Genomic DNA, 56628 nt, shown 5'->3' on the forward strand with positions numbered 1-56628 from the left:
TGGCGATCAACCACGAGACCTCGTCCGTGACCCACACCTACCAGACGTCCCTTCCCGCGGGCACGTACTGCAACGTCCAGAACAACACACCGGTGACCGTGAACTCCAGTGGGCAGTTCACCGCCACCCTGGGCTCCAACACGGCGCTGGCGATCTACGCCGGCAAGTCGACCTGCTGAACGGCTCCTTGTGCAGCCGGACGAGCCGCCCGTCGCGTACGGGCGGTTCGCCCGCATGTGGAGAACCGCACGTCAAGAAGCTGGATGAAAGTCCTTGCCGTCTGTTTCAAGCCTCTTGCTGTAAACCTTTCGTTAGGGATACGGTCGCGCGGACGTCCGGCCCGTAGCCGCGCCGCGGCCTCGGGCCGGGCCCACCAGAGCCGTAATCGCTAGGAGTTCACGCCTGTGATACCGAGATGGCCGGCGCCCGGAACGCGCCGTTCCGTATTCCTCAGACGCGGCGCGGCAGGTACCGCGGTCGCCCTCGCCGCAGCACTCGTCCCCCCGCTCGCCGCACACGCGGACACCCCGCCCCCGCCTCCCTCGGACGCCACGCTCGCCGCTCAGCCCGCCCGGCACGACGACACGCGCGAGCAGTTCTACTTCGTCATGCCGGACCGGTTCGCCAACGGGGACACGGCCAACGACCGGGGCGGGCTCACCGGGTCACGCCTCAGCACCGGTTACGACCCCACCGACAAGGGCTTCTACCAGGGCGGCGACCTCAAGGGCCTGACCAAGAAGCTCGACTACATCAAGGGGCTCGGCACCACCGCCATCTGGATGGCGCCGATCTTCAAGAACCGGCCCGTGCAGGGGACGGGCAGCAACGTCTCCGCCGGCTACCACGGCTACTGGATCACCGACTTCACCCAGGTCGACCCGCACTTCGGGACGAACAAGGACCTCGAGACCCTCATCTCCAAGGCCCACGCCAAGGGCATGAAGGTCTTCTTCGACGTCATCACCAACCACACCGCCGACGTCGTGGACTACCAGGAGAAGTCCTACGAGTACCTCTCCAAGGGGGCGTTCCCGTACCTCACCAAGAACGGGCGGCCCTTCGACGACTCCGACTACGCCGACGGCACGCGGAAGTTCCCCGCCGTCGACGCGGACTCCTTCCCGCGCACCCCGGCTGTCACGAGCGACAGCAAGGTCCCGGCCTGGCTCAACGACCCGACGATGTACCACAACCGGGGCGACTCCACGTACGCCGGTGAGTCCACGACGTACGGCGACTTCTCCGGGCTCGACGACCTGTGGACCGAGCGTCCCGAGGTCGTCCAGGGCATGGAGAAGATCTACGAGCGGTGGGTCCGCGACTTCGGCGTCGACGGGTTCCGGATCGACACCGTCAAGCACGTGAACATGGACTTCTGGACCCAGTGGGCCACGGCACTGGACAAGTACGCCGCCGCCCAGGGCCGGAAGAACTTCTTCATGTTCGGCGAGGTCTACTCCGCCGACACCTCCGTCACCGCCCCGTACGTCACCCAGGGCCGCCTCGACGCCACCCTCGACTTCCCCTTCCAGGACGCGGCCCGCACCTACGCCTCCCAGGGCGGCAGCGCGCAGAAGCTCGCCTCCGTCTTCGGCGACGACTACAAGTACACGACCGACAAGGCCAACGCCTACGAGCAGGTGACCTTCCTCGGCAACCACGACATGGGCCGCATCGGGTACTTCCTGAAGCAGGACAACCCGAAGGCCACGGACGCCGAGATCCTGCGCAAGGACGAGCTCGCCAACGAGCTGATGTTCCTCAGCCGCGGCAACCCGGTCGTCTACTACGGCGACGAGCAGGGCTTCACCGGCTCCGGAGGCGACAAGGACGCCCGCCAGACCATGTTCGCCTCCAAGGTCGCCGACTACCTCGACGACGACGAGATCGGCACCGACCGTACCCACGCCGACGACTCGTACGACACGAGCGCACCGCTGTACAAGGAGATCGCCGCGCTCAGCGAACTCCGCAAGAACAATCCGGCCCTGGCGGACGGGGTCCAGACCGAGCGGTACGCCGCCGACGGCGCCGGGATCTACGCCTTCACCCGCACGGACGCCGCGACGGGCCAGGAGTACGTCGTCGCCTTCAACAACGCCGACGACGAGAAGTCCGCCACCTTCGCGACCGGGTCGGCGGACATGGCCTACCAGGGTGTCTACGGCACGAACGGCACGCTGACGTCCGACGCCGACCGCAAGGTCACCGTCTCCGTCCCGGCCGGTTCCGCCGTCGTCTACAAGGCCACCGGCACCCTCGCCGAGCCCGCCACCCAGCCCACCGTCACCCTGAAGGCCCCGGCCGCCGGCGCCACCGGCACCGTGGACGTCGGCGCCGACGTGGACGGCGGCCGGCTGAACCGGGTCGTCTTCGCCGCCCAGGTCGGAAACGGCGCCTGGCAGACGCTCGGCTCCGCCGACCACGCCCCCTACAAGGTCACCCAGGTCATCGGCAAGGACGTACCGGCCGGCACCGCGCTGCGTTACAAGGCGGTCGTGATCGACTCCGCCGGACACACCGCGAGCACCCTGGCGGACAGCACCACCGGCACCCCGGCCGCCCCCGAGATCCCCAGGGCCTCCTCCCGGGACTACGCGGTCGTCCACTACAAGCGCACCGACGGCGACTACGCCGACTGGGGCCTGTACGCCTGGGGCGACCTCGCCGACGGCGAGGCCACGAACTGGCCCGCCAGCCATCCGTTCGTCGGCCGGGACGCGTACGGCGCCTTCGCCTACGTCAAGCTCAAGCCGGGCGCGTCCACCGTCGGCTTCCTGGTCATCGACAAGGACGGCAACAAGGACGTCTCCGCCGACCGGAGCATCGACGTCACCAGGACGGGTGAGGTCTGGATCGAGCAGGGCAACCCGGACATCCGCACCCAGCGGCCCGACTACCCCGCGCAGGACACCACCAAGGCGGTCATCCACTACCACCGCGCCGACGGGGACTACGACGGCTGGGGCCTGCACGTCTGGACGGGTGCCGCGAACCCCACCGACTGGTCGGACCCGCTGAAGCCGGTGAAGACTGATGCCTATGGTGCGGTCTTCGAGGTACCGCTCACCGAGGGTGCCACCAGCCTCAGCTACATCATCCACAAGGGCGGCGAGAAGGACCTCGCCACCGACCAGTCCCTGGACCTCAAGGCGAACGGCCATGAGGTGTGGCTGTTGAACGGCCAGGAGAAGTACCTGCTGCCGCAGTCGGCGGGCAGCGCCGCGGCCCTCGACCTGACCACCTCCAAGGCGATCTGGATCGACCGGAACACTCTCGCCTGGAACGGCGCCGACGCAGCCGCCTCCACCCAGCTGCTGTCCAGCCACGACGGCTCGATCGCCGTCAAGGACGGGACGCTGACCAGCGACGACGAGCGCTGGATCCGGCTGACGAAGACCAGCCTCACGGACGCCCAGAAGGCGAAGTTCCCGCACCTGAAGGACTATGCCGCCTGGTCCGTGGACCCGCGCGACCGGGACCGGGTGCGCGCGGCCCTCAAGGGCCAGCTCGTCGCCTCGCAGCGGGCCGCGAACGGCGCCGTCCTGGCCGCGACCGGCGTGCAGATCGCGGGCGTGCTGGACGACCTGTACCCCGGTGCGACGAAGGCGAAGCTGGGGCCGGTCTTCCACGACGGCAGGCCCACCCTCGCCGTCTGGGCGCCCACGGCGCAGAGCGTCTCACTGGAGCTGGACGGCTCGGTCAAGGCCATGCACCGCGACGACACCACCGGCGTCTGGTCCGTCACCGGCCCGGCGTCCTGGAAGGGCAAGGCCTACCGGTACGTGGTGAAGGTCTGGGCGCCCAGCGTCGGCAAGATGGTCACCAACAAGGTCACCGACCCCTACTCGGTCGCCCTCACCGCGAACTCCGAGCGCAGCCTGGTCGTCGACCTGGGCGACAAGTCCCTCGCCCCGAGCGGCTGGGCGGGCCTGCACAAGCCCACGGCAGTGCCGCTGAAGGACGCGCAGATCCAGGAGCTGCACATCCGGGACTTCTCGGTCGCGGACAAGACCGTCCCGGCGAAGGACCAGGGCACCTATCTGGCCTTCACGGACAAGGACAGCGACGGCTCCCGGCACCTGAAGGAGCTCGCGAAGTCCGGGACGTCGTACGTCCACCTCCTGCCCGCCTTCGACTTCTCCACGGTCCCCGAGAAGAAGGCCGACCAGGCGACCACCGACTGCGATCTCGCCGCCTACCCGGCCGACTCCGACAAGCAGCAGGAGTGCGTGGCGAAGATCGCCGCGAAGGACGCCTACAACTGGGGCTACGACCCGTACCACTTCACCGTGCCGGAGGGCTCGTACGCCACCGACCCGGACGGCACCGCCCGCACGGTCCAGTTCCGCAAGATGGTCAAGGCGCTGAACGAGGACGGCCTGCGGGTCGTCATGGACGTCGTCTACAACCACACCGCGGCCAGCGGCCAGGCGGACACCTCCGTCCTCGACAAGATCGTGCCCGGCTACTACCAGCGGCTCCTCGCCGACGGCAGCGTGGCCAACAGCACCTGCTGCGCCAACACCGCGCCCGAGAACGCGATGATGGGCAAGCTGGTCGTGGACTCGATCGTCACCTGGGCCAAGGAGTACAAGGTCGACGGATTCCGCTTCGACCTCATGGGCCACCACCCGAAGGCCAACATCCTCGCGGTCAGGAAGGCCCTCGACGCGCTGACCCTGGACAAGGACGGCGTCGACGGCAAGAAGATCATCCTGTACGGGGAGGGCTGGAACTTCGGGGAGGTCGCGAACGACGCCCGGTTCGTGCAGGCCACACAGGCGAACATGGCCGGCACCGGCATCGCCACCTTCTCCGACCGTGCCCGTGACGCGGTGCGCGGCGGCAGCCCCTTCGACTCCGACCCCGGCGTCCAGGGCTTCGCGTCCGGCCTGTACACCGACCCCAACTCCTCCACCGCCAACGGCACCGAGGCGGAGCAGAAGGCCCGGCTGCTGCACTACCAGGACCTGATCAAGATCGGGCTGACCGGCAACCTCGCGAAGTACCACTTCACGGACGACGACGGCAAGGAGGTCACCGGCGCCGAGGTCGACTACAACGGCGCGCCCGCCGGCTACGCGGACGCGCCCGGCGACGCCGTGGCCTACATGGACGCGCACGACAACGAGACGCTGTTCGACGCGCTGGCCTACAAGCTCCCGAAGGACACGTCCGCGTCCGACCGGGCCCGCATGCAGGTCCTCGCGATGGCCACGGCAGCCCTCTCGCAGGGGCCGGCCATGTCCCAGGCGGGCAGCGACCTGCTGCGCTCCAAGTCCCTGGACCGCAACTCCTTCGACAGCGGCGACTGGTTCAACGCCATCCACTGGAACTGCGCCGACGGCAACGGCTTCGGGCAGGGGCTGCCGATGGCGGCCGACAACAAGTCCAAGTGGACCTACGCCGAGCCGCTGCTGGGCACGGTCAAGGTGGGCTGCCCGGAGATCGACGGGGCCTCGGCCGCCTACCAGGACCTGCTGAAGATCCGCACGACGGAGCAGGCGTTCTCGCTCGGTACGGCCGCGCAGGTGCAGGACCAGCTCTCCTTCCCGCTGTCGGGCAAGGACGAGACCCCGGGCGTGATCACCATGAAGCTCGGTGACCTGGTCGTCGTCTTCAACGCCACCCCGCAGCGCCAGGAGCAGCGGATCGGCGCCCTCGCCGGGACGCCGTACGCCCTGCACCCGGTTCAGGCCGACGGCGCGGACGCGGTGGTGAAGACCTCCTCCTACGCTGCCGACTCGGGCACCTTCACCGTCCCGGCGCGGACCGTGGCGGTGTTCACGCGGGCGGCGCAGTAGGGTCGGACCTTAGCCGTGGAACAGGAGTGCTCATGCCGCAGATCACCGTCGACTACTCGCACCCGGTGGAAGACTCCTTCGACGAGAAGGGCTTCGCGCGGGCGTTGCACGAGGCGACCGTCGAGATCGCCGCGGCGAAGCCGGAGGCGTGCAAGACGCTGTTCCGGTACAGCGACTCCTGTGCGTTCGGATACGAGGATCCCGAGGCGGGCGGGCACGCCATCGTGCACGTGAGCATCGGGCTCCTCGCCGGACGCAGCGACGAGACGAAGGCGCGGCTGACGGAGGCGGTGCTGGAGCTGATCCGGGGGCACGTGCCGCCGCAGGACGGCGTCACCCTGCACGCCTCCGCCGAGGTCCGTGACCTCGACCCGTCGTACCGGAAGTTCGATCGCTAGGAGCCCAGCGAGACGAGCCGGCCGATCAGCTCCGCGAAGGGGCCGTCGGCCGGCTCGTCCTTCACTATCTTCTTCAGCAGGGCGGCCATCTCCTCGTCGTACGCCGCGCTCACCGCGGCCAGGGCGGCGAAGTCGTGCACGAGCTGGCGCTCCAGCTCGGCACGCGGGATGCGCCGCCCGTCCAGCCAGAGCAGCGCCGTCGACTCGGCGAGCGAGACCCACGAGCGGACGACCAGTTCCAGCCGCGGGGAGGCCTCCGTCACCTCGAGGTGCGTGAGGATCTGGTCGAACGCGGCCTGCCGTACGGAGTCGATGAGCGCGTTGGCCGTCGACGCATGGTCTTTCGTGCCGACTCCGTCCGCGGGCACGGCCGGGCCGCCGCGCATCAGCGCGGAGAAACCGGGGCCGTGATCGTCCACGAAGTCGAAGAAGCGGCGCATCACGCGCAGCAGCCGGGCCCCGAGCGGCCCCTCGCGCGGCTCCGTGAACCGCGCCGCCAGATCGTCCGAGGCACGCTTCAACGCGGCCTCGTACAGGCTGAGCTTGCCGGGGAAGTAGTGGTACACGAGGGGGCGCGAGATGCCCGCCGCCGCCGCGATCTCGTCGATGGAGACCTCGTCGGGCGATCGTCGGCTGAACAGGTCGAGGGCGACACCGATCAGCTGCTGCCGCCGCTCCTCGACGCCCATCCTGCGGCGAACCCCGGTACTCATGCGAACACCTTACCGAGGGGAACCGGCCCCCCAAGGGGCCGGACGGCCTCGGTATGCGCCAGAGAAGCTTCACATGTCGAGCACGAGACGCTCACCTCTGGCTCTCGACACACAGATGAGCATCGAGTCGGCACGCTCCGCATCGGTGAGCAGCTCGTCCCGGTGCTCCACCTGGCCCTCCAGCACCCGCTGTCGGCAGGTGCCGCAGAAACCCTGCCGGCAGGAGTAGGCGGTGTCCGGCAGCTCCCGGCGCACGGCGGTCAGCACGGTGGTGTCGGCCTCGACCGTCAACGTGCGCCCGCTGCGCCGCAGTTCGACCTCGAAGGCCCGGTTGCCCTCGGTGGACAGGCGTGGCACGAACCGCTCCAGGTGCAGGGCGGCACCCTCGGGCAGCCGCGCCTCGACCGCCGCCATCAGTCCCTCCGGGCCGCAGCAGTACACGGCCGTCCCCGCGGGCATCCCGGCGAACAGCACGTCCAGGTCCGGCCGCCCGACCTCGTCCTCGGCGGCGACGGTCAGCCTCCCCGGAGCTCTCGGCTCCGCTCCAGCAGGGGGCACCCCCGTCCCGGCGAGCCCGCACACCTCCTCCAGGAAGGGCATCGAGGCCCGCGTCCGCCCGCAGTACAGCATCCGCCAGTCGGCGCCGTCCGGCAGGGAGCGCAGCATCGGCAGGATCGGGGTGATGCCGATACCGCCGGCGACGAAGACGTACGACTCCGCCTCGACCAGCGGGAAGCGGTTCCGGGGGCCGCGCACCTCCAGCTCCATGCCCTCGGCCAACTGCTCGTGCACCTCGCGGGAACCGCCGCGCCCGTCCTCGACGAGCCGCGTGGCGACCGTGTACGACGAGGGATCCTCCGGGTCGCCGCACAGCGAGTACTGCCGTACCAGCCCCGACGGCAGCACCACGTCGAGATGCGCACCGGGCTCCCAGCGCGGCAACTGTCCGCCCTCCAGGCGCAGTCGTACGACACCGTCGGCGATCGTCTCGTGCGCGGCGAGCCGCAGCCGCATGGCGCGTGAGCGCGGCCGGCCGGAGACCGGCGGGTCCAGGGCGGGCAGCGGCCACAGCGGCGAGGACCGGACGCGGCGGCGCAGGGCCCGCCGGGTCAGCACGGCGGCGCCCGCGACGAGCGCGACGGTATGCAGCTTCGGCATCACGACACCTCCCCCTCTGCCTCGACGGCGTGGGACCCCCGCTGCGCGGCGAGCGCGGCGGGGGAGGCGGCCAGATAGGCGACAGCCCGCGCGGTGGAGCCCTCCTGGGAGGGGTGGTAGGTGCGGCTGAGGTAGCGCGGGACGGACTTCAGCACAGCCCCGGTGCTGGGCAGGGTGCCGCGCCGGCCGCTCAGGTAGAAGTCCTTGAAGGAGGCCTTGCCGTCCACCAGGGTCGGGTCGTTCTCCATGAAGAAACGGGCCCCGCGCTGCCACAGGAACACCAGCGCGGTGAACGCCGTCGCCCAGGTGCGCACCCGGCGCCGGTAGCTGCCGTCGACGTGCATGAACAGGTCGAAGGCGACCGAGCGGTGCTCGACCTCCTCGGCGCCGTGCCAGCGCAGCAGGTCCAGCATGGTCGGATCGGCGCCGCGCCGGTCCAGCTCGGTCGCGCCCAGCACCCAGTCGCCGAGGAAGGCGGTGTAGTGCTCGATGGCCGCGATCAGCGCGACCCGCTCCAGCAGCCACCAGCGGCGCGCCCTGCCCGGCGGCAGCGTGCGGTCGCCGAGCAGCTTCTCGAAGAACCAGTCGACCTGCGCGGTGTACGGCGTCGGGTCGAGGCCCTGCTCCCGCAGGTGCGGCAGCACCTCGTCGTGGGCCTGGGAGTGCATGGCCTCCTGCCCGATGAACCCGACGACGTCCTCGCGCAGCCGCTCGTCCCGGATGAGCGGCAGCACCTGCTTGTACACGTGCACGAACCACCGTTCACCGGCGGGCAGCAGCAGGTGCAGCACGTTGATCGTGTGCGTGGTGAAGGGGTCGCCGGGCACCCAGTGCAGCGGGGTGTCCTGCCACGAGAAGGACACGTTGCGGGCCGTGAGTGCGATGTGTTCGGACTCCACCGGCCGGGCCAGCTTGTGAGACATGGCGTCAATGTACTGATGGGTAGTCGCTCTGAGAACCCTTCCGGCGGGGCTTGTTTACATAAGTGTCAACAGGCGTCCGTGCGGGCTCCTCAGCGCAGCCCGCTGATCGACCGCCCGTCCGCCAGTGTCCCCTTCAGGTCGGCCCGGGCCCCCTGCTCGGCCCGCACTGTCAGCAGCGGTCCCTGCCCGGCCGCGGTGACCCCGCCGCTCGTGCTGATCGTCGCTGTGTCCCTGCTGCCGGCGGCCAGCAGGAACCAGTGCCCCGCCTGGGACTTCCACAGCACCCCGGCCAGCACATGGGGATCACGCGGCCCGCATGCCGGAACGTCGGCGCCCTTGGCCGCCACCGCCCCGGCCGCGCTGCCCGGTGTCCGGAACTGGGCCAGCGCCGTCGTCCCGTCACCGCGCCAGGTCTCGGCCCGCGTGCACACCCATTGGCCCACCCCGCTCCCGTCGGGCAGCGGCTGCTCGGCGAAGCCCCACGCGTTGACGCTGCGCACCCCCGCGGAGCGCTCCGCGGCCAGCGAGCAGGCGAACGGCGCCCAGGACCGCAGCCCCGCGCTGCCGGCCGCCTCGCCGGCCGCGCCGGGGCGTCCGGTGGTGAGGTGGGCCGGGACCAGTTCGCCGAGGTCGGTCGCGAGGTGGTCGCCGGAGGCGTCCGTGAACTGCAGGACGTTCCACGAGGTGCAGCTGCCGGACCGCACGGCGGGACTGGCGACCGGCGCGGTGACGCCGTCGGTGAGGGTGACGCCCGTGGCCGCCGCGTCCGGCTTCGTCAGGTCCCGTACGGCCGCCTTGCGCACCCAGGGGCCCGTCAGATAGCGGACGTTGCCGTCGGAGCGGCCCAGCACGAGCGCGTCCGCCTCCGCGCCGGAGGCGCCGTCGGCGCGGGCGAAGTCCAGCGCGGCACCCGCGGTACCGTCCTTGGGCTCGGCGTAGCGGGCGATGCGCAACCCGTCGTAGAGGATCACCACGCGCGCGTTGTCCACCTCGCCCGCGTACAGCAGCTGGGGAGGGCCGGCCGGGCCGCCGGTCTGGGTGCCGGGGGTCGCCGAGACGCGGACCGTCGCTCCGGGGCGGGCCCAGACGGCGAGGGCCCGGCGCAGCAGGCCCACGTCGCCGGTGAGCGCGCCACGCGCGGGCCACACCGAGAAGTCGGTGCGGCTCGCGGACCGCCAGGCGGTGGGGGAGACCCGGGTCAGCCTGCCGGGATCGAGGGCGGCCTCGGCGGCCGGGTTCGCCACATAGGCGGGCGCGGCGGCGCCGTCGGGGCCCCAGCCGCCGCCCGGCGCGGCGATCAGTGCCCCGGCCACCGCGAGCGCCCCCGCCGCGGCGAGGGCGGCCTTGGTGTGCTGGCGGCGACGCATCAGGTCGGTGGGGCGGGCCTGGAGCGTGCAGGCGTCGAACTCGGGGGAGGCGAGCAGCCCGTAGTGCGCGGGCACGCCGTTCGCCTCCGCGAGCGCCCTCTCGGGGTGTGTGACCCCGGCGGCCTTCAGGGCTTTGCGGACCTCGGCGTCGGGCATGCTCTCCAGGCCGCGCAGTGCGTACGCGGCACGGGCGGCGCCCGGCAGCGCGGACAGCCGCTGGTCCAGGGCGAGTTCGTCGGCTCCGCCGGAGCGCGGGAACAGGCGCAGGCCCCACACCTGGGGCAGCAGCGGCGGAAGCTGGGACAGCCGGGGCAGGCCCCTGCGCGGGCGGGCGGCGTCCAGAGCCGTCCGCAGCACCCGCCCGCGCAGGTACGCGTACCCGGGGTCGCTGTTCCGGTCCGCGGACTGGGACGGGATCAGCGACGTCCGCTTACGGCCCCGGGGCAGGGCCCGCTGAGCCAGCGCGTGTGCGGTCAGCACCCGGCGGCCCCGGCCGAGACCCGGTGGCAGTACCAGGTAGGCGAGCCGGACCAGTCGCGGGTAGTACTCGACGAGCGTGGCCTCGGCCTGCTCGACGTCGACCGGGCCCGGGGCTCCGGAAGAGGCAGAGACGGGGGCGTTACGCTGGGCTACATCCTGTGACCACACGTCATGGAGAACGAACCAGGCGCGGGTTGGTCACCGCCGGACGGGTGATTCAGTCCTCGGGTTCGACCAGCAGGCGCGCGTAGTTGGCCATCGACCGCTGATAGCGCGGCAGATGAGGGGCGAGCGCGCCGAGCACGAGGGACAGCCCCTCGCGGTCGCGGTCGAGGCTGGACAGGCACAGGGCCAGGGCGGCTCGTACCGCGTCGTCCAACTCGTCCGAGGGCGCGTCCAGTTCGGGCGTGAGCAGCTTGACGCCCTCCTCCGCCTGCCCGATGTTCCGCAGCGAGCTGGACAGCTGGATCCTGGCCCGCCGCCCCTTGTAGCCCGTGAGCCCCAGCGCGAGCGCCTCGCGGTACAGCGGCACCGCCTTGTCCGAATGCCCGGTGGAGTCCCAGGCGCAGGCCCGCTCGAAGGGGCCGAGCGGGCTGTCGTCCGGCAGCTCGGCGACGAGCTTGTCGATCAGCGCGCGGAACTCGTCCGCCCGCTCTTCCGGATAGGTGTCGAAGGCGGCCCAGGCCGTGGTCACCCGGTCTTCCCAGTCTTGGTTCACCTGGGCACTTTGGCACGTCCGTGCCTCTCGCGGTACTGGATTTGAGCACGACGCCCGCGGCAGCCGTATCCGACGGGACTGGGCCATGACGACCGGCCCACCGGGACCGGAGGAACCGATGAGGTGGACACGACTGGTGATCGGCGGCGCGGCGGTGCTGACGCTCGCGGGCTGTGGTGCGAGCGCGGACACGAAGGCGGTGCCGCCCACCGCGACCGGCAGTCTGGAGAGCCTGGCCGCGGAGGCGAGGTGCACGCCCAAGATGCAGACCGACACCGACGAGATCCGCCAGGCCCTGTGCAGGAACGGCGACGGCAGGTTCGTCCTCGCCACCTTCGCCACCGACCGTGGGCAGCGTGAGTGGCTCGACGACGCCGAGGACTACGGCGGTTGCTACCTCGTCGGCCGCAAGTGGGTGGCCGTCGGCGACGACGGGACGGTCAGGGCGCTGCGCGGCAGGCTCGGCGGGGACGTGGAGAGGGGCGCCGATCACCACGCGCACGGCGGATGACGTGGCCGGGACAGGAGAACGGGCGGCGGGAGGGAGTCCGCCGCCCGTTGTCCGGCGGGGGTTCACTGACAACGCTGACCGGTGTTGATGCAGTTCGCGATCCTGTTCGCCAGGCCGTTCCTCGTGACGCTGATGAAGTCGTCGTGGTCGGTGGCCGGTTTGTGCAACTGCTCGGGGAAGCCGTCCACCGCGTAGGCGTTCTTCACCACGCCGTTCTCGATCACCGGCGGCGTGATCTTGTACACCAGCCGCATCGTGAGCTGCGGGATCGCCTTGAAGCCGCTCGGGCAGGTGCCGCTCTCGTCGGCGAACGCCACGTGCGTGCGGTGGTTGGCGCTGTCGATGTTCCGCCCGTCCCAGCAGTTCTGGAACGCGAACGTGCGGACCACGTTGCTGCCCTGCGGACAGATCGGGTACTGCGTGGTCAGCTGCACCTTGTTCTCGAAGCCGGTGCAGCTCCAGTGCGCGTTGGCGTTGGCCAGGCCGTTGGTGGTGGTCTTGGCGTCACCGGTGATGATCCGCAGGAACTGCGGCATCGCCACCACCTTGCCGGTGGGGCTGCCGACGTACTTGATCTGTGCCTGGACCGGGGTCAGGATCCGGCCGACGTTGCCCTCCTTGCCGCCGCCGTCGGCGTTCTGGTCGAAGTCCTGGGAGCCGTCCTGGACGCGGACCACCGGCCAGTAGTACGCCGACAGGTCGTTGCGGTTCTGGCAGCTGGTGCCGCCCCGCAGGAACGTCTGGTTGCCGGCGAAGGCGTCGACCTTCTGGTTGCCGACGTAGTCGTGCAGGTGGTGCGCGCCGTTGGCCACGCCGGGCGCGACGATCACGTTGTCGGTGTTGTGGTTCTTGTTGGCGTTCACCCCGCAGTGGGTGACGAACGTGCCGGTGGAGGCGTTGCCGGTGCGGCTCGGTTTCGCCCGCACGTCAGGCTGGACCTCGGTGATGTCGACGAAGTCGGCGGCGACCGGTCCGTTGCCGGCCTGCCCGCCGTCGCCCTGCTGCTGTCCGCCGCCCTGCTGCCCGCCCTGCTGCGCGTCGCCGGTGCCGGTACCCGGGCTCGCGGTGGCGCCGTTGCCCTGCTGCGGGCCGGAGGTGTTCCCCCACCCGCCGGCCGTCGTCCGGTCGGCGGGTGCGCCGGTGCAGGGGGCGAGGGCGTCCAGGCTGTCGGGTGCGCTGCCGCCGACGCGGTCGATCTCCAGCCGGATCCGGTCGATGATCGCCTTCCGCCGGTCCTGGAGCGGCTGCAGGATGGAGTTCTGCACGAAACTCGCGTCCTGCGCCTGCGCGTCCCGCGTGGTCGCCAGGCGCTGGTAGGCGTCGGTGATCTGGCCGTCGAGGGTGGCGAGTTCCCCGTCGACCTCCGTGCGGGCCCGGGCGGGAACGTCGGTGAGCTGCTGGCCGACGTCCGGGCAGGAGATCGTCACCACCTGCGCCGTGGCGGCCTTGGTCCGGTCGCCTCCCCACGACCGGTTGTCCGACTCGTGCGCCGAGGCGTGGAAGTTCGCCCACAGCAGCCCGCCCCCGCCGAGCGCCAGGGCCGCCGATGCGGCTATGGCCCTGATGGCCGGCGGCGTACGGCGTTTTCGTGTGTTGCGTCCCATGGAACTCCTCATGACGTCCTTGCCGGGGCAGCATCGAGGCGCCCGGCAGGAGTGAAGCGGCGTCCTTCCATACGGATGCCGCCCCATGGGTGTTCAGCCGTCTTCAGGAATCCATGTCCAGGTGGGCGAGCACCGCCAGCACCCTGCGGTTGTCGTCGTCCGACACCTCGAGTCCGAGCTTGGCGAAGATGTTGGAGGTGTGCTTGGCGACAGCCCGTTCGGTGACGACGAGTTGCGCGGCGATGCCCGTGTTCGACCGGCCCTGCGCCATCAGCTCCAGCACTTCCCGCTCGCGCGGGGTGAGCTTGGCGAGCGGCCGGTCCCCGGCGGACCGCCGGGACAGCAGCTGCTGGATCACCTGCGGGTCCATCGCCGTACCGCCCGCGGCGACCCGGCGTACCGCGTCCACGAACTGGTCCGCGTCGAACACCCGGTCCTTCAGCAGGTAGCCGACCCCGCCGTCGCCGTCGGCGAGCAGTTCGCGCGCGTACAGTTGCTCCACGTGCTGGGACAGGACCAGCACCGGCAGGCCGGGCCGCTCGCGGCGGGCCTTGAGCGCGCACTGCAGGCCCTCGTCGGTGTGCGTGGGCGGCAGCCGTACGTCGACTACGGCCACGTCCGGCCGCAACTCGGCCAGCGCCCGGGTGAGTTCGGGGCCGGACTCGACGGCGGCGGCGATCTCGAAGCCGTAGGCCTCCAGTAGCCGGACCAGCCCGTCGCGCAGCAGGAAGAGGTCCTCGGCTAGGACAACGCGCACGGAATCTCCATGGTGACCATGGTGGGGCCGCCCGCGGGACTGCTGACGGCCAGGACACCGTCGAATGTACCGAGCCGCCGCTCGACCCCGGCGAGCCCCGAGCCGGCTCCGGCCACGGCGCCGCCCCGGCCGTCGTCGGTGACACCGATCCGCAGCATGCCGTCGGCGTGGTGCAGGTCCACCCATACCCGGTCGGCGCCGGAGTGCTTGACGGCGTTGGTGAGCACCTCGCTGACCGCGAAGTACGCCGCCGACTCCACCGGCGCGTCCGCCCGGCCGGGCAGTTCCACGCTCACCTCCACGGGCAGCGGCAGCCGCAGTGCCAGCGCGCGTACGGCATCGCCCAGTCCGCGTTCGGCCAGCACCGGCGGGTGGATGCCGCGCACCAGGTCGCGCAGCTCCTCCAGGGCTTCGGCGGAGTTCTGCCGGGCCTGCGCGAGCAGCTTCTTCGCCTGTGCCGGGTCCTTGTCGAGCAGCATCTCCGCGGTGCCGAGGTCCATGCCCATGGCGACGAGCCGGGCCTGAGCGCCGTCGTGCAGATCACGTTCGATGCGGCGCAGTTCCGCGGCCGAGGTGTCGACGGCGTCCCGTCGGGTCTCCGTCAGCACCCGCACGCGTTCGGCGAGTTCTTCCTGCCCGGTGTCGAGGACGGCCCGGGTGAGCTGGAAGTGGGCCTTGAACAGGCGCGGGGCGTAAAGGAAGGCGAGTGCCAGGAGCAGGGCGGCGACCACGGCGGCGGCGAAGGCGGTCGCCGGGCCGGAGACCGGCACGAACAGGTACCAGTACGTCCGGCCGTCGTCCGCCAGCACCCGCCACAGCCCGGCTGCCGCGAGGAATCCCTCGAAGGGCTTCAGGAGCAGCACGGCCGGGAGCATCGCGGTGAGGAGGCCCGCCGTCATGTCCACCGGCAGCCACAGCACGTCCCGCCGGACCTGCGGGTCACGCAGCATCACGAAGGTGCGCGTCCATGGGTTGGCGCCCGCCGGGACCGGACGGTACGCCGACCGTATCCGCACCCCGCCCCACTCGTGTGCAAGGCGCCGTCGCACGTCCGCGACGTCCCGGACCCCGCCCAGGATCCACGGGGTCAGGACGAGACCGACACCGAGGGGGACGAGCGCGACCGAGATGAGGGTGAGTGCGAAGCAGAGCACCGAGACCGGCAGCATCGCCACCGCCAGCGCGAGCCCCCGGACCGCGGCCAGCACCACCTCCCGGGTGTGGGCGCCGATGCTCTTCTTGTTGAGGTTCATGACGCCAGTCTCCCCGACCCGCCGACCCGGGTCACTGGCCGAAGCCCCACGTCAGAGGTGGTGCCAGGTACACCCCCCGGCTATGCCTGACGCCCGGCCAGCACCGCCGCCTCGACGTCCGGGGCGAGGCCCACCACCGGCCGGTCCGGCCGCTGCGGCGCGGTGCCCCCGATGTCGGTCAGCCAGCGCCAGGTGTCGGCGACGGTCTCCCGGACCGGCCGGCAGACCAGGCCCGCCGCCACCGCCCGGGACACGTCCGAGCGGTGCACCCCGTCGTGCAGGTCGGTCCCGGGCGGTGTCCACACCGGCAGCTGGGTCCATGGTTCGATCCCGGCGTCCAGGATCACCTGCGGCTCGGTCCAGCGCAGTTCGGCAGCCGCGCCGGTGGCCCGCACGCACTCGTCCAGCAGCTCGCCCATGGTGGTGTGTCCGGACGGGCTGACCAGGTCGTACGGCCCGCTCAGCCGCTGCTCCACGGCACCGAGGATCCACTCGGCGAGGTCGCGTGCGTCGATGTACTGCAGAGGCAGGTCGCGGGGGCCGGGGGCCAGGACCGGGCCGCCGCGGCCGATCCGGGTCAGCCACCAGGGCAGCCGGCCGATGTTCTCGTGCGGGCCGAGGATCAGCCCGGCCCGCACCAGCAACGAGCCGTCCGCGCCGAAGGTCTCGACGGCGGCCAGCTCGCCGCCCCGTTTGTCCTGCGCGTACTCGGTGTGCTCCGCGTCCGCGGCGGCACCCTCGACCAGCGGCGCGTCCTCGGTGGCCCCGCTCAGCGAGCCACGGGGCCAGGCGTACACGGACCGGCTGGAGACGTACACGTACCGGCCGGCCCGGTCCCGCAGCAGCCGGGCCGCGTTCAGGACCGCGCGCGGCTGGGCCGACCAGGTGTCCACCACGGCGTCCCAGCTCCCGCCGTCCGCGGCGAGGGCGGCGAGCCCGTCGGGAACCGTACGGTCGCCGTGCAGCGACCGAGCCCCGGCGGGGGCCCGGCCGCGCCCGCGGTGGAAGACGGTGACCTCCCAGCCGCGCTCGAGCGCCGCCGTCACCACGGCCCGTCCCACGAACTCCGTACCGCCGAGCACAAGAAGTCTCATGCCGCGATCATGCCTGCCGGGAAAGCCGCAGCGGAACCGGATCTGCCGAGGGCAGAAGGGGTCAACGCCCGGACGGAGGGACGTACTTGTATCCGACCCGGCGCACCGTCTGGATCGTGGCGCGGTGCTGTGCACCCAGCTTGCGGCGCAGCCGGGCGACGTGGACGTCCACGGTGCGGCCGTCGCCGATGTGGCCGTACCCCCACACCGTGGTGACCAGCTGGTCGCGGGTGTGCACCCGGTGCGGATGCGCCACCAGGTGGGCGAGCAGCTCGAACTCCAGGTAGGTGAGGTGGAGTTCGCGGCCGTCGACGCGGGCCGTGCGCCGTGCGGGGTCGATGCGTACCAGCGGGTCGGCGCCGGCGGCGGTCTCCGCCTCCGTCGCCCCGGGCGCCGCGACCGGCGGGAACGGCGGTTGCTGGTCGGCGGGGACCAGCACCAGGTAGCCGACCATCGGGGGCCGGCCGGGCAGGGCGGGCAGGGCGTGCTGCGGCGCGGGCAGCCAGGTCGCACCGGGCGGCAGCAGGTCCGCGACCCGCACCGCCTCGTCCGTGTCGACGGCACGCAGCCGGTGCCGGGCGCCGTCGCGGGAAGGGGAGGCGGCGGTGCGGACGGCGGTGGGGAGGGAACGAGTGGTCGCCATGAGAGGTCAGCTCTTTTCGCGCGAGGAGTTCGTCGAGCAGGACGACGGCCGCGACTCGTGGTCGGGCGCGCCGGAGGACGTACGTCGTTTCGCGCTGGCCGGAGGCCGGGGTGTACGGCTTCAGAGGGCCCGCGCGTTCACCGCGCGGCAACACACCCGGTCGAAGTCGTGGTGCTGACGGGAAGGCCAGAAGGGCTCGAGGTCGTGACGACCCGTCGCGATGCACCTCTGGTAGTCGGCCATGTGCCCATTGAAGCAGACCCGGCCGCCGGGCAGGAGTCTTCTCTCACTGCCCGGACGTCTCCCTGGCGTGAAGCCGGCGTGGCGGGTGCGCCGTCGGCGAGGCCGCTGACGGCCGGGGTGCCCTTCACGGGAACGGCGACTCGTGTGTCACCGCGCCAACTCGCGTGACTCCTGGGCCACTTCGGTCAATACGATCACCGCATGACCATGGATGTGCGAATCGAGCAGGCCGGACTCCTCTACGAGCGCGCTGTCTTCGGCGGTGACGCCGGTGCGCTGGCGGCAGCCGATCGCGGCCTCGACGCCGCCGAGGCGGACCTCGCCCTGGCCCGGGGTCGGGTGGTCCACGCCCGATTCCTGGACGAGCGGGTCGAGGACGCGGGGGAGCTGGAGCTGTTCGAGCGGGCGGCAGAGCTGTACCGGAAGCTCGGTGACGTCCGTGGCGAGGGCGAGGCGGTGTTCTGGGTGGGAACCTTCCACCAGGTGGTCCGGGACGACACGGAAACCGCATTGCCCGCCTTCGAACGCGCTCTCGACCTGGCCACCGACGCGGGGGACCGGCTGACGGTGTCCTACGTCCTGAGGCACCTCGGGTTCGCCGAGCACATGGCCGGACGGCTGGACGAGGCCCGCAGGCACTTCGAGGAGTCGACCCGGCTGCGCCGGCAGCTGGGGTTCCTGCCCGGAGTGGCGGCGAACCTGATCGGGCTGGCCCACCTCGCCGCACAGCAGGAGCGGCACGACGACGCGGTGTCGCTCCTCGAGGAGGCGGCAGAACTGGCCGAAACCGCCGATGCCCACGGCGTGCTGCGCTGGGTGGCCGAGGCCCGCAGGGAACTCGACTCCAAGGCTCCGTGACAGTGCGCCGAAACGGCGCAGGGGCGCCCGCGTGATCGCGGGCGCCCCTGGTCGCAACGGGACCGATCAGACCTGGCCGGCCTTCTCCAGCGCGGCGCAGCAGGTGTCCACCAGCAGGCGGGTCACCACGTACGGGTCGACGTTGGCGTTCGGGCGGCGGTCCTCGATGTAGCCCTTGCCGTCCTTCTCGACCTGCCACGGGATACGGACCGAGGCACCGCGGTCGGAGACGCCGTAGGAGTACTTGTCCCACGGGGCGGTCTCGTGCAGACCCGTCAGGCGCTCGTCGATGCCGGCGCCGTAGTTCTTGACGTGGTCCAGCGGCTTGGAGCCCTCGCCGAGCGACTCGCAGGCGGTGATGATGGCGTCGTAGCCCTCGCGCATCGCCTTGGTGGAGAAGTTGGTGTGCGCGCCGGCGCCGTTCCAGTCGCCCTTGACCGGCTTGGGGTCGAGGGTCGCGGAGACGCCGAAGTCCTCGGCGGTGCGGTACAGCAGCCAGCGGGCCACCCACAGCTGGTCGGAGACCTCCAGCGGGGCCAGCGGGCCGACCTGGAACTCCCACTGGCCGGGCATGACCTCGGCGTTGATGCCGGAGATGCCGAGGCCCGCCTTCAGGCAGTTCTCCAGGTGCGCCTCGACGACGTCACGGCCGAAGATCTCGTCGGCGCCGACACCGCAGTAGTAGCCGCCCTGCGGGGCCGGGAAGCCGCCCTCGGGGAAGCCGAGCGGGCGGGTACCGTCGAAGAAGGTGTACTCCTGCTCGATGCCGAAGATCGGCTCCTGCGCGGCGAACCGCTCGGCGACCTCGGCCAGCGCGGCACGCGTGTTGGACCGGTGCGGGGTCATGTCGATGTCGAGGACCTCGCACAGCACCAGGATGTCGTCGCCGCCGCGGATCGGGTCCGGGCAGACGAAGACCGGCTTGAGTACGCGGTCCGAGGAGTGCCCCTCGGCCTGGTTGGTGGAGGACCCGTCGAAGCCCCAGATCGGCAGCGCGTCGAGACCGGCCGGAGCGCCCGCGATGATCTTCGTCTTGGAACGCAGCTTGGCTGTCGGCGCGGTGCCGTCGATCCAGATGTACTCAGCCTTGAAGGTCACGGGGCCACATCCTTCGGGGGTGGTAGGGCGCACTGGGGCGCTTGCGGCGCTGCGGCACTGGGGCGCCGCTCGATCTGCCCGCCACCCTGTCAACAGGCGATTTCCCGTCCGTTGCCCGAATGTGAACCCCGTGTTACGTGGTCTTTCTCCCGGTCGGTTCGTATACGAGAGATCCGCGGGGGAGGACGAGCCCGCCGGCGGACTCGGTCCTCCCTCACGCCACCCTCAGCCCACCTTCTCGATCAGCGCGTGCCGGATCAGGAACTTGCCCGGCTCCCGGACCTGCTCGAAGGCGGCGTTGTCGAGCAGTACGCAGCTCCCGGAGACGGACGTGACCTTCACCGTCGTGGACTTGTCGTTGTCCAGGTTGGTGACCCTCAGCGTCGTGCCCGCCGGGAACCGGTCGCTGGACGCGGCCGGAGCACCGCCTTCGCCGGAGAGCGTGACGGTGGAGCCCTGACACACCTGCTGCCCGCCGCCGGTCTGCCGGGCGGTGCCGCCCTGCTGCCCGGCGCTGCCCTGTCCCGCCCGGGAGCCCTGGGCCGACTCGCCGACGGTGCACCCGGCCGCCTTCTGCTGGACCTCGATCTGCTCGACGACCGCCTGCCGGTTGGCGATCCGGGCCGCCGACTGTGCGTCCGGGGCCGCCTTCTGGCCCTCGATGAACTTCTCGTTGTTGCCGAGGGCCGTGGCCAGCCCCTGGCAGACCGCCGAGTCCGCGGCGGACAGCGTCCTGGCGTTGCGCGGACCCGGTGCGGCATTCGACGTGGACGCCAGCACGAAGGCCCCGCCGCCCGCCACCGCCGCGGCGCTGACGAGCAGCGCGAGCTTCTTCTTCGTACCGAGGGTTCTCCTGCGCGACATGCGCGCCTCCTGAAGAGGTAGGGGAGCGTACGTCGCTAGGTACGGGACGCCGGACGAGGTTACTCAGGGGTTACCGGAGCCACCGAAGTAACCTGCGTCACATCTTGGTGCGGGACAGCGCCTCCTGTACGGCGTCCTCGCTGCGGGCGACGACGGCCGTACCGTCGTCGGCCGTGATGATCGGCCGCTGGATCAGCTTGGGGTGCTCGGCGAGAGCGCGGATCCACCGGCCGCGGGACGCCTCGTCGCGCGCCCAGTCCTTCAGCCCCAGCTCCTTGGCGTCCGCCTCCTGGGTCCGGGTGATGTCCCACGGTTCGAGCCGCAGCCGCTCCAGCACGGCCCTGATCTCGTCCTCGCTCGGTACGTCCTCCAGATACCGGCGGACGGTGTACTCGGCCCCCTCGGCGTCGAGCAGGCTGATGGCGCTACGGCACTTGGAGCAGGCCGGGTTGATCCAGATTTCCATGGGGGTCACGGTACGCGCGTCCACGGCCCGATCGCTTCTGTTCGAATTTCAGCCGTCCCGGCAGCACCACCTCGACCTGCTGTGACAGGGCAACAATTTCCCTGCTCAGCAGGGAAGTTGCCCTCGCTCGCAGACCTCCGATTGTCAGTGCCGGCCAGTAAACTGGGAGCAGTGTTCGAGGGAGCCGCCGGAACCCCGGGGGAGTGCCCTGACCGCGACAGGAGGATGCCCGTGCCCGCTGCCGCACTGAAGCCGAAGCCGTTGCCGACCCAGTCCACCGCCAAGCGTTCCGTGCTGTTCGACTCGCCCTACCAGCCCGTGACGAAGCCGCCGCTGCCGGCCGGGCGACCGCGCGAGTGGTACGTCACCCACAACCGCCGGCTCAAGGCCATGCGCCTGGCCATCGCCCTGCTGGACTCCGGGGTCTACCTGCCCGACCAGGCCCGCAACGAGACGATACGCAGCACGGCGGAGCGGATCGGCATCCACCCGCCGTCCGACACGACGTGCCACATGGTCCGGGCACTGATGCGTTACTCCCGGTGAGCCGGTGAGCCGGTGAGGTGCGGTGCCGGGTGCCCCCGGACTTCCGGGGTGCCCGGCACCGTTCTCAGACCCTCAAGCCCTCAAGGCCTCAAGCCCTCAAGCCCTCAAGCCACCCCCACGCGGACTCTCAGGCGGACAGCTCCCGCTCCAGCGGCGTCCGGAAGCGCGGTGTGACCCGTGTCGGACCCAGCCAGCCGCGCAGTCTCTCCGCCTCCGCCCCGACCGCATCCTCGGCCTCCCGGCGCACCCCCGGTTCCGGGACGCGCCAGACGATCTCACCGTCCGGGCGCTGGGCCCAGCCGCCCACCACCCGGCCGTTCCACCACACCGTCGGGCCCACGTTGCCGCTGCGGTCGAAGAGCAGGGGGCGCAGTTCGGGGGCCAGAAACCAGTCGCGCTGCTGCCAGGCCATGGCCGTCGGATCGAGGGCGGGGAGCAGGGCCGCCCAGGGCTCCTCGGGGGCGGCCACCGGGTCCGTGTCACCGTCGGCGACGTACGCCGGGCCTTCGTCCACCGTCACCTGCCGCGCGCCGACCGCGTCAAGGGCGCGGCGGACCTCCGTCACCCGCCAGCCCGTCCACCACTTCAGGTCCGCCTCCGTCGCCGGGCCGCAGGCCCTGAGCCAGCGGCGCAGCAGGTCGGCCTGCGCGTCGGCCGGGTCCAGCTCCGGGTGCTCGGGGGCCGGTGCCCAGCGGAACTGGCTGGACGTCCAGGAGCCGAGCGGCCGGCCGCGAACCACCTTGCCCTCGACGCCGAGCACGCGCAGCAGGCGGGAGGAGACCGTGTGCACGCCCTCGTAGCTCTTCCCGGCCGCGTACACGAACTGCTCGCGCAGACGCGGCTCGTCCTGCGTCAGCTCCGCCGCCGTCGCCTCGCCGCGCCGGGCCAGCGCGGCCAGCGCGGACGCCTCGACCTCCGCCAGCCAGGCCGCGTCCGGGGCGCCCGCCTTCGCCATGTCCTTGAGGAGGTGCGCGCGTTCACGGGCGGCCACGGTCAGGCCCGTCGAGGCGTGGACGACGGCCGTCAGCTCGGCCGGGAACACGAACACCGTGTGCCGCATGCCGTGCATGCGGACCAGTGCGCGGTCCTCGTACAGCGCGCGCTCCGTCTGGGGCACCGCCTTCGCCGGGTCGGTGAGCCGCGCGGCCACCGCCAGGTACACCGACGCCGGGTCCGTGCCGTGCAGGGCCACCAGGGAGGCGGCGACCTCCTCGGGGCCCGCCGCGCGCGCCGGGTCCGCCAGACGGTGCCGCAGGGCCAGTCTGGCCCGCCGCTCGGCCGTGCCGATGTGCCGCCGTCGTGCCTCATCCATACCGGCCTCCCCGTGGACCGTGGGTGACGATCTCCTGTCCGTATGGTCGCCGATGCCACTGACAATCGACCCGACGCGGTCGCGGCACGCCCCCGGAGCCACCGCCCCCGACGGCACCGGCACGGGCAGCGCGGCTCAGCCCTCCCCGTCCAGCCCCTTCAGCAGCACGCTCGCGAGCTCCTGCCGGTCCTCTGCGTGATCCCGGTACCACAGTCCCAACCTGTGCTCGGCGTCCGGGAGTTCGAGCCGGGTGAACTGGGCACGTGCCGACAGCGCCTCGTGTACGGCCTCCGTCACGGCCGGCGGGATGACCGTGTCGGCGCCCGGTACCGCCAGCACCGCCCGGCCTCCGTAGGTCCGCAGTGTCTCCAGGGCCACAGAGGTGCGCCAGCCGTCCGGCGTGCGGATGATCTCGCTGAACCTGCCCCGGCCGTCGCCGAACGGCACGTCCCAGGCCTCCGGCGCGTAGACGGCGGGCGCGCACAGGCCCACCGCCGCCACCCGGCGGCCGTAGTGCCGCATGAGATCCGCGACGGTCTGGCCGCTCATGCTGAAGCCGACCAGCACCAGCGGGTCGCCCGCCGGGGCGTAGGCGTCGAGCACCGCCACCGACTGCTCGAACCTGCGCCGCAGGCTCAACTCCGCGAGTGCCCCGGAGCTGTCCCCGTGCCCCGAGAAGTCGAACGCCAGGGCGTGGCAGCCGTGCTCGGTGAACTCCGCGAGCAGCGGCAGGAGCCGCTCCTTGCTGCCGTTCCCGGCGCCGTGCAGCAGGATCACCGTGGCCCGGCCGGGCTGCCCGGCGGACACACCGCTGAGCCGTTCGCCGTCGTACGCGTAGGAGAAATCAGTGAGTTCGCCCATAAGGGGCATTCACTCACGGCAGGGGCCCGGAGGAGGGGGAGGGACGGGCCCGGGTCACAGGCCGGGGGTCACAGGCCGGGCGCCCCCCATACCGGGAACCAGCGGCCGAGGTCCGGCTCGATCCGCAGGTCGCTCGCCAGCATCACCTTGACCTCGAGCTCCAGGGCGCCGTCCCGGCGTTCGCCGCCGCCGGGCAGCGGGGCGAAGGGGTAGAAGCTGCCCCGCTTGTAGAGGTAGACCAGGGCCAGCTTCCGGCCGCCCTCGCCCGCGAACACGGCCAGGGAGCACAGCAGCTGCGGGCCGAATCCGCTGGCCTCCAGGGAGCTGTTCACCGCATGCAGGTCGTTGACCAGCTCGGGCAACTGGTCGGGGCCGCGCCGGGAGACCAGCCAGGAGTAGCCGTACTCGTCCTGCCGGATCTCCACCCCAGGCCCCTTGCGCTCGGCGTCCGCGTCCAGGAGCGCCCGGACCTCCCGGTAGGTCTGCTCGAAGGCCGCGCCCTCCACCGTGGCGAAGCACACCGCCCCGTCGCCGGTCGGCGTGAACCCGGCCGCCGCCTCGAGCGTCACGGCCGCCGACGGCAGCGCGAACAGCTGGTCGAGGTCGGGGGCGACGGGCTTCGTGCGGCCGAGCAGGATGTCCAGCAGACCCATGCTCAGCCCGCCTTTCCGGGCGCCGCCGCCTCGCCCAGCTCGGTGGAGATGCGGCCCAGTTGGTCGAGCCGCTGCTCGAGACTGGGGTGGGTGGACAGCAGCCGGGAGAAAGCGGCTCCGGAGCCCAGGGCCGGGGTGAAGTAGAAGGCGTTGAACGCCTGTGCCGTACGCAGGTCCTTCATCGGGATCCGGGCGATGTCCCCGCAGACCTTGGTGAGCGCCGACGCCAGCGCCGAGGGCCGGCCGGTCAGCTGGGCGGCGGCCCGGTCGGCGGCCAGCTCCCGGTACCGGGACAGCGCCCGGATCAGCAGGAAGCTGATCGCGTACACGGCGGCCGAGACGCCCATCACGGCGGCGAACACCGCCATCGTGTTCTGGTCCTTGCGGCCCCGGAACAGCTGCGAGTAGAAGGCGAAGCGCACCATCAGGCCGGCGATCACCCCGAGGAAGGACGCCACGGTGATCACGGCGACGTCCTTGTGCGCGACGTGCGACAGCTCGTGCGCGAGCACGCCCTCCAGCTCGGCGGGTTCCAGCCGGCGCAGCAGGCCGGTGGTCACGCAGACCACGGCGTGATCGGGGTTGCGGCCGGTGGCGAACGCGTTCGGCATGTCCATGCTTGACACGGCGACGACCGGCTTCGGCATGTCGGCCTGGGCGCACAGCCGGTCGACCACCCCGTGCAGCTCGGGATACTCCTCCCGCTCCACGACCCGGCCGTGCATCGCGTACAGCGCGACCCGGTCGGAGAACCAGTACTGGGCCGCGAGCATCGCCGCCGCGATCACGGCGACCAGGACCCAGGACTTCAGCAGCACGATCAACGCGGCGACGAATCCCACGTACAGCAACCCGAGCAGGAACAGCGTGACCCCCATGCGTGCGGTCAGTCGCCGGTCGCTCCGGAAGCGGCTCTGCATCTGCATCACCCCGCAGTCAGGCACTCGTCCCGGTGTCCAGTGTGCACCTGCCCACTCCCGGCGGCCTCCATGACGCGGTTGCTTTCGCGCCCAGGGCCCGCAAAGCCTTGCCCCTGGGGCCGGAGAAGCCTCGCCGGCCTTTCTGCCGGTCAGCCGGGCTGTCGCACGCGCCGCACGGTCTGTTCCGCCCGTGCCCGCAGCCGCTCGTCCGGATCGTCGAGCAGCGCCATGGCCGCCCGCAGCCGTACGGCCCCGCCGTGGGCGTCCAGCAGCCGGTACGCCGACACCCGCACCCACCTCGGCCGCCCGGCGCCCAGCCGCTCGGTCAGCCACTGCTCCGGCAGCAGCCGGGCCGAGGGCAGCAGCGCGAGGGTCGCCTCGCGGACGACCCCGGGTGCGGGGTCGTCCAGCATCCGCCGCATCCGCGGTACGTCCGTCACGTCCAGCAGCCGCAGCCCGGCCACCGCCCGGGCCCGTACGCCCGCCACCGGATGGTCCAGCAGCGGCCACAGCAGCCCGGCGTCGAGGCGCTGCCCGCACTCGGCCAGCCCGAGGGCGGCACCGGGAGGCAGCCCCGGGTCGGCCGGGTCGGCGCACCGCTGCCGGTACCAGGGGAGCGGGTCGGTCCCGTGCTGCCGTACGACATAGCGCGCGCAGGCCCGCACCAGCGCCGACCGGTCCGCGAGGAACCCCGTCGCCCGCTCGTGCCGCCCCAGCCGCCGCAGCGCGGTGACCCCGGCGGACCGGGCCTGGGGGTTGCGGGCGCCGAGCAGCGCCTCCAGCACCTCTTCGGCGTCCTGCTCACCGGCGCCGGCCGACGCCGCGTCCGCGCACAGGTTCCGCACCACGATGTCGTCCTCCCGGGCGGCGGCGCGGGCCAGCTCGCCGGGGGACAGCAGACCCCGCTGGACGGCGAGGCCGTACGCGAACCGTCGTACGGCCCGGTCGGCGGCGGCCAGCAGCGGCGCGAGGCGCTCCTTGTCCGCCCGGTCCAGCAGGTCGCGCAGCAGCCCGGCCGCGAAGTCCCCGCGCCCGCGCCGCCCGATCCGCAGCACCAGCGGGGCCAGCCGTACGGCCGCCGCATCGTCCAGCTCCCGCGCCAGCAGCTCGCGGGCCCGCTCCCGCACCGGCGGAGCCCAGTCCGCACAGCGCAGCACGACCAGCGGGAGCAGCTCCGGGCGCCCGGCGGCCCGTCCCAGCGCCCGGTGCCGGATCCGGCCGTCGCGGTGGCACAGGGCGAGGGCGAGGTGGGGGTCGGTGAGCGGGCCGCCGGCACGCAGGGCGGCGATCAGCGCACGGCCGCCGTCGGTCGCCTCCCAGACCGGGACGACGTCCGGCGGGAGGTACCACTGGTCCTCCCGCACCCCCTCGTCGAACTCCAGCCAGGCGGCCGGACCACCCGTGCCGACGACGTCCGCCAGTGCGCCGCCCTCCACGAGCCACCGCGCGGCGCTGATCCCCTCCCGCACCACGGCCTCCTCAGTAGGTGCGCAGTTGCGCGTAGCCGAGCAGGACGATCATCGCGGCGACACAGCCCAGCACGATGGCCGTGGACACCCACGAGGACCGGCGCGGCCCCACCGGTTCGGGGTCGGGGCGGAACGGCGCCGGGTCCGGCGGGTTCTCCTTCCAGCGGGCGGCGAGCATCCGGGCCCGCGCCGAGGGCTCCTTGTACTCGGCCGCGTCCGCCCACCTGTGGTCGAACTCCCGCTGCCAGTCGTCCTGTCCAGTCATCCCCGTGCAAACCTCTTTCGTCCGACAGAGTCCGGAACGATGGTCCTTCCGACAGTAGGAAGCCTGGGAGGCGGCAATGGTTGCACGCGCATCCGAAACGCACCTCGCCGACAGCGGGGCCTCGGTGCGACGGTCGTTGCAGGCCTCCCTGTGAGCCGCGGTTCCCCAGCCGGCCAGGACGGTCACCGCATGCCGGCCCCGCCGGAAGGCGGTTCGGACAGGCCGTCGAACCGGTCAGCCAGGATCATCGCCACATCGTCCGCCAGGTCGCCGCCGGTGTGACGGCTCAACGCCTGGTGCAGTTGCTCCAGGAACTCCCGCGGGCTGGGACCGGCGCCTATCCTCTCCATGGTCTCCGGCAGAGCGAAGAATTCGTTGTCGGGGTTGCGGGCCTCGATCACACCGTCGGTGTACAGCAGCAGGCGGTCACCGGGGGCGAACGCGTAGCTCTCCGGCTTCTCGGGGGGATCGGCGATGAGGTCCTCGAGGCCGAGAGGCGGCGACGGCAAGCTCGGCACGAGTGGTACGGCCCTGCCCTGGCGCAGCAGCATCGGCGGTGGATGTCCACGGTTGACCAACTGCACCACGGGTTCGTCCGGCACCTGCGCGATGAGCGCCGTGGTGAACCCTTCCAGCAGAACCTCCGGACCGAACGCACCCGGGACGGCGACTTCCCGTTGCAGTGCGGCCGTGCAGCGGTTCATGACCTCCAGCAGGTCCCTCTCGTAGTGCACGGCCTCCCGGAACGCCCCCAGGGCCACCGCGACGGCTCGCACCGCGGACAGTCCCTTGCCCCGGACGTCCCCGACGATCATCCGGACGCCGTACCGCGTCTGCACCGCCTCGTACAGGTCCCCGCCCACCCGTGCCCCGGTCCCGGCCGCGAGGCACAGGCTGTCGGCCCGCAGCGGGCCCAGGAGCGTGGGCACGGGCCGCAGCACGACCTCCTGGGCCGCCACGGCGATGCGGCGGACCTGGTCGAGCTCTCTCTGCCTGCGCTCCTGCATAGTGCGGCTGGTGAGGAAACCAGCCGCGGAGACCAAGGCCAGAGCCAGGAAGTTGCTGTAGACCTGCAGCGTGCCCCATGCCCCGTTGTAGGTCGCGGTGGTCACACTGATCGCCAGCGCCAGGGCCGCCGCCGCGGTGGTGCCCCTGGGCCCCAACGTCACTGCCGCCAGCGCCGGCACCGCGGTGAGGAAGGGGCCGGTGTAGACGAAGTGCGCAGGCGTGAGTTCGATGACCAACACGGCCAGCGCGATCAGATAGGGCGCCCACCGCATCAGCGCGAAGGGGACTCGGTTGTGGACGCCTGCTCCTGGCAGCGGGGGTGAGCGCAAGAGCCACCTCATGCACCAAGCCTGCCTCGTGGACAGCCGCTGCTCCACCCAGCCGACCGCCCTGGGACGAGCTCACGGGGCATCTCACCCGCGGGCGACGCCGCCGGAGCCGAAAAGCCGACGGCCCGCAGACGGCCCAGGGGGGCGGAATCCCGCTCTGACCCGGGGCGACATCACACGTCGAAGCAATGCACACCGGGCGCGCTGACCCGCGCTTCCTGGCCTGGCCACTGCGGGCGAAGCCTGCCGGCGTCACGGTGGTCATGGCGCGTGCCGCCCGTCAGCGACGCGGGGCCTTCTGACCGTGCACGGCTGTGTGAGAGGGCGCAGGCATCGCTCTCACGGCACGGGGCAGATCCGCAGTCAGCGCGGACTGCCGGTGGTGTGCCCCCTGTGGTCGAGGGGCACACCACCGGTGCGGATCACACGTCGAAGTACAGCTCGAACTCGTGCGGGTGCGGACGCAGCTGGATCGGGGCGATCTCGTTCGTGCGCTTGAAGTCGATCCACGTCTCGATCAGGTCGGACGTGAACACGTCGCCCTGGAGGAGGAACTCGTGGTCGGCCTCGAGGGCGTCGAGGACGGCGCCGAGGGAGGTCGGGACCTGGGCCACGTTCGCGTGCTCCTCGGGAGCCAGCTCGTAGAGGTCCTTGTCGATCGGCTCGGCGGGCTCGATCTTGTTCTTGATGCCGTCCAGGCCCGCGAGCAGCAGGGCCGAGAAGGCCAGGTACGGGTTGCCGGAGGAGTCGGGCGCGCGGAACTCGACGCGCTTGGCCTTCGGGTTCGAACCCGTGATCGGGATCCGCATCGCGGCGGAGCGGTTGCGCTGCGAGTACACGAGGTTGATCGGTGCCTCGAAGCCCGGCACCAGACGGTGGTACGAGTTCACCGTCGGGTTGGTGAAGGCCAGCAGCGACGGGGCGTGCTTGAGGATGCCGCCGATGTAGTAGCGGGCGGTGTCCGACAGGCCCGCGTAACCGGCCTCGTCGTAGAACAGCGGGTCGCCGTTGCTCCACAGCGACTGGTGCACGTGCATGCCCGAGCCGTTGTCGCCGAAGATCGGCTTCGGCATGAAGGTCGCGGTCTTGCCGTTCTTCCAGGCCACGTTCTTCACGATGTACTTGAAGAGCTGGAGGTCGTCGGCGGCGGCGAGCAGCGTGTTGAACTTGTAGTTGATCTCGGCCTGACCGGCGGTGCCCACCTCGTGGTGCTGGCGCTCGACCTTAAGGCCGGACTTCTCCAGCTCCAGGGAGATCTCGGCGCGCAGGTCGGCGAAGTGGTCGACCGGCGGGACCGGGAAGTAACCGCCCTTGTAGCGGACCTTGTACCCGCGGTTGTTCTCCAGAGCGCCGGTGTTCCAGGCGCCCGCCTCGGAGTCGATGTGGTAGAAGGACTCGTTCGCGCTGGTCGCGAAGCGGACGGAGTCGAAGATGTAGAACTCCGCCTCGGGACCGAAGTACGCGGTGTCCGCGATACCGGTCGACGCCAGGTAGGCCTCCGCCTTCTTCGCCACGTTGCGCGGGTCACGGGAGTACTGCTCGCCCGTGATCGGGTCGTGGATGAAGAAGTTGATGTTGAGGGTCTTGTCCCGGCGGAACGGGTCGATGCGCGCGGTGGACAGGTCGGGACGCAGCGCCATGTCCGACTCGTGAATGGCCTGGAAACCGCGGATCGACGATCCGTCGAAGGCCTGCTCGTCGTCGGGGTCGAACGCCTCAGCGGGCAACGTGAAGTGCTGCATGACGCCCGGCAGGTCGCAGAAGCGGACGTCGATGAACTTGACGTCCTCGTCCGCGATGAACTTCTTGGCCTCGTCGGCGTTCTGGAACATCCAGCTCCTCCTACTCCCGACCGTCCTCGCCGGGGTGGTAGATCGTTCGTGCGGCCAGTGCGGTGGCACACGCTGGTCTCGACCCTAGGGACGGGTGATTTCTCGGGCGTGACCCGTTTGTTTCGCAGAAGTTAACCGGCCACGTTTCCACCGTAGCCCCGACACACCCCTATGGGACCCGTCGGATTCCGGGGCAGTACCGTGGACGGGTGGACAACAGGCGAGTAATCGGATCGTGGCTCTCCGGCCCCCGCGCGGCCCTGGAAGAGGCCGGTGCCGACTTCGGATACCGGGGCGAGCAGCTCGGCCTCCCGGAGCAGGGCCCGAACTCGATCGCCCGGCCCGGGCGGCGCCTGGGAGCGCTGGCCGTCGACTGGGGGCTGTGCGTCTTGATCGCATACAGCCTTATCACTCACGGCTACAGCCCCGCTACCAGCAACTGGGCGCTGGTCGTCTTCGCCGCCCTGAGCGCCCTCACCGTCGGCACGGTCGGCTTCACCCCGGGCAAGCGCCTCTTCGGCCTTCGCGTACTCGACCTGCGGACCGGCACGGTCAACCCGCTGCGCGCCCTGCTGCGCACGTTCCTGCTGTGCCTGGCGGTCCCGGCACTGATCTGGGACCGGGACGGCCGCGGCCTGCACGACCGGCTCGCGAAGACGGTCGAGGTAAGGATCTGAGGCACAGCTCCGGATCCGGGGCAGGGCAGTAGCGGTACGGGGGCGGGTCAGCGCGTCCGCAGCACCGCCGCCAGCACCTCCCGCAGCTCGGCCTCCGGATCCGCCGCGGCACCGGGCGCGCGCCAGGCCACGAACCCGTCCGGCCGTACCAGCACCGCCCCGTCCGCCGTCGTGCCGTGCGCGGCGGCCCAGTCGCCGTGCTCCCCGTCGTACGTCAGCTCCGCCCGCGCCCCCGTACCGATCCGGTACGCCTCCAGCGGCAGGCCCCGCGCGTCCGCGACACGGCGGGCGGCGGCGTGCCAGGCCGTGCCCGCGGCCGAGCCGGCGTCGCTGAGCAGCACCGGGCAACGCTCGTAGAGGTCGAGCGTGGAGATCCGTTCGCCCGTGCGGCGCAGCCACAGGTGGGGGGCCCGGCTGCCGGGCTGCCCGGTCAGGCGCATCCCCTCGGGTACGACAGGCTCGGCCGGGTCGGCGCCCAGGACCGCGCCCTCGGGGTAGCGGTAGCCGAGGACGACGTTGAGGATGCCGCCGCGTTTGCCGACGCCGACGCCGGGGGCGGGCGCGAAACCGGGGTGGCTGTGCTCGACGGAGCGGGCCGAGGCCCGGGCACTGGTGGCCAGGGCGACGGGCCGGCGCTCGGTGTCGTAGGTCCCGAGCAGTCCGGGGCCGGCCCAGCCGCCGAGGACCGCGGCCAGCTTCCAGGCCAGGTTGTGGGCGTCCTGGATGCCGGTGTTGGAGCCGAACGCGCCGGTCGGTGACATCTCGTGGGCCGAGTCTCCGGCGAGGAAGACCCGGTCGGCCGCGTAGCTCTCGGCGACGCGTTCGGCGGCGCGCCAGGACGCCTTGCCGGTGATCTCGACGTCCAGGTCGGGGACGCCCACGGCGCGGCGGATGTGCCGCCGGAGCCGGTCCTCGGTGAACTCCTCCAGCGTTTCGCCGTGCTCCGGATGCCACGGGGCGTGGAAGACCCAGTTCTCCTTGTTGTCGACGGGCAGCAGGGCACCGTCGGCCTCAGGGTCGGTGAGGTAGCAGCAGATGAAGCGCCGGTCGCCGACGGTTTCGGCGAGCAGCTTGGAGCGGAAGGTCACGCTCACGTTGGCGAAGAGGTCACCGGGGCCGCTCTGTCCGATGCCGAGCCGGCCCCGGACGGGACTGCGCGGGCCGTCGGCCGCGACCAGGTAGTCCGCGCGGACCGTGTACAGCCGGTCGGTGTCGCGGTCCCGGACGAACCCCGTCACTCCTTCGGAGTCCTGGGCGAAGGACTCCAGCTCGTGGAAGTACCGCAGATCGCCGCCGAGGGCGCGGGCCTGCTTCACCAGCACCGGTTCCAGGTCGTTCTGGCTGCACAGGCACCACGCCGTGGGGCTGAACCTCGCGAGCCCACCGCCCGGGTCGATCTCCCTGAACAGCCACTCGCCGGCGTCGCCGACCAGGGTCGGGGTCTGCAGGATGCCGTGATTGTCCGCGAGGAGCGAGGCCGCCGTCTTGATGTCCGGCTCGATGCCGGCCACCCGGAACAGCTCCATCGTCCGGACGTTGTTGCCGCGTCCGCGCGGGTGGACCGAGGTTCCGGAGTGCCGCTCGATCAGCATGTGCCGCACGCCGAGACGGCCCAGGAACAGGGACATGGACAGGCCGACCAGAGAGCCGCCCACGATGAGGACGGGCACCTGGTGATCGGCTTTCTGCTGCATCAGCGACTCCAGAGGCAGAGGTGGGTGTGGTGAGGCGCGTCGCAGTTTCCATGCCCGGTGCGAGGGGGCGTCGGAGGGGTTGCGGGGGCTCAATCACCCGCCTGGTTCACGCGAGTCGCGCGTACCGGCGGAGCGGAACAGGATCAAAAAACGCTGACGTCGCGTCATCGGCGCCCGACGTCCGCCTCTGCCCCCGCTAGAAGGAGATGTGTGCGATATGACCACCACGGCGGAACAGGCTTCGCAAAAGCCGAGACGACAGGCGTCCAAGCGGGTCTCCCAGTCCGTGTTCGACGGCTCCCACCTTCGGGTCGTCCTGCTGGTGGACGTCCACGACGGCGCCCAGCAGCAGTTCCTCGAGGCCTATGAGCAACTGTGCAACCAGGTCGCCTCGGTGCCCGGCCATGTCAGCGACCAGCTGTGCCAGTCGATCGAGAATCCCTCCCAATGGCTCATCACCAGTGAGTGGGAGAGTGCCCCGCCGTTCCTCGCCTGGGTGAACAGCGAGGAGCACGTCCGCATGGTGGAGCCGCTGCACAGCTGTGTCCGGGACACCCGGTCGCTGCGCTTCCACGTCGTGCGCGAGACGGGCACCGCGGCGTCCGCGGCGTCGGCCGAGCGCCGGCTCCAGACGTCCCCGCGCATCGGCGACGGGGTGATCCGGCACGCGCTCACCTTCACGGTCAAGCCGGGCAGCGAGGCGCAGGTGGCGAAGATCCTCGCGAACTACGCCTCGCCCGAGCCGCGCGTCGACGAGACCACCCGCCTGTGCCGCACCTCCCTGTTCATGCACGGCAACCGGGTCGTACGGGCCATCGAGGTGCGCGGCGACCTGCTCGCGGCGCTGCGCCACGTCGCCCGGCAGCCCGAGGTACGGGCCGTCGAGGAGGCCATCAACCCGTACCTGGAGCAGAGCCGCGACCTGGACGACCAGGAGTCCGCGCGGATGTTCTTCACCCGGGCGGCGCTGCCCGCCGTGCACCACGTCACCGCGGACGAGCTGGCCGAGGGCCGGCGGCACGCGCTGTACTACCCGGCCCGGCCGGGCCGCGGAATGCGGCTGGCCGAGCTGCTCGCCCACAGGGACGCCGAGGCGGCGGAGGACCCGGGCAGCCCGGTCCTGCGCAGCACGATCTTCCAGCGCGACGACGTCGTCGTACGGCTGATCGACGTACGTGACGGGCGGGACGCCGAGGCCGCCCTGCCCGGGTCCGGCGCCAAGGCCGGTGCGAAGGCCGGTTCCGAGGCCGGTTCCGAGGCCGCGCTGAAGGACCTGCTGGCGCAGGACGCCGTCCGCATGGAACTCATCACCGACCGCCGCTCGCCGGACGCCTGACCCCCGACCCCCACAGGCGCAGCACACCAACGGAGGAACGCCGTGATCAAACCCCTTCCGAAGATCGTGGACCTCAGTGAGGTCGAGCCCAACACCCGGCGCGGCGGTGATCTGCGCGCCATGCTCACCCCGGCCACGGTGGGCTCCACCAGCGGATTCATGGGCGTGGCCATCGTGCAGCCCGGCGACCGCATCGCGGAGCACTACCACCCGTACTCCGAGGAGTTCGTGTACGTCGTCTGCGGGCAGCTGGAGGTGGACCTGGACGGCGATCCGTACCCGCTCCAGCCGGAGCAGGGGCTGATGATCCCCGCCCACATGCGTCACCGGTTCCGCAACGTGGGCAACGTGGAGGCGCGCCTCGTCTTCCACCTGGGCCCGCTGGCCCCGCGTCCGAGCCTCGGCCATGTCGACACGGAGGAGACGGAGCCCGCCGCCGTCGCCGCCGAGCCGGCCGACCGGGTGCAGGTCCGCTCATGACCCGGCGGGTGGCGGTCACCGGCATAGGCGTCGTCGCTCCGGGCGGGATCGGGGCACCGGCGTTCTGGGACCTGCTGGCCGCGGGGCGTACGGCGACACGGGGCATCACGTTCTTCGACCCCACCGGGCTGCGCTCCCGGATAGCCGCCGAGTGCGACTTCGACCCGGCCGTACACGGTCTGGACGCCGAGCAGGCGGGACGGTCCGATCGCTACATCCAGTTCGCCCTGGTCGCCGGCGAGGAGGCGGTCCGGGACTCCGGAATCGACCTCGGCCGGGAGGACCCCTGGCGGGTCGGGGTCTCCCTGGGCACCGCCGTCGGTGGCACCACCCGCCTGGAGCACGACTACGTCCTGGTGAGCAGCGGCGGGCAGCGCTGGGACGTGGACCACCGCAAGGCGGGTCCGCAGCTGCACCGGGCGTTCTCGCCGAGCACGCTCGCCTCGGCGGTGGCGGAGCGTTTCGGTGCCCATGGTCCGGTGCAGACGGTGTCCACCGGCTGCACCTCGGGCCTGGACGCGGTCGGGTACGCCTTCCACACCGTCCAGGAGGGCCGCGCCGACATCTGCATCGCGGGCGCCTCGGACTCCCCGATCTCCCCGATCACCATGGCCTGCTTCGACGCGATCAAGGCCACGTCCCCCAACAACGACGACCCCGCACACGCGTCAAGGCCCTTCGACAACGACCGCGACGGATTCGTCATGGGCGAGGGCGGCGCGGTGCTCGTCCTGGAGGAGCTGGAGCACGCCCGGACCCGCGGCGCTCACGTGTACTGCGAACTGGGCGGCTACGCCACCTTCGGCAACGCCTACCACATGACCGGCCTGACCAGCGAGGGCCTGGAGATGGCCCGTGCGATCGAGGACGCCCTCGACCACGCCCGGCTCGACCCCACCGCGATCGACTACGTCAACGCGCACGGCTCGGGCACCCGACAGAACGACCGCCACGAGACCGCCGCGGTGAAACGGGCCCTGGGACAGCACGCCTACGACACACCGATGAGTTCCATCAAGTCCATGGTGGGCCACTCCCTCGGGGCGATCGGCGCGATCGAGGTCGTGGCCTGCGTGCTGGCCCTGGCCCACCAGGTCGTACCACCCACCGCCAACTACGAGACCCCCGACCCCGAGTGCGACCTGGACTACGTGCCGCGCACCGCCCGCGAACGCAGGCTGAACGGCGTCCTGTCCGTGGGCAGCGGCTTCGGCGGCTTCCAGTCCGCGGTGGTCCTGACCCGACGCACCTGACCCGACGATCCCGACCTGGCCCAGGGAGAGGACACGATGAGCGAACCCGATCCGCGGCGCGCGGCCGTCACCGGAATCGGCGTGATCGCGCCCAACGGAACGAGCACGGAGACCTACTGGAAGTCCGTCAAGGAGGGCATCAGCGTTCTCGACCGGGTCACCCGCGAGGGCTGCGCACACCTGCCGCTGCGGGTGGCCGGTGAGGTCCGGGACTTCGATCCGGCGGCGGCGGTCGAGGAACGTTTCCTGGTCCAGACCGACCGCTTCACGCACTTCGCCATGGCCGCGGCCGACCTGGCGCTGGAGGACGCCCGGCTCGGCCGGGCCGACACCGACGCCTCGCCGATGTCCGTGGGCGTGGTCACCGCGGCCGGTTCCGGCGGCGGCGAGTTCGGCCAGCGGGAGCTGCAGCGACTGTGGGGCAAGGGCAGCCGGTACGTCGGCCCTTACCAGTCCATCGCCTGGTTCTACGCGGCCAGCACCGGCCAGATCTCCATCCGGCGCGGCTTCAAGGGGCCCTGCTCGGTGGTCGCCGCCGACGAGGCCGGCGGCCTGGACGCCCTGGCCCACGCGGCCCGCGCCGTGCGGCGCGGCACCGACGTGATCGTGGCCGGGTCCACCGAGGCGCCGCTCGCCCCGTACTCGATGGTGTGCCAGCTCGGCTACGAGGAGCTGAGCGGTGAGCCGGACCCCGACCGCGCCTACCGCCCGTTCACCGCCGGAGCCTGCGGGTTCGTGCCGGCGGAGGGCGGCGCCATGCTCGTGGTGGAGTCGACGGCCTCGGCCCGGGACCGCGGGGTACCCGTGCGGGCCGTCCTCGCCGGGCACGCGGCGACCTTCACCGGAGCCTCCCGCTGGGCGGAGTCCCGGGACGGGCTCGCCCACGCGATCCGGGGCGCCCTGGACGAGGCGGGGTGCGCCCCCGAGGAGGTCGACGTGGTCTTCGCCGACGCCCTCGGCGTGCCGGCGGCCGACCGTGCGGAGGCGCTGGCCCTCGCCGACGTGTTCGGCGCGCACGGCCGGCGCCCGCCGGTCACGGCGCCCAAGGCCGGGATCGGACGGGGCTACTGCGCGGCACCCGTGCTGGACACCGCGGCGGCGGTGCTCGCACTGGAGCACGGACTGATCCCGCCCACCCCGGGGGTCTTCGACATCTGCCACGACCTCGACCTCGTGACCGGCCGCGCCCGCGCCGCCGAGCTGCGCACGGCGCTGGTCCTCAGCCGGGGACTCATGGGGTCGAACTCGGCGCTCGTGCTGCGGCACGGCGCCACCGGCGTCTCGTAGCGAGGCGCTCCGGAGCACGTCCCGAAAGAGAGGAACCTATGAGTGACCGCATCACCGTGGAAGAACTGTCCGAACTGATGAAGAAGGCCGCCGGAGTCACCGTCCCGCCCGCCGAACTCGAGCAGCGGTGCGACACCGGCTTCGACGCCCTCGGCGTGGACTCGCTCGGCCTGCTCGGCATCGTCGGCGAGCTGGAGAACCGGCACGGAGCGCCGATGCCCCCCGACGCGGAGCGTTCCAGGACGCCCCGCCAGTTCCTCGACCTCGTCAACAGCGCACTGCCCGCGGGAGCCTGACATGGCCGGACACACCCAGAACGAGATCACCATCGCCGCGCCCGTCGACCTGGTCTGGGACATGACCAACGACGTGGCGAACTGGCCGCAGTTGTTCAGCGAGTACGCCACCGCCGAGATCCTCTCCCAGCAGGGGAACCGGACCACCTTCCGGCTCACCATGCACCCCGACGACAACGGCAAGGTGTGGAGCTGGGTCTCGGAGCGGGAGACGGACCGCGCCCGCCTCGCCGTCAAGGCCCGCCGCGTGGAGACGGGCCCCTTCGCCTACATGAACATCCACTGGCAGTACGAGGAGGTACCGGCCGGCACCCGGATGGTCTGGACGCAGGACTTCGAGATGAAGCCGGACGCGCCCGTCGACGACGACTGGATGACCGACAACATCAACAAGAACTCCAAGATCCAGATGGCTCTCATCCGGGACAAGATCGAGCGGGCGGCGGCCGGTCACCGGCCCGCCCCGGCCCTGGCCGACTGAGCCGGGACGGAGGAGCAACCGTGCACCAGGCCCTGATCGTCGCCCGCATGGCCCCGGGCTCCGCCCCCGACATCGCCAAGGTGTTCGCGGAGTCCGACCGGGGAGAGCTGCCGCACCTCGTCGGAGTCGTCCGGCGGAGCCTCTTCCAGTTCGGCGATGTGTACCTGCACCTCATCGAGTCCGAGCGCGAGCCCGGACCGGCCATCGCCAAGGTCACCTCGCACCCGGAGTTCAAGGAGGTCAGCGATCGTCTCTCGGCCTACGTCAGCGCGTACGACCCTCAGACCTGGCGGTCGCCGAAGGACGCGATGGCACAGCGCTTCTACCTCTGGGAGCGCGACGTCGGCACGTGACCTCGAGGCCGGAACACCGGTGCCGGGCCCGCGTCGGACGCGGACCCGGCACCGGTGTGCTGCGAAAGGGGGACGGGGGAGCCGGTCAGGCGGGGACCGTGCAGTCGAACGCGTGCAGATAGGGGTTGACCGGCCGGATGTCGCCGACGCTCAGGCCCGCGCCGGTCAGCCGCGCCACCATGCTGTCGGTGGTGTGCTTGGCCCCGCCGACGTTCAGCAGGAGCAGCAGGTCCATGGCGGTGCTGAACCGCATCGACGGGGTGTCGTCGACGAGGTTCTCGATGACCACGATCCGGGTGCCCGGACCGCCCGCCTCGACGACGTTGCGCAGCAGCCGGGCGGTGGACTCGTCGTCCCATTCCAGGATGTTCTTGATGACGTAGACGTCGGCCTTGACCGGGACGGACACGCGGACGTCACCGGGGACGATGCGCACCCGGTCCGCGAGATCGCCGCCCTCGCGCAGCCGTGGCACGGCGTTCTCCACCACCCGCGGCAGATCGAGCAGAAAGCCCCGCATCGACGGGTACTTGTCCAGCAGGCTCGCCACCACGTGCCCCTGCCCGCCGCCGATGTCCGCGACGGACGTGCTGCCGGACAGGTCCAGGAGCGCGGCGACATCGCGCGCCGACTGCTCGCTGGACGTCGTCATCGCACGGTTGAAGACGTCGGCCGACTCCGGGGCGTCCTCGTTCAGGTAGGCGAAGAACTCCTTGCCGTACAGGTCCTCGACGACGTTCCCGCCGGTGCGCACCGCCTCGTCCAGCTTCGGCCAGGCGTCCCAGGTCCAGGGCTCGGTGCACCACAGGCAGATGTAGCGCAGGCTGTTCGGGTCGTCCTCGCGCAGCAGCCTGGACATGCCCGTGTGGGCGAACGTTCCGTCGGGCCGCTCGGCGAAGACGTCGTAGCAGGTCAGCGCGCGCAGCAGCCGGCGCAACGGCTTCGGCTCGGCCTTCACCGCGGCGGCGAGGTCCTCCACGGCCATCGGGGTGTCCCCGAGCGCGTCGGCGACGCCCAGCCGGGCCGCGGTACGGACGGCGGCGGCACAGGCCGCCCCGAACACGAGCTCTCTCAGCCGCATCGAGGGGGGAGGGGCAGTAGGAGCGGTCATGCGCCGCCTTCCTTCCTTGCATGGATGTCCCTGATGAGGGATGTCCTTGTGTCCGGTCAGCACAGCCCCGCGGGCTGCGAGGCCCGGCAGAAGTTGTTCGGGAAGGTGTTCCTGCTCTTGGCGGACTCCTGGTTGACGAGGTCCGCCGGGGAGTTGTCCGCCAGCCAGTTGCCGGTGATCCGGTTCCGTTCGCTCGCGACACCCACCATGCTCTTGAACAGGACGATGCCGCCCGACAGCGGGGACTTGCCGGAGTTCGCGATGACCAGGTTCCGCCGCACGAGCGTGTCGTCGACGCCGGTCAGGATGATGCCGGAGCCCTGCAGGAAGGGCATCCGCGCGGTCTTCGCGCAGTACTTGTTGTTGTGCTCGACGAGGTTGTCGCTGACGGTCACCATCCTGGTCTTCGGCTTGTTCTCGTCGCCGACGACGAACACGCCCGAGCAGTTGCCGGTCATGGCGTTGCGCGTGACGCTGAGGTTGCGCAGCCTGCGGACGGTGATACCGATGCGGTTGCCCTCCAGGTAGTTGCGGTCGACCACCGCGCCCCGGGTGTCCGTGGCGCCTTCCTCGGCCTTCACGTTGTTGGCGAGGAACAGGCCCGCGTCACCGTTGTTCCGGGCGATGTTCTGCCGGAACACGCCGCGGGTGGAGTGTTCCTGGGCGATGCCCCACTGCCCGTTGTTGTCGGAGGTCACCCGCTTCACGGTCAGACGGTCGGTCCCCATGGACCACAGGCCGATCCTGGGGAAGCCCTTCAGGGTCAGGTCGGCGACGGTGACGTCCCGGAGGGCGGTGTCCTTCGCCCCGACCACGCAGATGCCGTTGCCGCCCTCCAGACAGCTCACGGAGGCCTTCTTCGCGGCGCTCGACGCCGGGGCCTTCTGGGCGTTCGCCGCCGCGGCCTTCTGGGCGTCCGTCGGCATGATCACCGTACGGGGGCCCACGCCGCGCAGGGTCACTCCCGGCGTCTTCACCGTGACGCTCTCGTGGTAGGTGCCGCCCAGCACGATCACCGTGTCGCCGGGCCGGGCGGCGTTCACCGCCTTCTGGATCGACTCGCCGGGATGCACCACAAGGGTCCGGTGGGCGGCCGAGGCCGGGGTGGTGCCGAGGGCCGCGCTGAGCAGCGCCGTGGTGCATGCGAGGTACGTGATATGGCGTTTTGTCACACTCCGAAGGCTAGGAGTGCATGAGCCGATGAGCAGCCGGATACTCCGTTCGGCGGCGTGTCATCCCGGCACCGGACCGGCATGCCGGGGGAACGGCGGCGCGGACTGCCGGCTTCGCGAGCTGTCGCGTGTCCCCGCCACCCTCGACCGAGGCGGGACCTGACGGGCGGCGGAGGCAGCGGTGACCGGTGCGAGGGAAGAGCCCGCCGGGCCGGACGGCCTGCGACGTGCTCCGTTCAGGCGCAGGAGTTTGCCCGCGTCGGCCGCCCTGGCGGCCACCGCGCCGCTGCCGAAGGAGTAGGGCGAGGGCACCGGCAGTCACCCGGCCGACGCCTTCCATGACGATCACCCGGCGCACGATCCCCCGGCGCACTACTGCGCCTTCGGCGAGATCTGCCACGGGCGGCGGCTGCGCGAGGCCGGTGCACCTGGCATTTCACCGGTCCGGCCGTGAGCCTTCCCCGACGCCCGCCCTATGGCCCATGGCCCGGCCGGCCGTCGGCCGCCGGTCCGGCGACTGCCGGACCGGTTCGACAGCACGTACCACGGCTGTGCTGGGCGCGCTCGACGCGGCTTGGGGCGCCGGCGGGGCGCGCCACGGGGCGCGGCGATTCACGCCATGCATGCACGGGAGGCTCCCGCCGTGGAGCTGAGGGAGACCGCGGTCCCGGATGTCCCGGGCACCTACGGCCTCCGGTTCCGCCGTCGCTGATCCGGGTCAGCGGCCCTTCGGCATCCGCATGCCCTTGGGCAGGGGGCCCTTCGGCAGCGGCATGTTGCTCATCAGGTCGCCCAGGGCGCGCAGCCGGTCGTTGGTGGCCGTCACCTGGGGGCCGGCCAGCACGCGCGGGAGCTTCAGCATGGTCGTGCGCAGCTTCTTCAGCTCGACCTGGCCCTCACCGTTGCCCACGATCAGGTCGTGCACCGGCACGTCCCCAACGATGCGGTTCATCTTCTTCTTCTCGGCGGCCAGCAGGCCCTTCACCCGGTTCGGGTTGCCCTCGGCGACCAGCACGATGCCGGCCTTGCCGACCGCCCGGTGCACCACGTCCTGGCTGCGGTTCATCGCCACCGCAGGGGTGGTCGTCCAGCCCCGGCCGATGTTGTCCAGCACGGCCGCGGCGGCGCCCGGCTGGCCCTCCATCTGGCCGAAGGCGGCCCGCTCGGCTCGGCGGCCGAACACGATCGCCGTCGCCAGCAGGGCGGCCAGCAGGCCGAAGATGCCCAGATAGACCGGATGGCCGATCAGAAAGCCGATCGCGAGGAAGACACCGAGCGTGCCGATGCCGACGGCCGCGAGTACAAGACCGATCATCTTGTCGGCCTTGCGGGTCATCTTGTACGTAAGGGCGATCTGCTTCAGTCGCCCGGCATTCGCGGCGTCCGCCGCGGGTTCCTTCCTCGCCATGCCACGAAGTCTACGTGGCCCCGACAGTGACCGACGACGCCAGTGCCCGGTGCCGGAGGGATCAGGAGCGGGTGGCGGCCTGATCCAGCACGCGCTGGGCCTCGACCCGGGCCTTGGCGCGGCGGCGGTCCTCCAGGACACAGGTCCAGGCGTTGCGACGGGCGGTGCGCTGGCCGCCGCGCATCAGCAGCGACTCGACGGCGCGCAGCGCGTCGGTGAAGGACGGGATGGCGGTGACGCGTACATGCGCGGCCTGCATGATCGAGGTTCCCCCTCGGCGAAGGTGTACGTCCTGTGATACCAGCGTCACTGTTGGGTGTTACCAGGGCGTGACCGACCGGTCAAACGCGGATGAAGCCCCGGGGGGCGCGGTCTCGGGGGGCCCCGGAACGCCGACGCGGTCCTGACACGGCCCTCATCAGCGAGGACGGTCAGGACCGCGTCGGCTCGGCCACGGCAGGCCGGTGCTTACTTGTGCGCCACTTCACGCTGTTCGATCGCCATCCGGTACAGGCGCCCGGCCCGGTAGGAGGAGCGGACCAGCGGGCCCGACATCACACCGGAGAAACCGATCTGCTCGGCCTCCTCCTTCAGCTCCACGAACTCCTGCGGCTTGACCCAGCGCTCGACCGGGTGGTGACGCAGGGACGGGCGCAGGTACTGCGTGATGGTGATCAGCTCGCAGCCCGCGTCGTGCAGCTGCTTCAGCGCTTCGCTGACCTCCTCACGGGTCTCGCCCATGCCGAGGATCAGGTTGGACTTGGTGACCAGGCCGAAGTCGCGGGCCTCGGTGATGACCTTCAGCGAGCGCTCGTAGCGGAAGCCGGGGCGGATGCGCTTGAAGATCCGCGGCACGGTCTCCACGTTGTGCGCGAAGACCTCGGGGCGCGCGGAGAAGACCTCCGCCAGCTGCTCGGGGACCGCGTTGAAGTCGGGCGCCAGCAGCTCGACCTTGGTACGGCCGCCCTCGCGCTGCGCCGTCTGCTGGTGGATCTGGCGCACGGTCTCGGCGTACAGCCAGGCACCGCCGTCCTCCAGGTCGTCGCGGGCGACGCCGGTGATGGTGGCGTAGTTCAGGTCCATCGTGACCACGGACTCGCCGACGCGGCGCGGCTCGTCGCGGTCGAGGGCCTCGGGCTTGCCGGTGTCGATCTGGCAGAAGTCACAGCGCCGGGTGCACTGGTCGCCGCCGATGAGGAAGGTCGCCTCGCGGTCCTCCCAGCACTCGTAGATGTTCGGACAGCCGGCCTCCTGGCACACCGTGTGCAGACCCTCGCCCTTCACGAGGTTCTGCATCTTCGTGTACTCGGGACCCATTTTCGCCCGGGTCTTGATCCACTCGGGCTTGCGCTCGATGGGGGTCTGGCTGTTGCGGACCTCCAGGCGCAGCATCTTGCGTCCGTCGGGTGCGACTGCGGACACGACCGGCTCCCTGTAGCTTCGATTCTTCGGCGTACACCAGGGTACGCCCGTGTTAACTGAGCCCTACGGCAGAGGCCAACCCTGTAGCCGCAGGCCACATTCCCCCGGTCAGGCGGACGCCTTCTCGATCGCCCGCGGCTTGAGGTCGGCGTTCTCCAGGATGTCCCTGAGATGCCGCTCGGCCACCGGCAGGACCTCCTCGATCGTGATGTCCCGGCCCAGCTCGTTGGCGAGGGAGGTCACGCCCGCGTCGCGGATGCCGCACGGGATGATCCGGTCGAACCAGGCGTTGTCCGGGTTCACGTTCAGGGCGAAGCCGTGCATGGTGACGCCCTTGGCGACCCGGATGCCGATCGCGGCGATCTTGCGGTCCTCGCGCCGCTGGCCCGCGTTGGAGGGGGCGTACTCGGGGCCGTTGAGGCGGGGGTCGAACTCGTCGTCGGTCAGACGCGGGTCGAAGTCGAGGGAGAGCCCCCCGAGCCCGGGGCGCTGCTCGACCGGGTCGCCGAGCACCCAGACACCGCTGCGGCCCTCGACCCGGGTGGTCGCGAGGCCGAACTCGGCGCAGGTGCGGATCAGCGCCTCCTCCAGGCGCCGCACGTGCGCGACCACGTCCACCGGGCGGGGCAGCTTCTGGATGGGGTAGCCCACCAGCTGGCCGGGGCCGTGCCAGGTGATCTTGCCGCCGCGGTCCACGTCGACGACCGGGGTGCCGTCCAGCGGGCGCTCGTTGTCCGCGGTGCGCCGGCCGGCCGTGTAGACCGGGGGGTGCTCCAGGAGCAGCACGGTGTCGGGGGCCTCGTCGGCGAACCGGGCAGCGTGCACCCGGCGCTGCTCGTCCCACGCCTCCTGGTACTCCACGGCATCCGCGCCGAACCCCATGCGGACGAACCGCAACTCACTCACGGCAAGCGCCTCCCTCAGTTTCCCGGCGACGGGCGTGTCAGGCACGTAACGCGCCCACGCCACTGTACGTCCGGTCGGCGTACGTCAGCCCTGCAGGCAATCCTCACACGATCGGATGAATGCACGTCGAAGTGTGCGAGCCCCTGCTCACTCTCCGCTACATTCGCGCCGTTCGTGAGGCCAAAAGGGCTGCTCGCAGGCAATCCCGGCACCTCAGAGGCCTGGAAGGCAGGAGACCGCACCGCAGATGACGGACCGACCCGCGCAGCGCACCCCCAACCGCCAGCTCGCCGCGCTCATCGCAGAGGCGGGGTTCTCCAACGCGGGTCTGGCCCGTCGCGTCGACCAGCTCGGCCTGGAACACGGGCTGGACCTCAGATACGACAAGACCTCGGTCACCCGGTGGCTGCGCGGCCAGCAGCCCCGCGGTACGACGCCCGCGCTCATCGCCGAGGTGTTCACGCGCCGGCTCGGGCGCCGGCTCACCGCCCAGGATCTCGGTCTGGACGCCTGTGCGCCGGTGTACGCCGGGCTGGAGTTCGCGGCCACCCCCGAGGAGGCCGTCGACATCGTCAGCGGGCTGTGGCGCAAGGACTCCGGCAGCCACACCGAGCTGCGCAAGATCGCCTTCACCCCGGCGGGGCTCGTGGTGCCCAGCCGGGACTGGCTGATCGGCCGGCCCGACGACAAGGTGGTGCGCGACCCGGCGCCCCGGGTGCCCGCCCAGGGCCGCACCGGCAGCACCCCGGGCCGGTCGCAGGCCGCTCCGTTCCCGCCCCGGCCGCGCCCGCACGCCGAGCGGGCCCCTGGCAACCGGGTCACCGGCGGTGACATCGCGGCGCTGCGCTCGGTCGCCGGACTGTTCCGCACCCTCGACGACCAGTTCGGCGGCGGCCACGCCCGCCAGGCCCTCGTGCGCTACCTGGAGTACGAGTGCGAGCCGATGCTGCGCGGCAGCTACGACGAGCAGACCGGCCGCCGCCTGTTCGCCGCCGCGGCCGACCTCACCCGGCTCGCGGGCTGGACGTCGTACGACATCGCCGCGCACGGGCTCGCCCAGCGTTACTTCGTCCAGGCCCTGCGGCTCGCCCAGGCGGCCGGCGACCGGGCGTACGGCTCCTACGTCCTGGTCACCATGAGCCGGCAAGCCGTCTATCTGGGGCACGGCAGGGAGGCGGTGCAGCTCGCGCGGGTCGCCCAGCAGGGGGTCGGCACGGGAGTGCCGCCGGTCGTGCAGGCGCTGCTGCACGCCTCCGAGGCGCGGGCGCACGGGCTGCTCGGGGAGGTGCGGGCGTGCACCGGGGCGCTGGTGCGGGCCGAGCGCGCCCTGGAGGCGGCCCGGCCCGGGGACGAGGTGCCGTACTGGGCGGCGTTCTTCGACGAGGCGCAGCTGGCCGACGAGTTGGGCCACTGCCACCGCGACCTCCAGCAGTTCCGCGCAGCCGCCCAGCACGCCGAACGCTCCCTCCAGCTGCGCGCCCCGGCCTACGCCCGCAGCCGCCTCTTCTGCCGGGTCGTCCTCGCCACCGCCCGCCTCGGCCTGGGCGAACTGGACCAGGCCTGCGCGCTGGCCGCCGACGCGGCAGGCCAGGCGGCGCAGATGCGCAGCGCTCGCGCGAGTGAGTACGTGAGGGACTTCGAGCGCCGCCTGGAGCCGTACAAGGACGCGGCGCCGGTGAAGGGGTACCGGGAGAAGGTGGCGGCGCTGCGCTGAGCGGGGAAGGTGGCTCACGCCGCCCGTGGCAGTGTCGCCGCCGGGTCCGCGCAGTGCAGCGAGCCCGCCGCCCCCAGGTCCGTCAGGATCGCCGAGACGGCCCGGTGGGCCGAGTGCAGGGCACCCTGGAGCGTGCTGGTGTCGCGGTGGTCGCCGCAGACGTACAGGCCGGCCAGCAGGCGGACCGGGCGGCGCAGGTCGTGCGGGGGACGCATCGCCGGTACCGCCTCCGGCGTGTGATGCACCGCCAGCGTCTCCCAGCGGCGCGTCGACATGCCGTACAGCCGGGACAGGTGCATGCGGACGGCGGTGTCGATCTCGTCGGGCGGCGGTCCCAGCACGGTGGAGGAGATCAGCACCCGGCCGGCGGGCGCCCGGCTCGGGTCCACGTTGCTCAGCACCGCGGTGTGCGCGACCGGCCCGCCGCGTTCCGCGTCCAGCAGCAGCGAGGTGCCCGTCGAGAAGGCCGCCGCCGGCTCGTCCGTGGTGTGGTGGACCACCGTCACGGAGTGGAAGTCCGGCACCCGCAGGCCCGGCAGCAGCTCGGCCGCCGCGCGCGCGTCGGTCGCCAGCAGTACCGCCCGGCAGCGGATCTCCCCGTGCTCGGCGGTGGTCACCGATGTGGTGGACACGGAGGTGACCCGCACCCCGGTGTGCACGGTGCCCGGCGGCAGCGCGCGGGCCAGCAGCTCCGGCAACGCCTCGGCGCCGCCCTCCGGCACGCTCAGCCGCCCGCCCGCGAAGGCCCGCAGCGCGAGGTCGGCGCACCTGCTGGACGTGGTCAGCTCACGGTCGCACAGCAGGGCGGCGAGCAGCGGGCGCAGGAAGCCGTCGACCGTGCGGGCGGGTACCCCACGGGCCGCCAGAGCCTGCGCGGCGGGCAGTTCGGGGCGGGCCAGCAGGCGTTCCACGGGCGTGCCGGCGATCCGCCCCAGCGCGGCGCCGAGCCGGGCCTGGTCGACCGCGCCGCCCAGCGGAGCCCCGGCGCGGCCGGCCGGGGCCGTCGTACCCCTGGGGGCGCTCGCCAGGGCGCGCACCACATGCAGTGCGCCTCTTGCGCTCCCTCCGCCCGCCGGTGCGCCCGCACGCTGCCGGTGCCCGTCGTGGTGCAGCAGGACCCCGGGAGCGAAGCGGCGCAGCACCAGGCGGCCGAGGCCCGGGGTGCGGCGGAGTTCCGGATACGACATAGACAGCAGCTGTCCGAGGCGGTCGAGCCGGAAGCCGTCGACCTTCTCGGTCGACATGCGACCACCCGGGCAGGAGGCGGCCTCCAGGACCGCGGTCGTGACTCCTGCGCTGGTCAGCCGATGAGCCGCCGAGAGTCCGGCGACGCCGGCTCCCACGATGACGACGTCCACCTGGTACGCGGGCTCAAGCACGAGGCCCTCCTGTGGTTGCGCTGGCCGGTGGAGACGTCATGCCCCCAACTGGCTCCAGCGATACTCGAGTTCGCGTCGAGGTTAGGTCTGCTGCCGGTCATAATCAGTCGCGCATCAACAGGGCACGGTCGCACGCCGGTCGCACGCGGTCACACACTCACCCCGCGGCACAGCCCGGCACAACGTGGCGCAACCGGGCTCAACCCGCGGCGCGAATCGCGTCGTCGATCCCCGGAAACGCGAACTCGAATCCCGACTCCAGCAGCCGCCTGGGCAGCACCCGCTGACTGCCCAGCACATCCGCCGCCATCTCGCCCAGCACCGCGCGCAGCACCGGCGCCGGCACCGCGAACGGCGTCGGCCGGTGCAGCACCCGCCCCATCGCCTCGGTGATCTGCCGGTTCGTCAGCGGCTGCGGCGCGGTCAGGTTGAACGGTCCGGACAGGCTCTCGGAGTCGATCAGGAAACGGATCGCGGCGACCTCGTCGTGCAGCGCGATGTACGACCAGTACTGCCGCCCGTCACCCAACCGCCCCCCGAGCCCCGCGCTGAACAGCGGGAACAGCCGCCCCCAGGCCCCACCCCCGCGAGCCACCACCAGACCCGTGCGCGCGAACACCGTCCGCACACCGGCCTCCCGCGCGGGTGCCGCAGCCGCCTCCCACTCCACGCACAGCGAGGGCAGGAATCCGTCGCCCGCGGGCGCGTCCTCGTCCACGGCCCGGTCCCCGGTGTCACCGTAGAAACCGATCGCGCTGCCGCTCACGAAGACCCGCGGCCGCTCGCGCAGCGCGGCCAGCGCCTCGGCCAACGCCGCCGTGCCCAGCACCCGGCTGTCCCGGATCCGCCGCTTGTACTCCGCCGTCCAGCGCCGGTCGCCCACCCCGGCCCCGGCCAGGTTGACCACCACGTCGCACCCGGCCAGCCCGGCCGCGTCCACGTACCGGCCCTCCGGGTCCCAGCGGACCTCGTCCCCGCCCCGGGGCGCACGGCGGACCAGACGCACCACCTCGTGCCCGTCCGCGGTCAGGGACCGCACCAGCGCGCTGCCGACCAGGCCGGACGCCCCGGCAACCGCGATTCTCGAAAGTGGCATGACGTCAGCATGCCGCCCCCACGGCCGGATCGGCGTAAATCCCGTCGAGTGTCCTGAACGGCGTCGTAGGGTGATCGATATGTCCGAGCAGCCATCCATACGCCTCGCCGTGTCCGACGACGACGAGGAACTGTCCGCTCTCGACCGGGCCGCCTGGTCCACCCTGCACGCGGTGGCGCCCGAGCCGCAGCCGTCGTACGACCCGTTCTTCGACGAACGCCACCCCCCGGGCGAGTTTCTGGTCGCCGAACTCGACGGACGCATCGCCGGCTACATCCGCCTCGCCCGCCCGACCCCGCTCGCCTCGAACGCGCACGTCCTGGCGATCCAGGGGTTCGCCGTCGCCGAGAAGGCACGCGGGCGGGGCCTCGGGCGCGCACTGATCCGGGCCGCGGCGGACGAGGCACGCAGGCGTGGCGCCCGCCGCCTCACCCTGCGCGTGCTCGGGCACAACACCCCGGCGCGACGGCTGTACGAGGCCGAGGGGTTCGCGGTGGAAGGGGTGCTGCCGGGCGAGTTCTTCCTCGACGGCGTCTACGTGGACGACGTGCTCATGGGCCGCACCCTGTGATCTCGGGCATCGCCTGGCGCACCGCGCACGCTCGCGGTCGCCGGCACCGGGTTCCGGTGACCCGTGCGGCGGGCGGGCACCACCGGAAACGTCCCTGACCCGTGCGACGGTTCCACCGGGTGGCACAGCACATATCGCGGGCACGGCCGGCCGGCCCGACAGTGGGATCATGCATGTCGTCCGAAGAACCCGGCGGATACCCGGCCCTGTACTGGTGCTGCTCGGCTGTCTGCCCGCCCTGACCGCCGTCCTCGCGCTGTTCCTGTCCGCCCGCGGGGTCGAACACGCCGTCGCGGTCCACCCCGACGGCCGCGACCGCCCCGTGGCCGCGGCAGCTGCCCAGCAGCGTCTGGCCCCCCACCGCGCCGCCCGGCCGCGCATCGTGCCCCGCTCCGTCTGGCTGGACAGCACCGCCCGGCGCACCCAGCCTCCCCCGCGCTACGACGACCGCGTGACCGCCGTCTTCATCCACCACACCGACTCGCCCAACGGCTACGACTGCGCCGATGCGCCCCGCATCATCCGCTACCTCTACACGGGACAGACCGGCGCCCGCCACTGGGACGACATCGGCTACAACTTCCTCGTCGACCGCTGCGGCACCATCTACGAGGGCCGCGCCGGGGGCGTCGAGCGACCCGTCACGGGCGCTCACACCCAGGGCTTCAACCACCGCACCGCCGGCATCGCCGCCCTCGGCACCTTCACCGCCGGGGTGCCCGTCCCGCGGGCCATGACCGACGCGATCGCCGCCCTCGCCGCCTGGAAGCTCGGCCTCGCCGACATCGACCCGCGCGCACACGTCCGCCTGGTCTCCAGCAACGGCCTGAGCCGCTACCAGGCCGGCACCACCGTCACCCTGCCCGCCGTGGCAGGCCACAACGACGGCTTCATGACCACCTGCCCCGGCGCCGCCCTGACCGCCCGCCTCCCGCAGATCAGGGAGAAGGCCGCCCGGCTGCAGGGCCGCACGGTCAGCCCCTGAACCGTGCCCAGAGCCTGGGATACAGCTCGGCGAGGACCGCCTCGTCCTCGAAGTCGGCCGGCGCGCCCTCCGGCTCGGCGGGCGCCGGCGCGATACCGAGATCGGGGGCGACCGTGCCGGTCAGCTCCTCGTACGCCTCGTCCGCGGCGTACCCCAGGTCCTCGCCGTCGCCGTCGATCTCCTCGTCGAAGTCGTCCAGCAGGTCGGCCAGTGCGTCCGGATCGTGCAGGGCGCCCTCGAAGACCTCCCGGCCCTGGCCGATCAGCCAGCACCGGAAGAAGTCGAACGCGTCGTCGCTCGCCCCGTCCAGCAGTACCCAGGCGGCGCCCCACAGGTCCCAGCGGTAGGCGCGGTTGTAGCGGGACTCGAAATGACGGGCGAAGTCCAGGACCGACTCCGGGTCGAGCTGGAGCAGCCGCTCCACGAGCAGGTCGGCCTGCTCCTCGGGGTCGCCCGCAGCGGCCTGGCGGGTGTCGTCCACCAGCTCCCAGAACTCCGACTCTTCCATCACGGGTCAAGCATCGGGCCTGAGCGGGTGGGGCGCACGCGGAGTACGACGGATCACCGACATCGGCGGCATCGCCGCGCGCGCCGGACCTCCGCCCCGCGCCGCGCCCTGCATCATGCCGGGGGCCACTGACAAGGAAGGGGTACGGCAGCAGCCGTACCCCTTCACATGATCCCGGTGATTACAGCCCGTACTTCTCCCGCGCTTCCTTCACCGCCGTCGCCTTGACCTGGCCCTGCCTGGCGAGCTGGGCCAGGGACGCGACGACGATCGACTGGGCGTCGACGCCGAAGTGGCGACGGGCCGCCTCACGGGTGTCCGACAGGCCGAAGCCGTCGGCGCCCAGCGAGGTGTAGTCCTGCTCGACCCACTGCGCGATCTGGTCCGGGACCTGGCGCATGTAGTCGGACACCGCGAGGACCGGGCCCTCGGCGCCCTGCAGGGCCTGGCGGACGTACGGCACGCGCTCCTCGCCGCGCAGCAGGGCCGCGTCGGCCTCCATGGCGTCCCGGCGCAGCTCCGACCAGGAGGTGGCGGACCACACGTCGGCGGCCACGCCCCACTCCTCGGCCAGCAGCTTCTGGGCTTCGAGGGCCCAGTGGATCGCCGTACCCGAGCCCAGCAGCTGGATGCGCGGGGCGTTGGCCGGGACGGTCACGCCCGCGGACTCCGCCGTGTTGAAGCGGTACAGCCCCTTGACGATGCCCTCGTCGATACCGAGACCGGCGGGCTTGGCGGGCTGCGGCAGCGGCTCGTTGTAGACCGTCAGGTAGTAGAAGACGTCCTGGTCCTCGCCCGGCTTCGCCTCCCCGTACATCCGGCGCAGGCCCTCGCGCACGATCACCGCGATCTCGTAGGCGAACGCGGGGTCGTACGTCAGCGCTGCCGGGTTGGTCGCGGCGATGACCGGAGAGTGGCCGTCGGCGTGCTGCAGCCCCTCGCCCGTCAGCGTCGTCCGGCCCGCCGTCGCGCCGACGAGGAAGCCGCGGCCGAGCTGGTCGCCGAGCTGCCACATCTGGTCGGCGGTGCGCTGCCAGCCGAACATCGAGTAGAAGATGTAGAACGGGATCATCGCCTCGCCGTGCGTCGCGTACGCGGTCGACGCGGCGATGAAGTCGGCCATCGAACCGGCCTCGGTGATCCCCTCGTTGAGGATCTGGCCGTTCTTGGCCTCCTTGTAGTACATCAGCTGGTCACGGTCGACCGGCTCGTACGTCTGGCCCTTGGGCGAGTAGATGCCGAGGGAGGGGAAGAGCGACTCCATGCCGAAGGTGCGGGCCTCGTCCGGCACGATCGGCACCCAGCGCCTGCCCGTCTCCTTGTCACGGACCAGGTCCTTGACCAGGCGGACGAAGGCCATGGTGGTGGCCACGTTCTGCGAGCCGGAGCCCTTGTCGAAGGAGGCGAACGCCTTCTCGGCCGGGGCGGGCAGCGGGGCGAGCGGGTGGACACGGCGGGCCGGGGCCGGACCGCCGAGGGCCGCGCGGCGCTCCTGGAGGTAGCGGACCTCGGGGGAGTCGGCGCCCGGGTGGCCGTAGGGCACCACGCCGTCGGCGAAGGCGCTGTCCGTGATCGGCAGGCCGAGCAGGTCGCGCATCGCCTTGAACTCGTCCACCGTCAGCTTCTTCATCTGGTGGTTGGCGTTCTTCGACGCGAAGCCCTCGCCGAGGGTGTGGCCCTTGACCGTCTGGGCCAGGATCACGGTCGGCGCGCCCTTGTGCTCGACGGCGGCCTTGTAGGCGGCGTAGACCTTGCGGGCCTCGTGACCACCGCGCGAGAGGTGGAAGCACTCGAGGATCTTGTCGTCGCTCAGCAGCTTCGCCATCTCGGCCAGCGCCGGGTCCTTGCCGAAGAAGTCCTGGCGGATGTAGGCGGCGTCCCGCGTCTGGTACGTCTGGACCTGCGCGTCCGGTACCTCGCGCAGGCGGCGTACCAGCGCGCCGGTGGTGTCGAGCTGGAACAGCTCGTCCCAGGCCGAGCCCCACAGCGTCTTGATGACGTTCCAGCCGGCACCGCGGAACTGGGCCTCCAGCTCCTGCACGATCTTGAAGTTGGCGCGCACCGGACCGTCGAGGCGCTGCAGGTTGCAGTTGATGACGAAGGTGAGGTTGTCCAGCTCCTCACGTGCGGCCAGCGCGAGCGCCGCCGTCGACTCCGGCTCGTCCATCTCGCCGTCGCCGAGGAACGCCCACACGTGCGAGGACGAGACGTCCTTGATGCCGCGGCTGGTGAGGTAGCGGTTGAAGCGCGCCTGGTAGATGGCGGACAGCGGGCCGAGGCCCATGGACACCGTCGGGAACTCCCACAGCCAGGGCAGGCGGCGCGGGTGCGGGTAGGACGGCAGGCCGTCGCCGCCGGACTCCTGGCGGAAGTGGTCCAGGTGCCGCTCGGTCAGCCGGCCGTCCAGGAAGGCGCGGGCGTAGATGCCGGGGGAGGCGTGGCCCTGGATGTACAGCTGGTCGCCGGAACCGTCGCCCTCCTTGCCCTTGAAGAAGTGGTTGAAGCCGGTCTCGTACAGCCAGGCCGCGGAGGCGAAGGTGGCGATGTGGCCGCCGACGCCGTACTTGCTGCCCCGGGTCACCATCGCGGCGGCGTTCCACCGGTTCCAGGCGGTGATGCGGGCCTCCATCTCCGGGTCACCGGGCACGCCCGGCTCGGCGGAGGTGGGGATGGTGTTGACGTAGTCCGTCTCCAGCAGCTTCGGCAGCGCGATGCCGCCCGCCTCTGCGCGCTCCAGCGTGCGGCGCATCAGGTACGCGGCACGGTGCGGCCCGGCCTCCCTGGCCACGGCGTCCAGGGAGGCCTGCCATTCGGCGGTCTCCTCCGGGTCGCGGTCCGGGAGCTGGTCGAGCGCGCTCGGCTGGATGGCGTGGGGGTCGGTCATGTCGCCGCCTTCCTCAGTCGAAGGGGGTTCCCTCATCGGTAAGGGTTCGGGGTTGCCCTTGGTCTTTGGCAGGACAGGGCAGTGGACCTCGGTGGAAGTCCGTCGGCGACTGTAACTTGCTGATCGATGATCGATCAAAGGGTTGAGGGGGAAAAACTCTCGATTTGGAGAAAGTCGGCACCCGGTGCCTTTGAAGTGGGCACCGGGTGCCGTGTCCGATCAGGGTTTTCGCAGGTGAGCGGCGTTATGCTCGCCTGAATCACGCGCGGGGAGCGCAGCCCAGGACGTGGGCCTTCACCAGCTCGGCGATCCGCGGATCCCGCCGCTTGAAGGCCTGCACCAGCTCCTCGTGCTCCTCCGCGTACGACTGCTGCACCGTGCCCAGCCAGCGGATCGACAGGGCCGTGAACACCTCGATGCCCAGGCCTTCCCAGGTGTGCAGCAGCACCGAGTTGCGGGCGGCGCGCACCAGCTCACGGTGGAAGCCCACGGTGTGCCGCACCTGGGCCGTGCCGTCGGACGTGCGGTCTGCCTGGTACAGGGCCGAGACGTGCGGCTCCAGCGCCGAGCAGTCCTGTGCCAGCCGCTCGGCCGCGAGTTCCGCCGCTATGGCCTCCAGGCCCGCGCGGACCGGGTAGCTCTCCTCCAGGTCGGCCGCGGTCAGGTTGCGGACGCGTACGCCCTTGTTCGGGGCCGACTCGATCAGCCGCAGCGACTCCAGCTCGCGCAGCGCCTCCCGCACCGGCGTCTGGCTGACCTCAAGCTCGGTGGCTATCCGCCGCTCCACGATCCGCTCGCCCGGCTTCCAGCGCCCGCTGACGATTCCCTCCACGATGTGCTCGCGGATCTGCTCGCGCAGCGAGTGGACGACGGGCGCGGTCATGAGGGCTCCTTCAGGGAGGGCTTTGACGTTTAGACAATACGGCCGGTTCGCTCCGGTGGAGGGGCTGGTGGGGGTGCTTTCACGCAGGTGAGACGAGCCTTACACGTGATGTGTGCCGACAGACACGAACGCGCCCCGCCCGGAGAGACTTCCGGACGGGGCGTTCGTACAGGCGAAAGAGCCCAGGGTCAGATGCCCAGCTCGACCTCGAACTCGCCCGCCTCCAGGATCGCCTTGACCGCCGTCAGGTAACGGGCCGCGTCGGCGCCGTCGACCAGGCGGTGGTCGTAGGAGAGGGTCAGGTAGGTCATGTCGCGGACGCCGATGACCGTGCCCTCCTCGGTCTCGATGACGGCCGGACGCTTGACCGTGGCACCGATGCCGAGGATCGCGACCTGGCCCGGCGGCACGATGATCGTGTCGAACAGCGCGCCACGCGACCCGGTGTTGGAGATGGTGAAGGTCGCACCGGACAGCTCGTCCGGGGTGATCTTGCTGGCCCGGACCTTGCCCGCCAGGTCGGCCGTGGCCTTGGCGATGCCGGCGATGTTCAGGTCGCCCGCGTTCTTGATGACCGGGGTCATCAGGCCCTTCTCGGAGTCCACCGCGATACCGATGTTCTCGGTGTCGAAGTAGGTGATGGTCCCCTCGGCCTCGTTGATCCTGGCGTTGATGACCGGGTGGGCCTTCAGCGCCTGCGCGGCGGCCTTGACGAAGAACGGCATCGGGGAGAGCTTGACGCCCTCGCGGGCCGCGAAGGAGTCCTTCGCCCGCGCGCGCAGCTTCATCAGGCGGGTGACGTCGACCTCGACGACCGACGACAGCTGGGCCTGCTCGTGCAGCGCCTTGACCATGTTGTCGCCGATGACCTTGCGGATGCGGGGCATCTTGACGGTCTGGCCGCGCAGCGGGGAGACCTCCAGCGCCGGGGCCTTCTTCGCGGCGGCCGGAGCAGCGGCGGCGGGGGCCGGAGCGGCGGCGGCCTTCGCGGCCTCGGCGGCGGCGAGGACGTCCTGCTTGCGGATACGGCCGCCGACGCCGGTGCCCGTGACGGTGGCCAGGTCGACGCCGTTCTCGGCGGCGAGCTTGCGCACCAGCGGGGTGACGTACGCGCCCTCGTCGGTCGCCTGGGCGGCGGCGGGGGCCGGGGTGACCGGAGCCGGGGTGACCGGAGCCGGGGCAGCCGGGGCCACCGGAGCCGGGGCAGCAGCGACCGGAGCCGGAGCCGGAGCGGGCGCAGCCGGGGCCGGGGCGGGCGCGGCCGGGGCGGCCGGAGCCGGAGCGGCAGCGACCGGAGCCGGAGCCGGGGCGGCCGGAGCCGGGGCAGCGGCGGGGGCGGCACCCGGGGTGCCGATGACGGCGAGCTTGGCGCCGACCTCGGCGGTCTCGTCCTCGCCGACCACGATCTCCAGCAGCGTGCCGGAGGTGGGCGCCGGGATCTCGGTGTCGACCTTGTCCGTGGAGACCTCGAGCAGCGGCTCGTCGGCCTCGACGGAGTCGCCGACCGACTTCAGCCAGCGGGTGACGGTGCCCTCGGTGACGGACTCACCGAGCGCGGGCAGGACCACGTCGGTGCCCTGGGCGCCGGAGGCACCCGCGGTGGCCTCGGCGGTCGGCGCCGGGGCGGGGGCGGCCTGCTCGGTGGAGGGGGCGGCCGGGGCCTGGGCGGCCGGAGCGGCCGTCGGGGTCGGCGCGGCCTCGGCGGCCGGAGCCGGCGCGGCAGCGGGCGCACCCGTGCCGTCGTCGATCACGGCCAGTTCGGCGCCGACCTCGACGGTCTCGTCCTCGGCGACCTTGATCGAGGCCAGCACACCGGCGGCGGGCGAGGGGATCTCGGTGTCGACCTTGTCGGTCGACACCTCGAGCAGCGGCTCGTCGGCCTCGACGCGCTCGCCCTCGGCCTTCAGCCAGCGGGTGACAGTGCCCTCGGTGACGCTCTCACCGAGCGCCGGAAGGGTTACGGAAACCGCCATGGTTTCGGTTGCTCCTTACGAATTACGGAAGTCTGTGTCGTCGCGCCCGTTGACCGAAGGCTCAGTCGTGGGAGTGCAGCGGCTTGCCGGCCAGCGCCAGGTGCGCCTCGCCGAGCGCCTCGTTCTGCGTCGGGTGGGCGTGGATGAGCTGAGCGACCTCGGCCGGCAGCGCCTCCCAGTTGTAGATCAGCTGCGCCTCGCCGACCTGCTCGCCCATACGGTCGCCGACCATGTGGACGCCGACCACGGCACCGTCCTTGACCTGGACGAGCTTGATCTCGCCCGCGGTCTTGAGGATCTTGCTCTTTCCGTTGCCCGCCAGGTTGTACTTGAGAGCGACGACCTTGTCCGCGCCGTAGATCTCCTTGGCCTTGGCCTCGGTGATACCGACGGAGGCGACCTCCGGGTGGCAGTACGTCACCCGCGGAACACCGTCGTAGTCGATCGGAACGACCTTCAGACCGGCCAGACGCTCCGCCACCAGGATGCCCTCGGCGAAGCCGACGTGCGCGAGCTGGAGGGTCGGGACGAGGTCACCGACGGCGGAGATGGTCGGAACGTTGGTCCGCATGTACTCGTCGACGAGGACGTAGCCGCGGTCCATGG

General features: G+C 71.7%; 52 protein-coding genes (2 of these 52 only partly in view). 17 read left to right on the top strand and 35 right to left on the bottom strand.

The features are described from left to right. The 3 genes from K7G59_RS06285 to K7G59_RS06295 form a co-directional block, all read left to right on the top strand. A protein-coding gene (locus K7G59_RS06285) for an alpha-amylase family protein (protein WP_225831508.1) crosses the window boundary here: on the top strand, positions 1 to 179 show its end. It extends 1159 nt beyond the left edge of the window; only the last 179 of its 1338 coding nucleotides appear in the window; its start codon lies beyond the left edge, outside the window; it ends in the stop codon at positions 177 to 179. Between the two features lie 225 nt (positions 180 to 404). Then, the gene (gene pulA / locus K7G59_RS06290) at positions 405 to 5810 is read left to right on the top strand and encodes a pullulanase-type alpha-1,6-glucosidase (RefSeq protein ID WP_225830935.1); all 5406 of its coding nucleotides are present in this window, start codon (positions 405 to 407) and stop codon (positions 5808 to 5810) included. 32 nt (positions 5811 to 5842) lie between these two features. Then, positions 5843 to 6208 (top strand): 5-carboxymethyl-2-hydroxymuconate Delta-isomerase, encoded by a 366-nt coding sequence (locus tag K7G59_RS06295; RefSeq protein WP_225830937.1) that lies wholly within the window; start codon positions 5843 to 5845, stop codon positions 6206 to 6208. On the opposite strand, the gene K7G59_RS06300 is transcribed toward K7G59_RS06295, so the two are convergent. The 5 genes from K7G59_RS06300 to K7G59_RS06320 form a co-directional block, all read right to left on the bottom strand. Further along, positions 6205 to 6921: a TetR/AcrR family transcriptional regulator gene (locus tag K7G59_RS06300; RefSeq protein ID WP_225830940.1), complete on the bottom strand. Its 717-nt coding sequence runs from the start codon at positions 6919 to 6921 to the stop codon at positions 6205 to 6207. The two genes, K7G59_RS06295 and K7G59_RS06300, sit on opposite strands and share 4 nt — an antisense overlap. Positions 6922 to 6990: 69 nt before the next feature. Continuing rightward, complete coding sequence (locus K7G59_RS06305; protein ID WP_225830942.1) at positions 6991 to 8079, bottom strand: PDR/VanB family oxidoreductase; 1089 nt, start codon at positions 8077 to 8079, stop codon at positions 6991 to 6993. Beyond that, entirely contained in the window at positions 8079 to 9002 is a 924-nt protein-coding gene (locus K7G59_RS06310; protein WP_225830944.1) for a metal-dependent hydrolase, read from the bottom strand. Before K7G59_RS06310 ends, K7G59_RS06305 begins: the two co-directional genes overlap by 1 nt. An 89-nt stretch (positions 9003 to 9091) precedes the next feature. After that, on the bottom strand, positions 9092 to 11017 hold the full coding sequence (locus tag K7G59_RS06315) for a hypothetical protein (protein ID WP_225830947.1): 1926 nt from the start codon (positions 11015 to 11017) through the stop codon (positions 9092 to 9094). Between the two features lie 49 nt (positions 11018 to 11066). Continuing rightward, a complete protein-coding gene (locus K7G59_RS06320) occupies positions 11067 to 11567 on the bottom strand; it encodes a tetratricopeptide repeat protein (RefSeq protein ID WP_225830949.1) in 501 nt (166 codons plus the stop codon). 118 nt (positions 11568 to 11685) lie between these two features. Here K7G59_RS06320 and K7G59_RS06325 point away from each other — a divergent pair, with 118 nt between their 5' ends. Then, on the top strand, positions 11686 to 12078 hold the full coding sequence (locus tag K7G59_RS06325; protein WP_225830951.1) for a hypothetical protein: 393 nt from the start codon (positions 11686 to 11688) through the stop codon (positions 12076 to 12078). Between the two features lie 62 nt (positions 12079 to 12140). Here the strand turns inward: K7G59_RS06325 and K7G59_RS06330 are convergent, their stop codons facing one another. From K7G59_RS06330 to K7G59_RS06350, 5 genes are all read right to left on the bottom strand, one after another. After that, on the bottom strand, positions 12141 to 13682 hold the full coding sequence (locus tag K7G59_RS06330; protein WP_225830952.1) for a DUF1996 domain-containing protein: 1542 nt from the start codon (positions 13680 to 13682) through the stop codon (positions 12141 to 12143). Between the two features lie 103 nt (positions 13683 to 13785). Continuing rightward, complete coding sequence (locus tag K7G59_RS06335; protein WP_225830954.1) at positions 13786 to 14439, bottom strand: response regulator transcription factor; 654 nt, start codon at positions 14437 to 14439, stop codon at positions 13786 to 13788. Then, positions 14424 to 15692 (bottom strand): sensor histidine kinase, encoded by a 1269-nt coding sequence (locus tag K7G59_RS06340; RefSeq protein ID WP_225830956.1) that lies wholly within the window; start codon positions 15690 to 15692, stop codon positions 14424 to 14426. Before K7G59_RS06340 ends, K7G59_RS06335 begins: the two co-directional genes overlap by 16 nt. An 80-nt stretch (positions 15693 to 15772) precedes the next feature. Next, on the bottom strand, positions 15773 to 16786 hold the full coding sequence (locus K7G59_RS06345) for an NAD-dependent epimerase/dehydratase family protein (protein ID WP_225830958.1): 1014 nt from the start codon (positions 16784 to 16786) through the stop codon (positions 15773 to 15775). A gap of 61 nt (positions 16787 to 16847) precedes the next feature. Continuing rightward, complete coding sequence (locus K7G59_RS06350; protein ID WP_225830960.1) at positions 16848 to 17429, bottom strand: winged helix-turn-helix domain-containing protein; 582 nt, start codon at positions 17427 to 17429, stop codon at positions 16848 to 16850. A gap of 444 nt (positions 17430 to 17873) precedes the next feature. Here K7G59_RS06350 and K7G59_RS06355 point away from each other — a divergent pair, with 444 nt between their 5' ends. Further along, entirely contained in the window at positions 17874 to 18530 is a 657-nt protein-coding gene (locus tag K7G59_RS06355; RefSeq protein WP_225830962.1) for a tetratricopeptide repeat protein, read from the top strand. Positions 18531 to 18596: 66 nt separating this feature from the next. Here the strand turns inward: K7G59_RS06355 and glnII are convergent, their stop codons facing one another. The 3 genes from glnII to K7G59_RS06370 all read right to left on the bottom strand — a co-directional run bounded on the left by glnII (position 18597) and on the right by K7G59_RS06370 (position 20958). Next, the gene (gene glnII / locus K7G59_RS06360) at positions 18597 to 19628 is read right to left on the bottom strand and encodes a glutamine synthetase (RefSeq protein ID WP_225830964.1); all 1032 of its coding nucleotides are present in this window, start codon (positions 19626 to 19628) and stop codon (positions 18597 to 18599) included. A 225-nt stretch (positions 19629 to 19853) separates the two neighbouring features. After that, positions 19854 to 20492 (bottom strand): septal ring lytic transglycosylase RlpA family protein, encoded by a 639-nt coding sequence (locus K7G59_RS06365; RefSeq protein ID WP_225830966.1) that lies wholly within the window; start codon positions 20490 to 20492, stop codon positions 19854 to 19856. A gap of 97 nt (positions 20493 to 20589) precedes the next feature. Next, positions 20590 to 20958 carry an arsenate reductase family protein gene (locus K7G59_RS06370; RefSeq protein ID WP_225830968.1) on the bottom strand — a complete coding sequence of 123 codons (369 nt, stop codon included), beginning with the start codon at positions 20956 to 20958 and terminating at the stop codon, positions 20590 to 20592. A gap of 231 nt (positions 20959 to 21189) precedes the next feature. Here K7G59_RS06370 and K7G59_RS06375 point away from each other — a divergent pair, with 231 nt between their 5' ends. Beyond that, entirely contained in the window at positions 21190 to 21504 is a 315-nt protein-coding gene (locus K7G59_RS06375; RefSeq protein WP_225830970.1) for a hypothetical protein, read from the top strand. Between the two features lie 127 nt (positions 21505 to 21631). On the opposite strand, the gene K7G59_RS06380 is transcribed toward K7G59_RS06375, so the two are convergent. The 8 genes from K7G59_RS06380 to glnA form a co-directional block, all read right to left on the bottom strand. Further along, a complete protein-coding gene (locus tag K7G59_RS06380) occupies positions 21632 to 22816 on the bottom strand; it encodes a winged helix DNA-binding domain-containing protein (protein ID WP_225830972.1) in 1185 nt (394 codons plus the stop codon). Positions 22817 to 22951: 135 nt separating this feature from the next. Then, entirely contained in the window at positions 22952 to 23677 is a 726-nt protein-coding gene (locus K7G59_RS06385; protein WP_225830974.1) for an alpha/beta hydrolase, read from the bottom strand. A 68-nt stretch (positions 23678 to 23745) separates the two neighbouring features. Then, complete coding sequence (locus K7G59_RS06390; protein WP_225830976.1) at positions 23746 to 24330, bottom strand: hypothetical protein; 585 nt, start codon at positions 24328 to 24330, stop codon at positions 23746 to 23748. Between the two features lie 2 nt (positions 24331 to 24332). Next, entirely contained in the window at positions 24333 to 25250 is a 918-nt protein-coding gene (htpX, locus tag K7G59_RS06395; protein WP_225830977.1) for a zinc metalloprotease HtpX, read from the bottom strand. A 149-nt stretch (positions 25251 to 25399) separates the two neighbouring features. Then, on the bottom strand, positions 25400 to 26719 hold the full coding sequence (locus tag K7G59_RS06400; protein ID WP_225830979.1) for a hypothetical protein: 1320 nt from the start codon (positions 26717 to 26719) through the stop codon (positions 25400 to 25402). Positions 26720 to 26729: 10 nt separating this feature from the next. Then, positions 26730 to 26984, bottom strand: a complete 255-nt coding sequence (locus tag K7G59_RS06405; protein ID WP_225830981.1) for a hypothetical protein — start codon at positions 26982 to 26984, stop codon at positions 26730 to 26732. A 182-nt stretch (positions 26985 to 27166) separates the two neighbouring features. Further along, a complete protein-coding gene (locus K7G59_RS06410) occupies positions 27167 to 28333 on the bottom strand; it encodes a PP2C family protein-serine/threonine phosphatase (protein WP_225830983.1) in 1167 nt (388 codons plus the stop codon). Positions 28334 to 28743: 410 nt separating this feature from the next. Continuing rightward, a complete protein-coding gene (gene glnA / locus K7G59_RS06415; protein WP_225830984.1) occupies positions 28744 to 30153 on the bottom strand; it encodes a type I glutamate--ammonia ligase in 1410 nt (469 codons plus the stop codon). A gap of 209 nt (positions 30154 to 30362) precedes the next feature. On the opposite strand from glnA, the gene K7G59_RS06420 reads away from it, so the two are divergent. Then, entirely contained in the window at positions 30363 to 30830 is a 468-nt protein-coding gene (locus K7G59_RS06420; RefSeq protein ID WP_225830986.1) for an RDD family protein, read from the top strand. Between the two features lie 47 nt (positions 30831 to 30877). On the opposite strand, the gene K7G59_RS06425 is transcribed toward K7G59_RS06420, so the two are convergent. Further along, on the bottom strand, positions 30878 to 32524 hold the full coding sequence (locus tag K7G59_RS06425; RefSeq protein ID WP_225830988.1) for an FAD-dependent monooxygenase: 1647 nt from the start codon (positions 32522 to 32524) through the stop codon (positions 30878 to 30880). Between the two features lie 217 nt (positions 32525 to 32741). Here K7G59_RS06425 and K7G59_RS06430 point away from each other — a divergent pair, with 217 nt between their 5' ends. The 7 genes from K7G59_RS06430 to K7G59_RS06460 are packed head-to-tail and all read left to right on the top strand — an operon-like array spanning position 32742 to position 38010. After that, positions 32742 to 33860 (top strand): SchA/CurD-like domain-containing protein, encoded by a 1119-nt coding sequence (locus K7G59_RS06430; RefSeq protein WP_225830990.1) that lies wholly within the window; start codon positions 32742 to 32744, stop codon positions 33858 to 33860. Between the two features lie 42 nt (positions 33861 to 33902). After that, positions 33903 to 34340, top strand: coding sequence for a cupin domain-containing protein (locus tag K7G59_RS06435; protein ID WP_225830992.1), 438 nt, complete (start codon positions 33903 to 33905; stop codon positions 34338 to 34340). Further along, entirely contained in the window at positions 34337 to 35593 is a 1257-nt protein-coding gene (locus K7G59_RS06440) for a beta-ketoacyl synthase (RefSeq protein ID WP_225830993.1), read from the top strand. Before K7G59_RS06435 ends, K7G59_RS06440 begins: the two co-directional genes overlap by 4 nt. A 36-nt stretch (positions 35594 to 35629) precedes the next feature. Further along, positions 35630 to 36880, top strand: a complete 1251-nt coding sequence (locus K7G59_RS06445; RefSeq protein ID WP_225830995.1) for a ketosynthase chain-length factor — start codon at positions 35630 to 35632, stop codon at positions 36878 to 36880. Between the two features lie 38 nt (positions 36881 to 36918). After that, positions 36919 to 37176, top strand: coding sequence for an acyl carrier protein (locus K7G59_RS06450; RefSeq protein ID WP_225830997.1), 258 nt, complete (start codon positions 36919 to 36921; stop codon positions 37174 to 37176). A gap of 1 nt (position 37177) precedes the next feature. Continuing rightward, positions 37178 to 37657 (top strand): SRPBCC family protein, encoded by a 480-nt coding sequence (locus K7G59_RS06455; RefSeq protein WP_225830999.1) that lies wholly within the window; start codon positions 37178 to 37180, stop codon positions 37655 to 37657. A gap of 20 nt (positions 37658 to 37677) precedes the next feature. Further along, positions 37678 to 38010, top strand: coding sequence for a TcmI family type II polyketide cyclase (locus K7G59_RS06460; protein WP_225831001.1), 333 nt, complete (start codon positions 37678 to 37680; stop codon positions 38008 to 38010). A gap of 85 nt (positions 38011 to 38095) precedes the next feature. Here K7G59_RS06460 and K7G59_RS06465 read toward each other — a convergent pair whose 3' ends face one another. The 6 genes from K7G59_RS06465 to lipB all read right to left on the bottom strand — a co-directional run bounded on the left by K7G59_RS06465 (position 38096) and on the right by lipB (position 44029). Next, positions 38096 to 39091 (bottom strand): methyltransferase, encoded by a 996-nt coding sequence (locus tag K7G59_RS06465; protein ID WP_225831510.1) that lies wholly within the window; start codon positions 39089 to 39091, stop codon positions 38096 to 38098. Positions 39092 to 39177: 86 nt separating this feature from the next. Beyond that, positions 39178 to 40293 carry a right-handed parallel beta-helix repeat-containing protein gene (locus tag K7G59_RS06470; protein ID WP_225831004.1) on the bottom strand — a complete coding sequence of 372 codons (1116 nt, stop codon included), beginning with the start codon at positions 40291 to 40293 and terminating at the stop codon, positions 39178 to 39180. Positions 40294 to 41011: 718 nt separating this feature from the next. After that, a complete protein-coding gene (locus K7G59_RS06475) occupies positions 41012 to 41701 on the bottom strand; it encodes a DUF4191 domain-containing protein (protein ID WP_225831005.1) in 690 nt (229 codons plus the stop codon). A gap of 61 nt (positions 41702 to 41762) precedes the next feature. After that, positions 41763 to 41960: a hypothetical protein gene (locus K7G59_RS06480; protein WP_225831008.1), complete on the bottom strand. Its 198-nt coding sequence runs from the start codon at positions 41958 to 41960 to the stop codon at positions 41763 to 41765. A 209-nt stretch (positions 41961 to 42169) separates the two neighbouring features. Next, positions 42170 to 43123, bottom strand: a complete 954-nt coding sequence (gene lipA, locus K7G59_RS06485; protein ID WP_225831010.1) for a lipoyl synthase — start codon at positions 43121 to 43123, stop codon at positions 42170 to 42172. Positions 43124 to 43231: 108 nt separating this feature from the next. Then, positions 43232 to 44029, bottom strand: coding sequence for a lipoyl(octanoyl) transferase LipB (lipB, locus tag K7G59_RS06490; RefSeq protein WP_225831012.1), 798 nt, complete (start codon positions 44027 to 44029; stop codon positions 43232 to 43234). Positions 44030 to 44276: 247 nt separating this feature from the next. Here lipB and K7G59_RS06495 point away from each other — a divergent pair, with 247 nt between their 5' ends. Beyond that, positions 44277 to 45743 (top strand): regulator, encoded by a 1467-nt coding sequence (locus K7G59_RS06495; RefSeq protein WP_225831014.1) that lies wholly within the window; start codon positions 44277 to 44279, stop codon positions 45741 to 45743. 14 nt (positions 45744 to 45757) lie between these two features. On the opposite strand, the gene K7G59_RS06500 is transcribed toward K7G59_RS06495, so the two are convergent. Beyond that, positions 45758 to 47122 (bottom strand): NAD(P)/FAD-dependent oxidoreductase, encoded by a 1365-nt coding sequence (locus tag K7G59_RS06500; protein ID WP_225831015.1) that lies wholly within the window; start codon positions 47120 to 47122, stop codon positions 45758 to 45760. Positions 47123 to 47321: 199 nt separating this feature from the next. Next, entirely contained in the window at positions 47322 to 48218 is an 897-nt protein-coding gene (locus tag K7G59_RS06505) for a TIGR01777 family oxidoreductase (protein WP_225831017.1), read from the bottom strand. A 79-nt stretch (positions 48219 to 48297) separates the two neighbouring features. Here K7G59_RS06505 and K7G59_RS06510 point away from each other — a divergent pair, with 79 nt between their 5' ends. Both K7G59_RS06510 and K7G59_RS06515 read left to right on the top strand, forming a co-directional pair. Then, positions 48298 to 48789: a GNAT family N-acetyltransferase gene (locus K7G59_RS06510; RefSeq protein WP_225831019.1), complete on the top strand. Its 492-nt coding sequence runs from the start codon at positions 48298 to 48300 to the stop codon at positions 48787 to 48789. Between the two features lie 169 nt (positions 48790 to 48958). Further along, positions 48959 to 49774: a peptidoglycan recognition protein gene (locus K7G59_RS06515; protein WP_225831021.1), complete on the top strand. Its 816-nt coding sequence runs from the start codon at positions 48959 to 48961 to the stop codon at positions 49772 to 49774. Here K7G59_RS06515 and K7G59_RS06520 read toward each other — a convergent pair. The 5 genes from K7G59_RS06520 to lpdA all read right to left on the bottom strand — a co-directional run. Next, entirely contained in the window at positions 49764 to 50282 is a 519-nt protein-coding gene (locus tag K7G59_RS06520; RefSeq protein WP_225831511.1) for a DUF4240 domain-containing protein, read from the bottom strand. The two genes, K7G59_RS06515 and K7G59_RS06520, sit on opposite strands and share 11 nt — an antisense overlap. A gap of 181 nt (positions 50283 to 50463) precedes the next feature. Further along, a complete protein-coding gene (aceE, locus tag K7G59_RS06525) occupies positions 50464 to 53166 on the bottom strand; it encodes a pyruvate dehydrogenase (acetyl-transferring), homodimeric type (protein ID WP_225831023.1) in 2703 nt (900 codons plus the stop codon). Between the two features lie 259 nt (positions 53167 to 53425). Next, positions 53426 to 54049, bottom strand: coding sequence for a GntR family transcriptional regulator (locus tag K7G59_RS06530; RefSeq protein ID WP_225831025.1), 624 nt, complete (start codon positions 54047 to 54049; stop codon positions 53426 to 53428). A 188-nt stretch (positions 54050 to 54237) separates the two neighbouring features. Further along, entirely contained in the window at positions 54238 to 56022 is a 1785-nt protein-coding gene (sucB, locus tag K7G59_RS06535; protein WP_225831027.1) for a 2-oxoglutarate dehydrogenase, E2 component, dihydrolipoamide succinyltransferase, read from the bottom strand. Positions 56023 to 56083: 61 nt separating this feature from the next. Further along, positions 56084 to 56628: the 3' end of a dihydrolipoyl dehydrogenase gene (lpdA, locus tag K7G59_RS06540; protein ID WP_225831029.1), read on the bottom strand. It continues 844 nt past the right edge of the window; the window shows 545 of its 1389 coding nt (coding positions 845-1389); its start codon lies off the right edge, out of view; it ends in the stop codon at positions 56084 to 56086.

Source organism: Streptomyces sp. NK08204 (assembly GCF_020400585.1).
Classification (GTDB): Bacteria; Actinomycetota; Actinomycetes; order Streptomycetales; family Streptomycetaceae; genus Streptomyces.

Excerpts from the sequence above, each read along its gene's own strand:
- K7G59_RS06295 (WP_225830937.1), top strand. The coding sequence starts at position 5,843 with ATGCCGCAGATCACCGTCGACTACTCGCACCCGGTGGAAGACTCCTTC.
- K7G59_RS06300 (WP_225830940.1), bottom strand. The coding sequence starts at position 6,921 with ATGAGTACCGGGGTTCGCCGCAGGATGGGCGTCGAGGAGCGGCGGCAG.
- K7G59_RS06305 (WP_225830942.1), bottom strand. The coding sequence starts at position 8,079 with ATGCCGAAGCTGCATACCGTCGCGCTCGTCGCGGGCGCCGCCGTGCTG.
- K7G59_RS06310 (WP_225830944.1), bottom strand. The coding sequence starts at position 9,002 with ATGTCTCACAAGCTGGCCCGGCCGGTGGAGTCCGAACACATCGCACTC.
- K7G59_RS06325 (WP_225830951.1), top strand. The coding sequence starts at position 11,686 with ATGAGGTGGACACGACTGGTGATCGGCGGCGCGGCGGTGCTGACGCTC.
- K7G59_RS06330 (WP_225830952.1), bottom strand. The coding sequence starts at position 13,682 with ATGGGACGCAACACACGAAAACGCCGTACGCCGCCGGCCATCAGGGCC.
- K7G59_RS06340 (WP_225830956.1), bottom strand. The coding sequence starts at position 15,692 with ATGAACCTCAACAAGAAGAGCATCGGCGCCCACACCCGGGAGGTGGTG.
- K7G59_RS06345 (WP_225830958.1), bottom strand. The coding sequence starts at position 16,786 with ATGAGACTTCTTGTGCTCGGCGGTACGGAGTTCGTGGGACGGGCCGTG.
- K7G59_RS06350 (WP_225830960.1), bottom strand. The coding sequence starts at position 17,429 with ATGGCGACCACTCGTTCCCTCCCCACCGCCGTCCGCACCGCCGCCTCC.
- K7G59_RS06355 (WP_225830962.1), top strand. The coding sequence starts at position 17,874 with ATGACCATGGATGTGCGAATCGAGCAGGCCGGACTCCTCTACGAGCGC.
- K7G59_RS06365 (WP_225830966.1), bottom strand. The coding sequence starts at position 20,492 with ATGTCGCGCAGGAGAACCCTCGGTACGAAGAAGAAGCTCGCGCTGCTC.
- K7G59_RS06370 (WP_225830968.1), bottom strand. The coding sequence starts at position 20,958 with ATGGAAATCTGGATCAACCCGGCCTGCTCCAAGTGCCGTAGCGCCATC.
- K7G59_RS06380 (WP_225830972.1), bottom strand. The coding sequence starts at position 22,816 with ATGGATGAGGCACGACGGCGGCACATCGGCACGGCCGAGCGGCGGGCC.
- K7G59_RS06385 (WP_225830974.1), bottom strand. The coding sequence starts at position 23,677 with ATGGGCGAACTCACTGATTTCTCCTACGCGTACGACGGCGAACGGCTC.
- K7G59_RS06390 (WP_225830976.1), bottom strand. The coding sequence starts at position 24,330 with ATGGGTCTGCTGGACATCCTGCTCGGCCGCACGAAGCCCGTCGCCCCC.
- htpX (WP_225830977.1), bottom strand. The coding sequence starts at position 25,250 with ATGCAGAGCCGCTTCCGGAGCGACCGGCGACTGACCGCACGCATGGGG.
- K7G59_RS06405 (WP_225830981.1), bottom strand. The coding sequence starts at position 26,984 with ATGACTGGACAGGACGACTGGCAGCGGGAGTTCGACCACAGGTGGGCG.
- K7G59_RS06410 (WP_225830983.1), bottom strand. The coding sequence starts at position 28,333 with ATGAGGTGGCTCTTGCGCTCACCCCCGCTGCCAGGAGCAGGCGTCCAC.
- glnA (WP_225830984.1), bottom strand. The coding sequence starts at position 30,153 with ATGTTCCAGAACGCCGACGAGGCCAAGAAGTTCATCGCGGACGAGGAC.
- K7G59_RS06425 (WP_225830988.1), bottom strand. The coding sequence starts at position 32,524 with ATGCAGCAGAAAGCCGATCACCAGGTGCCCGTCCTCATCGTGGGCGGC.
- K7G59_RS06430 (WP_225830990.1), top strand. The coding sequence starts at position 32,742 with ATGACCACCACGGCGGAACAGGCTTCGCAAAAGCCGAGACGACAGGCG.
- K7G59_RS06440 (WP_225830993.1), top strand. The coding sequence starts at position 34,337 with ATGACCCGGCGGGTGGCGGTCACCGGCATAGGCGTCGTCGCTCCGGGC.
- K7G59_RS06445 (WP_225830995.1), top strand. The coding sequence starts at position 35,630 with ATGAGCGAACCCGATCCGCGGCGCGCGGCCGTCACCGGAATCGGCGTG.
- K7G59_RS06450 (WP_225830997.1), top strand. The coding sequence starts at position 36,919 with ATGAGTGACCGCATCACCGTGGAAGAACTGTCCGAACTGATGAAGAAG.
- K7G59_RS06455 (WP_225830999.1), top strand. The coding sequence starts at position 37,178 with ATGGCCGGACACACCCAGAACGAGATCACCATCGCCGCGCCCGTCGAC.
- K7G59_RS06465 (WP_225831510.1), bottom strand. The coding sequence starts at position 39,091 with ATGCGGCTGAGAGAGCTCGTGTTCGGGGCGGCCTGTGCCGCCGCCGTC.
- K7G59_RS06475 (WP_225831005.1), bottom strand. The coding sequence starts at position 41,701 with ATGGCGAGGAAGGAACCCGCGGCGGACGCCGCGAATGCCGGGCGACTG.
- K7G59_RS06480 (WP_225831008.1), bottom strand. The coding sequence starts at position 41,960 with ATGCAGGCCGCGCATGTACGCGTCACCGCCATCCCGTCCTTCACCGAC.
- K7G59_RS06495 (WP_225831014.1), top strand. The coding sequence starts at position 44,277 with ATGACGGACCGACCCGCGCAGCGCACCCCCAACCGCCAGCTCGCCGCG.
- K7G59_RS06505 (WP_225831017.1), bottom strand. The coding sequence starts at position 48,218 with ATGCCACTTTCGAGAATCGCGGTTGCCGGGGCGTCCGGCCTGGTCGGC.
- K7G59_RS06510 (WP_225831019.1), top strand. The coding sequence starts at position 48,298 with ATGTCCGAGCAGCCATCCATACGCCTCGCCGTGTCCGACGACGACGAG.
- K7G59_RS06515 (WP_225831021.1), top strand. The coding sequence starts at position 48,959 with ATGCATGTCGTCCGAAGAACCCGGCGGATACCCGGCCCTGTACTGGTG.
- K7G59_RS06520 (WP_225831511.1), bottom strand. The coding sequence starts at position 50,282 with ATGGAAGAGTCGGAGTTCTGGGAGCTGGTGGACGACACCCGCCAGGCC.
- aceE (WP_225831023.1), bottom strand. The coding sequence starts at position 53,166 with ATGACCGACCCCCACGCCATCCAGCCGAGCGCGCTCGACCAGCTCCCG.
- K7G59_RS06530 (WP_225831025.1), bottom strand. The coding sequence starts at position 54,049 with ATGACCGCGCCCGTCGTCCACTCGCTGCGCGAGCAGATCCGCGAGCAC.
- sucB (WP_225831027.1), bottom strand. The coding sequence starts at position 56,022 with ATGGCGGTTTCCGTAACCCTTCCGGCGCTCGGTGAGAGCGTCACCGAG.